The following is a 52,489-nucleotide window of genomic DNA, read 5'->3' on the forward strand; positions in this document are numbered from 1 at the left end:
AACCCGGCTGACGACGCGCCAGCACCGCCTGTAGATTCTCCAGATTTTTCAGCCCGGAAACCGGCTCAATATTGCAGTGGCTGCGGGCAATCGAGGTACCTTTTGATTGCAGCAGGTCGATAAGCTTTTCCGCACGCTCTTGCGTATACGGCTGCAGTTCAGGCAGCAGCTTTTGTTCCAGGCGAATCATATCCTGAATAGTGGTGCCCGCCGGGCGGTTGAGTGAGCGCCACGGACCGCCATAAAAGGTTTTATCCAGATGGATGTGCATGTCGCGCATGGCGGGCAGCATCAGCTTTCCGCCTGCATCGTAGTGCGGCAACGTGACATCCGGATGCTGCTTATTCTCACGCAGCGCAACAATTTTCCCGTCCTGAATCTCTACGGTTTGCAGTGCGGTACGGGTATGCACCACCACGGCGTTTTCGTAATCAAATCCCGCTTCCAGCAGGACGTTATCCAGGTAGTAGTGTTTATCGTTAATCGTCATCGTGTTCTTCGCGCAACGGGTTGTCCCGACAGGATCCGCAGCATACGCGACCGGAGCGACCGCGCCAAATAGCGCGGCAGCGGTGACCATTTTTCCGCTCTGGCTTAAAAACTCACGGCGGCTGTTACTTTCCTTCATTCGCATCTCCTTTCAGGAATGGACAATATGGGTGCCTGTTTCACCGCGCAGCGCGGCGGGCAGGCATTCCGGCGTGGTGATGATCACCCGTTTGCCGCCACGGGCGAGAAACGTCAGGCTGGCAACGATTTTGGGTAACATACTGCCCGGCGGGAAATGCCCTTCCTGCATGTAGCGGGTCATTGTTGCAATATCCACGGTGTCCAGCGCCTGCTGCTCAGGCTTGCCAAAATGAATACACACTTTCTCAACGCCGGTGGTGATCACCAGCACGTCGGCGCGGATCTCCTGCGCCAGCAGCGCGGTGGAGAGATCTTTATCAATCACCGCATCTACGCTCTGGTAATCCCCCTGATCGCTACGTACCACCGGGATCCCACCGCCGCCCGCGCCAATCACCACAAAGCCTTGCTGGGTCAGTGCTTTAATCGCCTCGGCTTCGACGATGCGCTTCGGCTCCGGCGAAGCGACGACCCGACGGTAGCCGCGCCCGGAATCCTCAACAAAGCGCCAGCCCGGATTGGCCAGCTGTAGCGCATCACGCTGAGCGTCGCTAAAGAACGCGCCGATCGGTTTGGTGGGGTTGGCAAATCCCGGATCGTTTTTGTCGACCTCCACCTGCGTGACCACGGTGACCGCTTTCTGTTCGCCACGCCGCGCCAGACGGTTATTCAGCGCCTGTTGGATCAGATAACCAATGCCACCCTGGGTATCGGCGACGCAGTTTGCCAGCGGCGTCAGCGGTAAGCCTTCACGCTCGTGGGCAATCTCTGCGCGCCGCAGATCGAGTCCCACCTGCGGCCCGTTGCCGTGCGTCAGCACAATGTTGTAGTCCGATGCCAACATCTCCAGCACCGTATCGGCAACGGCTTTTACGGCTTCAGCCTGGTGCTCAATCGACTGGCTGGCGTTATCTTTGATAATGCTGTTGCCGCCAATGGCAACGACCACAAGTTCTTTCATAGCGTCATCTTCCACAGCAAAGCGATTCAGGAGGTTTTGGTCGGTTGCTGCTCAAGGGCAGTCACCGCTTCACGGCTGTCGAGCACATGCTTTATCACGAACATCCCGCCCATCATCAGGTAGGCCATGACAAACATCAGCGAACTGCCTTCAGCAAACCCAACGGCCGGGGAGTGGATCACGCCAAACAGCGACAGCAGCGCCCCACCGGCGGCGGCAATCGCCCCACGTAATGGTTTGTTGATAATGGCGAAGATGGCGATACAACCCCACAGCATACTGGCCAGCGGCGCGCCGCTACCGAGGTGCACCAACCCGTCGTAGTACACGCCTTTACTGTGCAGCAGGTCGGTTCCGAGTTTAGCCGCTGACGTTCCCGCCGCCCCCATCACGCTGTTCACGATGGTTAACGCCCAGTTGGCAATCCACGGGAACAGACAGATGAAGATGACGGGCACCTCAACTTTGGGCGTTTCTCGCACCACCTGGTTAGCGGTTACCACGCCGATAAACACCAGTATCGGCACGATCGCGGTCATCGGAATAATGGCGAGCATAAACGCGCCCAGACCAAACAGCGGCACCAGAAACATGGTGATCCCCGACGCGAGGGTATAGCCGATACTGGCCCCCATCGCTTTCCAGCCCGCGTGTCCGACATACACGGTAACCGGGAACGGATTACCCAACATGCAGCCCAGCATTGATGCAAAGCCGTTCGCCATCATGACTTTACGGGTGTTGTACTCATCGCCTGCGGCGTGCGCACTTTCAATGTTCTCAAGGTCAAAAATGTAGTTCGCCAGTCCCAGAGGAACCGCAGAAGCCAGATACGGCAGTGCGTGCGGCAAGCCTTGCAGGAAGCTGTCGACGTGAATTTCCGGCGGATTGAAGCCAAAGGAAGACATCGACGCTTTGATCGCTTCCGGGCTTTGCAGGCCGGAGATCCACGCCAATGCCGTACCGGCGATCAGCAGCAGCAGGCCGGTAGGGATACGGGCAAAAATCGGCTTCTTACCGAACCAGTTAATGAAGATCAGCAGCAGCACGATGAACGATACGGTTGGCGCTTCAAACGCCTGCAGCATCGGGTTCATCGCCAGCAGCAGCAGACCCAGGCCGGATAAACAAGAGAGCAGCACCGTGCGTGGGATCATCTTGCGGATGGTCTCACCAAGGAACGAGCCACCAACCAGGATCAACGCTTCGACAAAACACCACACCAGCGCGATTTGGATAGCAAAGTTGGCATCTTTGGTTTGCTGATACACCGGCATCAGCACCAGGAAGGTGACGGTGAAAATTGACGGGGCGCTCGGCCCGGAAGGCAGCGCCGTCACATCTTTACGTCCGGTCTGTTTTGCCATCTGCAGGCCAAACCAGGCGTAGCAGACGCTGGCCACCAGCACCGCCAGACCAAAGGCAGGCGCAATACGGCCGTAGACAATTTCGGTAGGGATCCCGACGACAAAGATGAGCAACCCCATCATTGTCAGCAGGTTAGTCAGGTTGTTGGTCATCAGCCCAAAGTAAGCCGCCCAGTCACCCCGTTTCCATTCTAGTTTTGTGCTGTTCATGGAATATCCTTTACAGGTTAAGCATCGTTTGCGATCGCGGGGATCGCCCAGCCCTGCAGGTAAGCAACGTTATTCGCTTCGCGACCAGGGGCTAACGGCATTAGCCCCTGGTTATGGTTATTGGCAGTAGCGATCGCGCCAGCTGAGAATTGCCTTTTCAAAGCAGGCAAACGGCGGATGGACAATTCCCGCACCGATCATGCCGATCCCCGCATCTTTGTGGGCAATCGCGGTGTTGATCACCGGCAGAATGCCGGTGCTGCCAACGCGCGTAATGTCGATAGCGGTAGGTACGCCCATAAAACCGAGCAGCGGAATAGTGACGTTCGGGTTTTCGCCAAGGGTGATTTCACGCATCTGGCGAGAGAAGTCGACCGCTTCCTCAACTGTACCGCCGACCAGCGCCACGATGGCCGGCGCCGTCGCCATGGCAAAACCGCCAATGCCGTAGGTTTCGGTAATCGCACTGTCGCCGATATCACGCCCGGAATCTTCCGGCTTATAGCCCGCAAACATCGGGCCAATCACCTGCTGCGCCGGGCCGGTAAACCACTGGCCTGGTAACCCACTGACGCGCAGACCAAACTCAACGCCGTTGCGCGCCATCGTCGTCACCACGGTGCTGTATTCAATACCGTGCGCAGCATCCATCGCGGCTTTGCACATCGCCATCCACGTCGGTCCGGAGAAATAGTCGCTGCTAAGGACAAACTCAAAGACCTCGCGCTGCTGCGCCACCGGATAGCCGGTCTGGATAATCCATGGGGTCAGCGCCTGAATCAGCAGCGCCGTCCCGGCATTATTGCGGTTGTGGCATTCATCGCCCATATGCAGCGCCTGCGCCAGCATCAGGCGCAGATCAATTTCCCCCGCCAACTTCATGGCGTCGCGCAGCATCGGTCCCAGCACGTCGCGCATCCAGTTCAGGCGATCGATAACGCTCTGATCGTTCGCCCCCATACGCAGGATCTTCGCCATTTGCTCGCTCATATTGGTATATGCGCGGTTGCCGTAGGTTTTGTTTTCCACAATGTGCATGAACATTGAGGCCGACGTGACGCCCGCCATCGAACCGACGCAGTCGTGCTCGTGGCACGGCGAGAAGATGATTTCACCGGAGGCGGCAAGCTCGGCGGCGGCATCGAGGTCTTTCGCCAGTCCTTCAAACACCAGCGCCCCGGTCACGGCCCCTTTCATAGCGCCGCACATGTTTTGCCAACGGGTCGGCGGCCCAGCGTGCAGGATGGTGTTGCGGGTCATGCCCGGTACCACGTTGATGGCCTGATCAAAACCAATCAGCACCGGGTGCGACTGGATAATACGTTCCAGCGCCTGCTGGTTTGCGGCAGCAATTTTGTCTGCCAGCGGCGAATCGGCAATCTCGTCCAGCGCGGCAACCACCTGCATATTGCCCTGGCCCGGCGGCGTCCAGTCGAGCTGGGTCACCGGTACATTTTGCTTTTTCAGGTCATCACTGAACATCGCGATGCCGACGTTAATCACGTTCAGCGGCTGGGTAAACAGCGTCTGGCTCATCAGGCTTCCTCCCCTTTACAGATAAATTCACGCGCCAGCAATCCGGTGTTGGTGCTGCTGCTCGCCCAGATAACCCCGGCATCGGTCAGCATCTGGCACTGTTTTTCCAGTGATGGCGTATCCTGGTCGGTTCCCAGTACATAACCGAGGATCTCCAGAGGACGTCCGTCTGCGGCAGCGATCGCTTTCGCCTCAGCGATCGCCTCGATCATCACGCCCACCGGATCTTCATGCGATCCAAAACCGAGGACGAAATCCATCACGATCACGCCGACTTCAGGATCCCGCGCTTCCTGCAACAAACGGCTGATGCGGTTGGTCGGGTCGATCATCGGGTGCGGCTTGCCGTTGGTGAAGTCGTCATCACCAAAATCGAGGAAGGTATGCGCCACGCTGCGGTTAATATCCGGCAGGCGGAACGCCGGGTCCGGGTGAATGTTGCTGTACACCTCGGCATGTTTTTCCATCGCGGCAAACATCGCCTCATCGCACAGCGTGCCGCCACAGAACAGCCCACGGATATATTTTTGCTGCGGTGTCAGACGGGCGCGCACTTCTTCAATCAGCGGCCAGTTGAGCGGATGCAGATCCAGGCTCTCTTTTTTCACGCCGCTGAGCAGGACCGCGCGCAGCGCCGCATCTTTGGTGCCTCGGGCAAACTGCAATCCGTCTTCATCCGCCAGCGCGGCGTCACGTCCGAGGAAGCACACCACCACCGGTTTGTGACAAGTGCGCGCGCGATCCAGCACTTTTCGGGCCACCGCAGGCGCAGGCGGTTTGGAGATCAGCGCAATAATCTCGGTTTGCGGATCGGCCTCCAGCATGGCAATCGCGTCGAGCATCATCAGGCCGCCAATCTTTTCGCTCAGGTCACGTCCACCGGTGCCAATCAGCTGGGAAATACCGCCGCCAAATTCATGAATACGTACGCTGAGTTCCTGGCTACCGGTGCCGGATGCGCCGACAATGCCGATATTGCCGCGACGCACTGCGTTACCAAAACACAGCGCCGCACCGTTAATAATGGCGGTTCCGCAGTCCGGCCCCATCATCAACAGCCCTTTTTCGTGCGCCAGCTGTTTCAGCGCCAGCTCATCGTCGAGGGACACGTTGTCAGAGAACAACATCACGTTGAGGTTATTTTGCAGCGCCTGACGCGCTTCACGGGCCGCGAACAGGCCGTTGACCGAAATCACCGCCAGGTTGCTGTCGGGAACGTGCTTCTTCGCACTGGCAAGCGTGGCATAGCGTGCTTCGTGCTGGCCGCCCTGCTCCTTGTGCGTGAACAGCTCATCGATAGCCACCAGCGTTTGCGCGTTCGCCGCCTCGCTCGCACCCTTGATGACAATCATCAGATCGCCACTCTTCGCCTCTTCCAGTTCAGGCGTCAGCAGGCCGAGATTCTTCAGCACGCCTTTGTTCATTTCCGTTGCCATCGCCACAAACGCCTGCTCCACGCCATCGAGCTTGTTAGCGCGCGTTGAGATAGACATCAGTGACACAGAATCAAAATACGTGTTCTTTTTAACAACTATCCTGATCGACATAATTCCCTCCGGACCGATGGCTCAGGGTGCAGGCGTCCGCCATGCCATACAGCATGTCGCAGCCAGAACTTGAGCCGATATTTTTAATGTCAGTAATAAATGGCGTAGCAACGTGGTGTTGCCGCGTAATAATATGGGTTACCAGTCGTGCAACGCTTTCCCGATAACGCTGATGAAAAGCCTCTTCCAGCGTTATTTTACTGAGCAGCGTCGTGTTATTTCCGGCAATCCGTAATGCTGCTAAAAAATCGTGCTGATGTTTTTTTAACGGATGACCGTTAATAAATAAAACCGTACTCAGTCCAACTAAATAATCATCGGATGATGGCGTTAAGCCAATTCCCAGACCGATTAACTGGCCAACTGCGAAAGAAATATTTTCGCCATTATTCAGGGCGGCGATTAATGCCCGGCGGCGGTTCTGTAATTCACGGGCGATTTCCTGATAAAACGGGTTATCGCCCTGGTACAAAAATAATGTGTCGCGGTGATTCAGCTGTTGGCGGATAACCTCTGCCCAGCAACGCCAGGAAATTGCTGCGAAGCGGTCTGCATCTGGCGACCAACTCGGCATTTGCCAGGTCTGGCACCCGGAGGTTGCTATCCATTTATCCGTGCCAACGGCTATCCCCGTCTCGGTAAAACTCACCGGCTCGCCGGGATGAAACAGATCTTCACAATGCGTCAGCGCCAGCCGACAACTGTTAGGCGCGTTATCGCCGCTCTCGCTCAGTAAGGTGAACAATCGCTGCAGCTCGGGTATGAACAGGTTTACCGCGCGGGAAAAAACCTGTTCTACACGCCCCGTTCCCCGAAATTCAAGAAACGCGCCGTCGGCGGTTAGCGCCGTTACGCATCGCCGTGATGGCGTGGCGATAGTGGCGCTCCTCGGTCAAGCTCCGGCGGCAATCAGCAGCTCGGCAATTTGGTGATACCCTTTCTCCCGCGCCAGTTCCAGCGGGGTTTTGCCGTACTTGTCCGTCATGTGCGGATTCGCACCATTGTCGAGCAGCAGCTTGACGATTTCCTGCTGCTTTGCGCCGCCGTCGTTGAGTACGATGGCTTCCAGCAGCGGCGTCCAGCCGACAAAGTTGGTGTGGTTAACGTTGATGTCGGTACGCAGCAGCAGTTCACGCACGATCTCCACGTGGCCTTTTTCGCTGGCAGGCGTAATGCCAACGCCGCCAAAACGGCTGAGAACATTGAGATCAGGGTTAGCCGGTAACACCAAACGCAGCAGCGTTAAATCATTGGTCAGGCAGCTAATCAGGAAGGGATTAAAACAGGTTTGATCTTGTTTATTAATATCGGCGCCGGCCTCAATCAATAAAGACACGCAGTCATAATGTTTATTCAGGCTGGCAATAATGATGGCGGTACGCCCCTGGCGATTGGTCGCATTAATATCCACATTTTTTGCCAGACAGGATGTTAATCCCTGCGCATTGCCCTGCTCTGCCGCCAGCAGAAATTCAGTAATAAGTTCTTTCTCTGACATAATCCTTCTCCTGCAGTTTTTAAGGCTTTTTAAAATTCCGATAACCTGAGAATAGCAACAGAGAGATGGGAATAACATCCGCTTAAATTTCATTCATCGTTAGCGAGTCGATTATTGAATAGTATTTAATAATGAGAGCAAAAACGTGCTGTAGTGCAATCTTTCTCTTATGACCGCTGCTCTTTTAGACATTATTCAGTCATCCGGGAAATAAAGCGGGATGCTGCACGGATAGCGGCCTGCAACTAAAAGACAGAAGTGTGATTGCCTTCAAATCAAATGTGAACCTAGTGTTAAATTCTGTTCAAAACTGGTTGCTCTGCATAAGGATTACAAATACATTCAACAATCATCGTATGGCAGGGGGTAGACGAGCCCGAAGGGAGAGAGGATGAATTCAATTTTTACCGAGGAGAACCTGCTGGCGTTCACCATGGCTGCGCGCTACAGCAGTTTTAGCAAGGCCGCCGAAGAGCTGGGTTTAACCACCTCCGCCATCAGCTACACCATCAAGCGAATGGAAACGGGGCTCGACGTGGTGCTGTTTACCCGCAATACCCGCAGCATTGAGCTAACCGAGTCCGGGCGTTATTTCTTCCGCAAGGCGACCGACCTGCTAAACGACTTCCACGCCATCAAGCGCAGTATTGATACCATCGCTCAGGGTATTGAGGCGCGGGTGCGCATCTGCATTAACCAGTTGCTCTACACCCCGCAGCATACCGCGCGGCTGTTGCAGGCCCTCAAAAAGCAGTTTCCAACCTGCCAGATAACCGTGACCACCGAAGTGTATAACGGCGTCTGGGATTCCATAATTAATAACCAGGCCAACATCGCCATTGGCGCGCCGGACACATTACTGGACGGCGGCGGAATTGATTACACCGAGATAGGGGCGATCCGTTGGTCGTTTGCCATTGCCCCGGATCACCCGCTGGCGTTTATGCCTGAACCTATTTCAGAAAGTCAGCTACGGTTGTACCCAAACATCATGGTCGAAGACACCGCGCATACCATTAACAAGAAGGTCGGCTGGCTGCTGCACGGGCAGGAGTCCATTCTGGTCCCCGATTTTAATACCAAATGTCAGTGCCAGATCCTCGGCGAAGGTATTGGCTTTTTGCCGGACTACATGGTGCGTGAGGCAATGGAGAAGTCGCTGCTGGTGACGCGTCAGATCCATAACCCGCGTCAGGATTCACGTATGCTGCTGGCAACCCAGCACTCGGCAACCGGCCGGGTCACTCAGTGGATTAAAAAGGAGTTTGGCCCACACGGGGTTCTGACGGGGATTTATCAGGATCTGCTGCATCGGGAATGAGATGCCGGATGACGGCGGCGCCGATCCGGCCTACAACTGCGCATATCAGGCGCGGATATCGTCATACTCGCGGGTTTTATCAAACTCATGTTTGGCAAATGGACACAGTGGAATAACCTTGCGGTTTTCGGCGCGCATTTTCTCCACCACCTTTGCCACCAGCAGTTTACCCACGCCCTGACCTTTCAGACTCGGGTCGACATCAGTATGTTCAATAATGCTCAGATGCTCGCCAGTCGGCACAAAGACGATTTCAGCGACCTGGTTGCCCTGCGCATCATTCACATAAAATTTGTTATGGCCTGCAAGAATTTCCATGGTTCCCTCACTTATTTCTGACGGTATTTCAGCGCACCGCTTGGGCAGGTATCGATAACCCTGATAACCGTGGCAACATCAACTTCATCAGGAATAATCCACGGTTTACGCTTGAGGTTGAACAGCTTCGCGCTGCCGCGCACACAGTTCCCCGAGTGCTGGCACATTGTCGTATTGAAATAGACGTCGATCTTCTCACCGGTATAGGCCCGGTAGCCTGCATCCAGTAGTTCCTTATCCATGACATTGCCTCAGTTATTTTTATTGTACCGAGTCTAATCATAGTCCGATGCAGGGTTGAAGGATGTAACAGGCGGCACAAATTGTCTCATGCCGCCTGAGGGTCATTATTTTGCGTCTTCAGACTCGAGCGTTCTTTCCGGCAGCATCGTCAGCATGGCCGGCGTGGGCGGCGGCAACCGGTTATCGGCAATGTGCTTGTCCACATCGACGTGACTGATTTCACCATTCTCATGGTGATGCACCGTCAGCACCCTGGCTTTGTTGAGCTCTGTTACCAGTTCCGGGGTAATACGCATGCTTTCTGCCAGCTCATGATGTTCAAGCCCAGGTCTGCGGTTGCGTCGTTCCACCCGAAAACGGTACTGGTTGTACTTCGCCCAGCCAATCAGCACCAGTCCGTTGATTAAGGCGACCAGCATGTAAAAAGTCACCGTATCCAGGGTGGTGAAAAACGGCCGCACGCCCATATACGGTGAGTGCGCCAGCGCGGTAATCAGCCCTTTATAAATCAGGTACAGAAACCCAACCCAGGCAATCAGCGTCAACAGCACGTCAATTATGCGTGGCAGGAGACGCCGCTCGGTAAAGATCAGTGGCTGGTTCATGGTTCGATCCTCCCTATTCCACGGTCAGGGCTCACCCAGCGCGCGCGCCCGCGTTTGCGTTTGAGCATCACTTTGGGGAACGCCACCAGCGTGGTAAACAGGCTCAGCATCCAGTACACCACCGGGAACCAGATAATCCAGAACAACGAGGCGCCAATGCCTTTTTCATAGCGTCGTTCGATCATCAGGCTCACGGCAAACTGCAGTAAACAGACCACGCCGAGGATGAGTCCGGTAAAGGCTGGCGGGAACAGATGCTGCACATATAACGAGTCAGGCATCGGCATGATCAGCCCTAACACGAACAGCAGGATGCTGACCGCATAGGCAAACGACCAGGCGGTCGAAAAACAGAACTCGAGGAACAGCGGCCACATGCGGCGGAATTCCCACGACCACAGGCGGCGCATGTTAACAATAAACACCTCAGCCCCACCCTGCGCCCAGCGCAGACGCTGTTTCCACAACCCTTTTAAGGTTTCAGGCATCAGGATCCAGCACAGCGCCCGCGGTTCAAAGAATACCGACCAGTGGCGCAACTGCAGCTTCCAACTGATGTCGATATCTTCGGTGATCATGTCGGGACTCCAGTATCCCACCTCAGCCAGCGCACGACGGCGAAACGCCGCAATCACGCCGGAGACGGTAAAGATCTGCCCATAGACTCGCTGGGTACGCTTGATAAGACCAATGATTGACGAAAACTCGCCGACCTGCACGCGGCCGATCAACGTGGAACGGGTACGGATACGCGGGTTCCCGGTTACCGCCCCCACACGCGGGAACTGGATCAGCGGGGCCACAATATAGGCCACCGCATCGCGATCCAGTAGCGCATCACCGTCGATGCACACCAGATAATCGCTACGCGCAGCGGCTGCACCGGTCTTGAGCGCCAGCGCTTTGCCCTGGTTCTCAGCTAAATGAATCACCCGCAGGCTGGGGTACTCAATTGCCAACTGTTCCAGCACGTCGTGCGTGTCGTCCGTTGAACCGTCGTTAATGGCAATAACTTCAATGTTCTTATAGCGCTGCGCCAGCGCGGCACCGATAGTTTCGCGGGCGTTGATCCCCTCGTTGTAGCAAGGGATCAAAATCGAAACCAGCGGATTCCCCTCCAGCGTCGGTGGCGGTGTATCGTCTCCCCATTTCCAGTGGCGCTCACGGTAAAACCAGAAGTACACCCCACCGCTTATCCACAAAGCAGACATGAACAAGGGCCAGAAGAAGACAAAGTTCAGCATCACTTCACCCGTAAAGATGACAGCCACGCCAAACGGCAGGCTGAACATCAGGCAAAGTATCAGGAAAGCAATAATGCGATCGGTCATTTTTGCGGGTACCAATATGATGAGAACGTCGAGCGAATCTCTGACATCTCGGGTTTGTCGCTGATGAAATCATCCGGATAATAACCGTAGTTACCTGCACCGCTTAATTTAAGCTGGCGCATCCATTCGGCTATCTGTTTACCACTGATTTCGGCCTGTTCGCCGGATTTACGCCAGTCGCGTGCCTGCAGCTCAAACACGGTCTTATCCAGCGCGCCTGGGGTCTGCGCAACGGCATTCACCAATCTGTCGAGCCAGGCATTGGCATCATTGGCTGGAATATTCTCCATTAATGGCATCGCCATCGGTGCAGTCCAGTCATAGGTATTGAGGAAGTCATTCAGGTTTTGTGCAAACCAGGCTTCACTTTCTGGCTCCAGTACCGGCATGGCGTAAATATTGCGCGCCGTTTGTACCTGCGGGCCACGAATATTACGCACCGAACGTGTCAGTTGCTGGGTAAAGTCGATCAGCATCTTACTTTTCAGGCGAGTCCAGCGCTCAAACGCCTGCGGATCGTTACGGATTTTCTCAATGCTGTCCGGAAGGCCCGCAGCGCGGTAGGCGGCTAACGCATCCGGCGAGGCATCTTCGAAGTCCGTCAGGAATGCATCATCATGGAACAATATGCCTTTGAAGCTGGCGTGCTTCGCCAGGTCTTCATAGATCTCGGTAATGCGCTGACGCGCTTCGCTACTCCAGGGAGACAGACGCACATACTGTTCGTGGTTAATCGCACTGCGTCCGGTTTTCGGATCCCATGCGGTGACACGCGGAATAGACGCATCGAGATCGAACGCCAGCACTGGCATCCAGGCATAAACCGTCACGCCAGCACGCGTTTGTAATTGCCAGGAGATGTAGTTAAAGAGATCGGCACGCATCGGCAGCCAACGGTTAGGGAAATAGAGTTCGCGAATATTCCCGTCGCCTTTGGGGTCGGCATACGCCTGCAGGAAGACATGTGAAATGCGCATGTCGTAAACACGCTGGATCAGCTTATCGATGTTTCTCTTCTGCTGGGCAGGATCCTTGTCATACACGTAATCCAGATCGACATGCATCACGCGCATGGTCTGCGGTTCACGTACCTGAGCGACCTGACTGGCAAAACGCTTAAGAGAAGGGTTATCTGAGATCAGTACACGCGGAATATCATCAAGGAACGCCGCATTCGCCAACCCTTCGTTGAGCGTAAACGCCATTTTATAGCCGTGCTCTTTGGCCAAATTCAACGTCGTACCGTTAGCAGCACCGTACGGCCACACCCACGCGCGAGGCGATTTCCCGGTTACAGACTTAATTTTGTTGGTGATCAACGAGATATCAGTATTAATGCGGCGAGTGTACTGCTCATCCGTTTCATACGTACCGGTTTTCTTGTCATACAGACGGTTCGCCACCGCCGGTTCTTTACTGCCCTGCGGGTTCGCCTCTGCGCCGAAATGTGAGTTCCAGGTATGCGCCCCGACTTCCACCAGCGGCGATTTGCCCATTTCCTCAACCATTTTCCAGGTAGCGAACTTGTCTCGGGCCGTCATCAGGCCACCAAAATCCACTTTTTTGTTGGCAGGGGCATCCACCCAGCTTCCCACCGGCGCCCATAGCGCAGGCCAGTTGTAGGCTTTTAGCAGCGGCCAGACGCGGGTATAAAAGCTGCTATAGCCGTCATCAAAGGTAAGTAAGACGGCTTTTTCAGGCAGCACGATTTTTCCGTCATGGGCATCGAGAATTTGCTGCACGCTGATCGGGTTATAGCCGTTGTCACGCAACCAGCCGATCTGATCGCTCAGCGCACTGGTACGTACAGAAAGATAGCGTTGATCCGCTGCGCCATCCTCAACATCGTGATAACCCAACACCAGGAAACTATTTTTTGGCCACGGATGGTCCGCCGTCAGCTCGGTTCTCTCTCCTGGAGGAACATAGCGAGGCGTCGTATTGTGCGCGCTACTACACGCGGTGATCATCAACCAGCCAGCGATGAGTGCGCCAAGCCACAGGCATCTTTTCAGCATGTTCTATCCTTAAAACCTAACATTCAAATCGAAAGCGAGGGAGATATTCCGCTCACGTTTACCGTCGTAGGGGCGTTTATCCCACATCAGCATCACCCCGCCATCCACGACGTTATTCCATTTAAGCCGCTGTCCGTAACCTAACTGAACTATCGCACCGCCATCTTCGCCTTGCTGCCAGTAGTTACCCACACCGCCCACGCCTTGCTGGGTCCAGACCGTGTCATAGTGTCGGTAAAGGACCTGCTCCGCGCTCAAGCCGGGTACCACAGAGAAATCGCTTTTGGGGTTGTAATACGGCACATTTTCTTTGGTGTTGGTACTGCCACCGATACCCGGCGTGAAGTCCAGCGTAAAGCGCGGCGTCGTCCACAGGCGCTCTTTTCCACTCAGCCCGTACTCAATGCGATCGTTACCATCCGAGAAATGTGATGCGGCAAACGACAACTGATACTCTCGTCGTTCGTTTTGATACCAGCGGACAAACACATCTCCACCGTTGGCGTACACGCCGCTACGCAATGCGCGTAGGGGCGTATTACGCGAAAGACGCTCCGCCGAACCGCCGACGCGCCAGTTATCGTTGAAATCATGCCAGCCAGAAAGACGGCCACCTATTTTCTGACCATCGCCATAATTACGACCTGAAACTTCCATTTCAGCCCAGTAGTCACGGGAGGTCCATTCCGCACCGGCCGCCAGATCGCGGCTAATGCCCTTACCTTCTTCAAATTCACCAGTAGCGAAGTTGAATCCAGTAAACAGTCGCCAGTTATCATTGATCGGTGGGCTGTAAATGGCGGTATTGATATTGAAGTCATTCTTACCGCTGACCGGGCTATCAGAGGAGATCCCCTGCGTGCCGCTGATCCGCAGTTCAGACATTTTATGCACATCGCGAATGCGCGCGAGACGCAGCGTTGCCTCATCATCCGGGCTACGAGCGATGACATCATCAGTCAGTTCATCGGCCTGCTTCCATTCCTGGAGATCCAGCGCCACATAAGCCTGCTGACGCTCCAGTTCCAGGTTGCTTGGCTCGATCACTTCCGCAAGCTTCAGTTCTTTTTCGGCGGCATGCGGCAAACCGCGGGCTTCGAGTACGGAAGAATAGAGGATACGTAGCCCCTGGTTACCCGAGCCAGTACGCGCCAGATGTTCCGTCAGCTTTTCGGCTTCGGGCAGCTCATTAGCGGCAATGTGATATTGCGCGAGTAGCGTCTGGCCAAGCAGCCAGTTATCGTTAGGCTGCGGCGTAGGCGAACCATAGATCCGTCGCAGGTACGGGCTGTCTTTGATTAACGCATCGACCTGTTTTTTGGCATCAACAAAGTTTTCATTATCGATATGCGCGTAGAACAGATCCTGTTGATCTTCAGGGCTAAGCGGCGTAACGGGTATCGGCCCGTTCGGATAGTAGATGCTCATCAGCATCGCTTCGGTTTTTTCCGGCTGACGTTCACTTAACCACGCGGAAGCCACCCAACGTTTTGCATAGTTGGGGACTTCGCCTTCGGCTGACAGTGATTCGTATTCGGTAATAACGTCAGCGGTACGCTTGCGGACCAGCAAGGCCCCCATACGGTCTATTCTCGCCCGACGCACATCGCCCTGGGCTGCGGGATCATCTTTCCAGGCAGCAAGCAGTTGGTCATAGCGGGCAAGGGCTTTGTCCGCCACGATAAAACGTTCTTCTTCATTGCGCGCGGTCGTATACGAAGAGCGCACCTTTTCGGCCGCGGCATCAAGCGCAAGGCGACGCTTCACGGGATCGGATGTGGGAACCTCTTCCGCCAGTCCCAACGCAGGTTCGGCTATGCGGTTGGCTGCCAGCGCGGACAACAGCGTTGATTTTGCATTTTTGTTACCCGGATCAACGTCAACCGCCTGACTGGCGACAAGCAATGCATCCCAGTTTTTATTCTGCGAATGGTACACGTAGGCAAGCAGGGCATCGGAATCGGCTCCCGGATGCGCTCGCGCCCATTTATTCGCCTCGGTCAGGGCTTGTTGATTGTAACGGGCATCTGCCAGCGTCATTATCCAGCCGGTACGAACATCCGCGTTATCAGGCTCTTCCTGCAACACGCTTTCCCAGATAGCTAAGGAATCATTCCAGCTTTTCTGATTGCGATACGCACGCGCAGCGGCAACTTTACCGCGCGCAGGCACATCCATCTTCCCACGATACTGCTGCCAGATAGCAATTGTTGTTTTGTCGTTGTTATCAACCCAACTGGAGACTTGCAGCCAGTCGGCAACCTGATTGGGCGTGAGCGCACTTTTCTTTCCCTGATCTTCAAGGTAGCGCAATAGTGGCGCGCTATTACCCCCTCGCGCTTCAATAATCAACGCATCATAATCTGATACTGCCGCAGAGATTTGTAGGGGGAAAAGAACGCTGGCCGTAAATAAACAACTTACAGACTTAAAGCGTGTAATGAATTTGGCATGTCGACGCATACTGAACATATCTTCCCTTATATCTTACACCAGAGTAAAAATAAGCGTTATCAATAGGTTATCGTCACTCCCTGACGGTTGCCGACCATGTAAAGAAACAGTGCCGCTTATTTAGCAATGTGGTTGTAACCCATTTAATTCTTTCGTCTTATTGACGACCAGCACCTCATCCACTAGTACAAGGAGGAGATCAAAAACTCATGAATTTTAACACTACGCGAACACGGTTGCTACGCGATAGGAAAACTCTTAAGCAAAAAAAGTATTTTAGACCATGTTCTCCTAATACTCCTGGGATTGAACACTGCGTTTCGGTTAATTTTGGCGGCAAAACCATGCCATTGCGGATAATATTTCAAAAAAATATAAGAACGTTACGTAACTGTTTGCCTGTTAACTAACTTGGGTGGTAGACAGAGAGATCTCTGAGATGTCTCTACCGGTCAGCATGCACATCCTACGAATGCGCCGACGTCGGTCAGGTCAACGTGGCGTATTATGAATGACGGTAGAATACGAACAGGCAGATTAATTTCCTGATAATTTTTATTTTCAGTATACGCTCATGGTTAAAATACAGACACCAATATTAAACTCACCACTATAAAAAGAAAAGTATTTTTACAGCACCCGTTATTTAAACGTTCTACATCATAGCCACTCCGGCTCTGCATAATGTAAAAATATCCAGTTAACTGCGCGATGAACAGGTCTTGAATTTTCCCACTAAATACATATATTACGCATCCCGTTCAGTACATGGAATAACCTTTAATTTTTTTAATTGATATTGGAGTTACGAATGTCAAATAAGAAAATTTCGCGGAACAATGGGGCAACAGGCTCCGTTAATAAGGTTGTCGCATGGTCAACAATCGCTTTACAGGCTCTGTATCCAGCCCTTCTCAGCTTCACGCCGACCATCAGCCATGCTTCAGCCGTTAAGGCATCGCAGGCCGCAGCTGAGCAGCAAGAACTGCGCGGCCTGTCTTCCCTCGCCGCACAGGCTGGCAGAAGCATTGAAAACGGCCATGCGGGAAGTTTTGCTGCCAATACCGTCTCGGCACAGGCAACGAAGGAGGTGGTAGAATGGCTGCAGCAATACGGTAATGCGCGTATTCAACTCAACGTCGATGACGCATTCTCGTTGAAAGATTCTGCGTTCGATTTCCTTTATCCGTGGGTTGATACAAAGCAGCATGTTTTATTTAGCCAGACATCGCTTCACCGTACCGATGACAGAACCCAAACCAATATCGGCATGGGTTATCGCTACTTCACGCCGGATAATTCAATGCTGGGCGCGAACTTATTTTATGACTACGATTTAAGTCGGCATCACGCACGTATGGGTGCAGGCGTTGAGTACTGGCGAGATTATTTACATGCAGGCGCGAATGCTTATTTAAGATTGTCAAAATGGAAGGATTCCCACGATCTGGGCGATTATCAGGAACGTCCGGCTGATGGCTGGGATATCTATACCAAAGGTTGGTTGCCGTCATATCCGCAACTGGGTGCATCGCTTAAATATGAAAAGTATTACGGCAAGAATGTCGGCCTCTTTGGCAGCGATCATCTGCAGGAAAATCCATACGCCTTTACGGGCGGGATCAGCTACACGCCGGTTCCGCTGGTTACGCTTTCTGCTGAACACAAGCAGGGGCAGAGTAATACTCATGATTCACGCTTCGGCATTGAAATTAACTATCGCCCCGGCATCCCGCTGGCGAAGCAACTGGACGGCGATAACGTTGCGGTGATGCGCGAAGTTCAGCACGGGCGCTACGATTTTGTCGAACGTAATAACAACATTGTTCTGGAATACCGCAAAAAATCGGTTCTGAAGATCCGCCTGCCTGAAAGCGTGCAGGGGGAAGGTGGCTCCGTTATTCCGGTGACTATTTCGCTGGATAAATCCCAATGGGGCATTCAGTCGGTAGAGTGGAACGATAGCGCATTTACCGCCGCTGGCGGGCGTATTTCCGGTAGCGGCACGTCATGGCAACTGACGTTGCCAGCGTATACACCAGGCGGTACCAATCACTGGCAGATCGGCGCAACGGCGCGAGATGTTAAAGGAAACGTCTCTAACTATGCGGTGATGAACGTGACAGTGACGGGGAGTTCAGCCTCAATCGGCACAATGGATTTTACATTAAACGGCGAGCATCAACCGATCATCGCGGCTGATGGGCAGTCGCAGCATCCGGTTACGTTGGTGCTAAAAGATGCCAATGGTAAACCGTTAACAGGGCTTGCCCATGACATTGAGTTGTCATTGGCATTTACGCCTGACGCACAGCAAAACCGTGAGCGTTCGGCACAGGCACCCAAGCTCGGTGAAGTACAGGAAACCCGTTCCGGGGTGTATACCGCGACGCTGACGCCGGGTTTAACGGCGGGTACGGCACGCATCACCGCTAAAGTCCTGGGTAAAACAGAAACTCTGACGGTAAAACTAAAAGCGGTTTCCGCCGAGGCGGCAAAATCGACGTTGACGGTAATGCCCATGGAACAGATCGTTGGGCACCCGATTAGCCTGACGTTAGAGGCAAAAGATAAAGACGGGAATGCCATTACCGGCGACGACAGCTTACGTTTTTATGCTGTTTCAGCCAGCGGCGAGGTTCGTTTTACTGCCGTAGAAGAGAAAGACGGCGTGTACCGCGCTAAGGCAACATCTGAACTGGCTCAGGCGACACGCATTGGTGTGGCATCACAAAAACATGATTTCTCCGGGCTGGAAAAACAAGCCACCTGGATTGCCGACAAAACGCAGCCGGTGGTTCAGGCTTTTAACCTGACCAGGGACAATGCGCTGGCGGATGGCAAACAGAGTAATGTCGCAGTCGTTACCCTGACCGACCGTTATGGCAACGCGCTGTCCGGATACACGGTTACCCTGGCGTTACCGCCACAGGTCAAGATCGCGAATGGGGAGAACGTTGTGAAGACCAATGCCAAAGGTGAAGCAACATTCTCACTGATCAGTTCAACGCCGGGAACATATGAGATTACGCTAAGCGCGGGGAACATCAGCTCATCACTGCGCGTAACATTTGCCTCTTCAATGACGGGCGCAACATTGTCTCTGGCAGCCAAAGACAATGGCGCAATCACCAATATTGCTGCAAACGGTCGCGATGGCGCCACGCTTGAGGTAAGGCTCAACAATACCGCCGCGTCGGTTGAAGGACAGAAAGTGGAGCTTATCGTAACGCCGCAAGGGCTCGTATACCCGGACAAAATCACCACCAATAAAGACGGCTACGCAACGGTGACGTTAACCACGGTTAAGGCGGGTAATTACACCGTGAAAGCCATGGCTACAGACGGGCAACAGAGTATTGAGTCCTCGAGCGTTGAACTGGGCTTTGTACCTGATATTAACAGCGCGGTGCTGAGTTTGACCGCACCAGCAGAGAGCATCGCGGCGAACGCATCAGCTAAGCACGAAATTCAGGTACAGGTTGTCGACGGTGAAAACAACCCATTTAGCGGTGACGTGAACCTGACCAGCGAACCCGCCGGTGGATTAAAACTTGACCAGTCCGAACTGACATTGGATGAGAAAGGAATGGCATCAACAACCTTTGTTGCCGCAGAGGCCGGGCGCTATCAATTGCAGGCAACCTTCATCAAAGAGGGTAAACGCGTTACGGCGAGTAAGGTAGTGGAGGTGGTATCGGATCTGCAAAATGCAGTCTTGACGATCGAACCGTCAACCACCTCAGCCATAGTGAGTGATGTGGATAACGTGGCGTTTACCCTGCATCTGAGCGATACATCGGGTAACAGCGTCAGCAACCGTAAGCTGAAAATTACGGCCACAGGCCCATCGTCACGCGATCCTCTGCAGATTGATAATACGCTTGTCACCACCAATGACTCCGGTACTGCGACCGTGAATGTCCACGGCCATAAGGCGGGTCGTTACACGCTGACCGCCACATTGGCTGAACACGGTAGCAACGTCTCGGCAAATGCTTCGCTGACGCTGAATGCTGATGCCCAGAATCCGGTACTCACTCTGGAGCAGGATCCTGGCTATGCCGTTGCCAACCTTGAACCGGTAGGCTTTATGGCCCGATTGCAGGATAAGTTCGGTAACCCGTTAAACGGCAGTGTCGAATTTAGCGCGGGCAGCAAAGCCCAACCCAGCAGCGGAACCTTTACGATGACGCCGGATAAAACCAACTTTACGTTAGGAAATGCCTACTCACAGCTGAGAACGGATACCGCTGGTGAAAGTTGGGTGAGGGTGAAGGCAACGACGGGAGATAAAACGCTGGAAAAAGAACTCACCGTCTGGGTAGTTGAAAACCATAAACCGAATTCCTGATTCGGGATATACACCGGAGATAGCCGCGGCTCAGCGGCTATCTCCCTTATCTATTTATTCAGCCCTCTGAGGCTCTGGACTGTAATAGGTTTAACACGCTCAAATCCCTCCTCGACGCCCCCCTTCCCCTGTTGATCTGAAAACGCCCATCAATATAATAAGTGGGGCTGGAAATAGCGACAAACCCTCAGGTAATATATTTACAGACTGAAGACCACGCTGTCATAATTAATTTATCACGTAACAAACTATGCAGGGAGACTTAAATCTACTATCCGGCACGGCCGTTTGCATAACATGAATAACACATAGCATATATCATCAATTCGGAGTCTTACATTTTCACTCTCAAAAATGTAACCCGATAAATATTTTACCCCAAAAATGTTAAATTTTTATTATGATTATTTTGCGGAGAGCTTATGAACAAAATATATCAGATAAAATGGAGTAAAGTCCGTAATTGCTGGTGTGTGTGCTCAGAGCTTGGAAGGAAGAATACGAAAAAAAAGTCCAGGGCGTTATTAGCTGGTGCCGTAGCGTTATGCTCATCGATGGCCCTGGCTAATGATATTGATGTAAGCACAGATAACACCGTTGATTTTGGCACAGGCAACCAGTCCATTAATTACCATATCAATGTAAAAGACAATGCCAACCTGGTGATCAATGCACCGGACTCGCGTCCCCGCCTGACCTTCACATCAGGAGGCGGGCTGGATATTACCCAGGGAACAGTGCGTATCAACGGCGAACTGAACATTCTGCTGAAAGGCACCGGTTACCTTAACGTCTCTAATGCAGGCAGTGAACTCTACGCTGACGACTTATATGACAGCGCGTCAGATAACTGGCGAACGGGCGGTTATTTTAACGTGTCTGATGGCGGTAAGATTCATGTTAAAGGGACCACCCGCCTGACCTATGAAAGGGGAAACGTTAGCGGTGAGGGTAGCCAGGTCAATACACAAACATTCTTTATGGGTGTATTCAAAAGCTACGGTGGCGATCAATTCCTGTCAGTTAATAATAAGGGGGAAGTTAACGCCAGTGATAAATTAAGTCTCGGGTATTACAATCAAGATTCCAATACCACATTGGTCGTATCCGACATGGGGAAGATCTCTGCCCCTGAAGTTAGCCTAAGTACAAACTCAGAATTAGCATTAGGCGCTCAGGAAGGTGAGAAAGCGAAAGCTGCCGGGATTATTGACGCCAAGAAAATAGAGTTTGTTTGGGCGGGTACGGACAATAAAAAAATCACCCTGAACCACACCAGCGATAACGCCAATATATCAGCGGATATATCAAGTGGCAGCGAGGGGCTGGGTTATATTAATGCACTTAACGGCACAACGTTTCTGTCTGGGGATAACTCAAAATTTAGCGGTAAAGTAAAAATTGCCAAGAATGCCACACTTGGGGTTACGCAGAACCTGGGAACCGCGGATATCAGCAATAGCGGTAAACTCTTGCTGAATGCCCAGGACAACATGGCGTTTACCAATAAGGTTTCGGGGAATGGCATTATCTCCGTCGGCACCGGAAATGTGGCGCTATTGGGTGATAACACCGCCTTTAAAGGAAAGATCAATGTTGAATCGGGCGCCGTTGCGAGCGTTTCTGATCAGAAAAATCTCGGTTCTGCCGGGTTATCCGTTGCCGGGACGCTGCAGCTCAATAGTACAAGCGACTGGTTGTTTAACCACCAGATTGCTGGCTCTGGCATCCTGGAGGTCGATACGGGAAACCACGCTTTCTCTTTTAAAAACAGCGCGGTGACATCCGGATTTACGGGTGCTCTGGCGTTACAGAATACGACATTCAACCTGCAGGGAACCAACGCCGATGCTCTTGCAAAAGCAGGGCTAATTGCAGGAAAAGGGAGTGAAATTTCACTGGGAACGGGCACACAGTCCATTGGAAGCCTGGCCTTTTCTGGCGGAACCATTGCGTTTGGTAACATTACCCCCGGCATACACCACACCGATAAAATGGTGAATGTCAAAGAGGAGTTAGACCTGACGGGATCTGGTGCTGTGCAGGTGAATCCTGTGGGCGTAGTAGACGCTATAGCGCAAGATATTGATACCGGTCTCTCTTTAATGGAGCAGGAAGACGCCAATGCGGAAATTAAACTGGTGTCCACCCAGTCAGGAACCGGTGTAACAGGTGACGCCGGAAACCTGCAACTGCAGGATCTAAACGGTAACGCGATAACAGATGCTGTTCAGCATGACATTAGCCAGAACGGACAGGTGGTAGCCAAAGGAACTTACGACTATCGCCTGACCAGCGGGAAAAACCATGATGGTCTTTATGTAGGCTACGGTCTGACGCAGATTGAACTACAAGGACAGGGGCAGAATGCACTACTGCTGGACGCCAACGGAAAAACCGGGGCGGCTGCGGAATTAAGCTCTCGCCTGAGCGGCTCCGGGGATCTGGCGCTTGACAGCCAGAAAGGCCAGACAGTTTCACTTTCTGGTCTGAATAATGATTACACCGGCCTAACCGATTTGCGCAGCGGTAATCTGCTGATGCTCAATGATAATGTACTGGGCCATACGTCAGGTCTTCAGATGGCAGAAGAGACCGTTCTGGATATGAATGGGCATAGCCAGACGATTGGGCAGCTAACCGGCGCCGTAGGATCGGTTCTGAATATTAATGGCGGTAGCCTGACGATTTCTAACGGCGGAACGTCATCAGGGACATTGGCCGGCAGCGGTAATCTCAACATAGATAACGGCGTCTTTAATGTGAATGGCAGTAATGCGTCCTTAAGCGCAACAACGACCATCGCGTCCGGCGCAGAGGTCAAACTAGATAACGTTCAGGGATTGGGGGCCGGGAATATTATTGCCGATGGTCATCTCAACCTGAATACCGTTGAGGGGAAATTGTCCAACAACCTGAGCGGCAAGGGTGAAGTTTCATTCAGCGAATCTAACGTCGCTCTCGAGGGGGATAACCGCGGGTTTAGCGGTCACGTTAAACTGGATAAAAACACACAATTAGTTGCGTCAGCCGCCGGCCATCTCGGGGGAGCAACCATTCACAATCAGGGTGACTTGATCCTTAACAGCATGGATGACTGGACCCTGCAAAACCAAGTCGATGGCAGCGGTAATGTCATCAAGCAGGGCCAGGGTACTATCACGCTGACCGCGAATTCCGCCTATACCGGCACTACGGATATTCAACAAGGGGGGCTGATACTGGGTCAGGAGGATGCGCCGGTTACGCTGGCGAGCCAGCAGGTCAATATTTCTTCTGCCGGTATGCTCTCAGGCGCGGGAACAGTGTCAGGCAGTATCCATAATGCCGGATTGTTCGTTGCCGGAAATGGCACATCAGGTCGCTTTACTGTTGGCGGGAATCTCTCTAACCAGGGTGCGATATCTTTGGGGAATAGTGGGCAGTCCGCCGGCAACCAGCTGATTGTTGAGGGGAATTACCACGGCAATAATGGCCTGATTAATTTTGATACTGTTCTGGGGGACGACCGTTCGGCCACCGATAAGCTTATTGTAAAAGGTGACACCACTGGCAGTACTCAAGTAAGTATCACCAATGCAGGGGGCCAAGGTTCACAAACTCTGGAGGGGATTGAGCTTATTCATGTAGATGGCCGTTCTGAAGGTGATTTTTCTCAGAGCGGGCGTATCACTGCGGGCGCTTATGATTATTCATTGGTTCGGGGCCAGGGGGCTAACAATAGCCACTGGTTTCTGACCAGCCAGTTGATTAAACCTGAAAATCCCGAACAACCGGTTTCGCCCACAGAGCATACGCTTCGCCCGGAAGGGGGAACCTATACCGCGAACCATGCGGCAGTAAATACCCTGTTCAACATGAGGCTACACGATCGCGCGGGAGAAACGCAGTACACAGACATGTTAACCGGAGAGACAAAAAACACCGCTATGTGGATGCGTCAGACAGGGGGCCATCATAGTTGGTATGACGGTAGCAGCCAGCTGCGTACTCAAAGCAATCGCTATGTGATGCAGCTCGGCAGCGATATCGTGCAGGGCTCAACTAACGGGCGTGATAGCTGGCGTCTCGGGATCATGGCCGGGTATGGCCATGATAATAATCAGACCCGCTCATCAGCCACGGGTTATACCTCGCGAGGTAGCGTCAATGGCTATAGCACGGGTCTTTACGCCACATGGTATGCCGATAACGTCGATCATAACGGTCTGTACCTCGACGGCTGGGCGCAATATGGATGGTTTGATAACTATGTAAAAGGTGAAGGACTGGCTTCTGAAGCCTATAAATCCAAAGGTCTGACGGCATCTGTTGAAACAGGGTATACCTTTAACGTTGGCGAATTCTCCGGTAGCCAGGGAACCGTTAATGAGTGGTATATTCAGCCGCAGGCGCAGGTTACCTGGATGGGGGTCAAATCTGATGACCATCGAGAGGCTAACAGAACGCGTATCGAGATGAACGGCAACGGTAATGTTCAAACCCGTCTTGGAGCCAGAGCCTACCTGAAAAGCGTTAATAAAATGGATGAGGGCAAAGGCCGTGAATTCCAGCCATTTATTGAGGCTAACTGGATTCATAATACGCGCAGTTTTAGCACGAAAATGGATGACGTTAGCGTCAGCCAGGAAGGTGCGCGTAATCTGGGAGAAATTAAACTGGGTGTTGAAGGCCAGATTACACCAGATTTAAATCTGTGGGGTAATGTGGGCGTCCAGATGGGAGACAACGGTTACAACAACAGCGCGGCAACGTTAGGGCTGAAATATCATTTCTAATCGGCCCGCAACAAGAGATAGCCGGGGTGTTTTTGTAAGCACCCTGGCTACTGCTGCTTGCAAGCCTATTATCTGATTCATTCATAATCATTTCTACGTTAGCCAATACCATGCAAAGGATTGATGAATATCACTCATAGTCTCTATCCCCCTGCTGGTGATTATCAGCAAGCCTAAACTCGTTAACATATCCAATCCAATTAATGACAGCAGCCATCTTGATAAGATATTTATTGTTGATGGTTACGACATCCAGACAATCAGTAGCAGTCTTAGACTCTCGGTCCAGTAGGTCAGACAGCGGCATATCCTTAAAGCGTTGCTTGCGGTTCTTAGGCAACTGACTGTTGGAGGACGTCTCGGACCCTGAGCATATGTGAACGGGTCGCCTTACCCACATCCTGAATTGTCAGATAGTCGAATGTCTCGATTAACGTAGAGTGTGACGCTCGGTTCTCGCTTGGGGTCGCTGGCTTCCAGTTCTGGGCGTTCTCCTGCTCATACTGCTCAATGAGAGACGCCAGGTCAGAGCCTTATGTTCAGGGACTTCAGGTTCAGCCAATACAGTAGCGGTGCCTCTGTCTTTGATTCGTAGTGATACTGACGCTAGTTTATAACGGTTGTGGGAAGGAAGCGAAGCGGTCAGGCGACCAGTGGTCTTCATCCTAAGACGGATGTAAAAGACACCATTACGCTGATAAAGGTAGGTTCTTAAGTTGAGCATGTACTGAGACCTTAGGTCTGCTCACTACTTCAACAAAGTTAGTCACAGTGTTGGTTACAGTGAGTAAAACTATCGGAAGGCGTTAAGCCGTATCCCTTAGGATTCAGTAACTTATTGGACTTTAAGAAGTGCGATGGAGCGGGCGAAGGGATTAGAACAAGCTGTTCAATAAATTGAAAAATATTAAGTTTTCAAGTTATAACTTTACTTATACCCCCAAAGATACCCCCAAAGCACAGAGGCTTTGAATTCAAGCAATTACCTTTGTCGATAAATCAGCAGGAAGCGGGATGATAGCAAATGGCAGGCATACTCGAAAGCAGCGACACCATTAGCATCAGACTATTTACGATTTAATAAACCCAGATCGCGGCGGGCTCTCATAATATCAATAATCGTGAGATATGGCGTTTGTTCTTGCCAGCTAAACCCTCTGCGATCGATACGAACCAGTTCGTACTTTTCCACTAGAAAGTTAATGGCATTAGCGAGAGTGATACCGGCATCGATATGTTCCTTTATAACGGTTTCATCACTGAACGGCGTATCGTTCAGGGTCAGACCATAGTGTTTTTCCAGTAGCCGTGTAAGTAGCATTTGCCAGACTGCAACGGGCAGCAGGCAGGGCTTCGCCGACCGCGAAATTGTAGCAGGTAGAATTTTCATATTTGCTCTCGTGAAATTTGTTAGCGCTGAGTGGAATAAACAGCGACGTATACATAGCCGCAACTGCCAAGGGTGTCGGCTTCGCAGGTAAAACCGTTGTGATACAGGGTGACGCAGTGGGCGTGGCGAGGATTCATTTCACCCGTGGTCAGCATGGATTCCATCCGGCTGATAAAATGCGGAAATGCCACATCCAGCTTAAGACATTCGGCATTACTGAACTTACCTGTGATACTGGCCCGGTCAGCCAGATAATGCAGCCGGTTACCCTCCTGCACCAGGCGAGCTCCCAGGCGCGGCATGATATCCCGCTGCAGGCCCCATGTGATGTAACTCATTGATAACCTCCTTTATTGTCAGTTCAGGGTAATACTCATCAGGCAGGCATAAGGCCCGTTGCGGTCCTGGCGGCGTTCGGCGTACACAGCCAGGACTCCTGTGATATCCGGAACATCCCTGCCGGTGTAATGACAGACGCTACCGTGCCACTGGTATTTGCCAGTGCAGTAGCGAAAGATTCGGGACTCAGGATGCTGGCGGTATATCGTCATTGCCCTGCGTTTACTGATAATTTTCATGTAATACCTCACAGCAGACCGTGTTCTGCGAACGAATAGATTTGCCTGCCACCAACAATCAGATGGTCAGGGACACGGATATCCACCAGTTGAAGTACCTGAACCAGTCGCTGCGTGAGGGCTTTATCAGCCTGGCTGGGCGTTGTCTCGCCGGAAGGATGGTTATGCGCCAGTATCACCGCCGCCGCATTGAAATACAGAGCACGTTTGACTACTTCCCGGGGATGGACCTCGGTGCGGTTAATCGTGCCGCTAAAGAGCGTCTCATGGGCAATAAGCTGATTCTGGTTGTCCAGATACAACACCCGGAACTCTTCCCGCTCAAGTGCGGCCATATGCAGTCGTAACCATTCCCGAACGGCATGAGTGGAGGTGAAGGCTACCCCGGGCTCATGCAGATGCCGGTCCAGAATCCTGAGGGCACGCTGGATGAGACGCCGGTCCTGTGGCGTTATCTCGCCGGGCAAAAAGGAAAGCTGTTTCATTCGTTGTACCTCCGGTCAGTCGATGATGCGCAGAATGGCGTGAGCTTCAGGATGCTGCAGGGCATAGTCCCGCAGGCGATAATAGTGTGCGGTCATAGCGTCACATTCTGTACGACAGGCGTGATGGCTGTATTCAATAAGGCAGACAGCGATACCTGCAGCTTTTGCGCTCATTTCCGCACCATTGCCGTTCATGCCGTTGAGCAGATGCCATTTATCGTCACCGTCTGCATCAGGGGCCATAAACGCGCCGCCATTGCTGAGCGTGTAAAAGGACCAGATACCACCGCTGTACTCATCACAGAAGCGGTCCATCCAGGCGAAAATACGGGGTTCCAGCGATATCCACTGCTGGATAGCGCCAAAGTACAGCGGCCAGAAATCGAGACGCTGTTCGTCAGGTACGGGTGTTGCAGTAAGGTCAAATTGAGGTTCATTAGCGGACATCAATTCGCATTGTGTTTGTGTCGTCATGGATATTCTCCGTCAATAAAAAACGCCAGCGACGATGGCTGGCGTATGGGGGATATGCAGGAATGATGAATGGATGTGGTCAGGAGGAGGATGCTCTGAGGATGCCATACTGCCGGAGATAACGGTTAAGCCCTTCACCAGCGTCAGGTTCAAAGCTCCACGCCCGCCAGACCATTCGGCCTTCAAGGTCGCGAACCACTAGGCGGAAGTGGCTGCACTGGTCATCTTCAATGCTGATGTTGTGATACCGGCGGGTAACCGCTTCAGCCTGCTGTCGGGTGAAAGGTCCCGGTGGCAAAATTTGAGATTCAGACATTCGGTGTACCTTAAAAACAAAAGCCCCTGGCGCAGAAGCGTCAGGGGCTGTGGGAGTTTGCATGTGTGGGGTGATTATCAGTAACCGGTTTGTACCTTATACAGCCGCAGGGTTTTGCTGCCCCGTACAATTTTCACATACAGGGCATTATCTTTCGTGTCTTGCACAAAACCGGCCTGCACATCGCCCTTACAGTCACCACCGTCGTAAGGAATGTTGACGCCAGTCTGGAGCACCAGGTCGATAACGCCGAAGCTTAAGTCCTCACAGGCCGGACCCGGCAGGTCCTGAATCAGGGCAAATTTATGGTCGCCGCTGACACCGGTCAGTGAGCACATGGACGTATTGATATCGTTTCCCTGGCACCAGTACTCCTGGCCGGGATTGTCTTTATCCATCAGACTTGCCGGAAGCTGAGCGGCACCAGCACTGAAGGCGGCAAGTGACAGAATGAGGGCAGGTACAGCAGAGGTCATTATTTTCAGCATGGTCTTCTTCCTGAATTAATCCAGCCCGCTGTCGGGCAAAATGAGAGATGTTGATATCGGGTGTTATCAGAAGCGCCGGTAGCGAAACAGCTCTTTGCCCTGGTAAAGAGCCACCAGGTCGTCATATTCCGGCTTCTTCTGGTTGGGTTTAAAGGTCACTACCGTGCCCGGACGGCACAGGTCTTTTACAGTGAGACCGAATTTCTTGTCTGGAGTAATGGTGAATCCCTTCGATACATCGTTGTGCATGATAGTTATCCAGCCCCATATGCTAAATATTATAAGAATAATAGTTTAACTTAGCATAGAACACTACGCCCCACCCTTTATTATTAATAATTCACTGTCAGCAGGTAAAAATGGCAAATACACAGCATAAATTAGATAAGGCGCGCCCACCTAGGGTACAAATCACATATGACGTGGAAATTGGTGATGCAACTAGTGCAAAAGAATTGCCGCTAGTTGTAGGTGTAATGGGTGATTTTACTCACTCAACAGATAATTTACGGGAACGTAAGTTTATCAATATTGACAAAGACAATTTCAGTGACGTCATGACATCAATGAGACCACAAGCTGAGTTTATGGTGGATAGTACCTTACCTGAACATACTGGAAAACTGGCTGTTTCTCTAACATTCAATACTATTGATGATTTCTCGCCCGATAATCTCATTAATCAAATTGAACCAATGCGTAAACTCATGGAACTCCGTGAACAATTGTGTGATTTACGTAACCGAGCCGCCAGTAACGAGCGACTTAAAGAAAAATTAGCAGAGCTGGCTGAGCAACAGAATACGCGCATGGGTAAAACGGATGGTCATGGAGAAGATGAAGAATGAACCATGAGATTGCACAGGAAAACATGAGCGACGCTACACTCAGCGACGATTTTCTGAATCAGGTCATCGATAATACCCAGGCGATTCGTCGTGAATCAGATCGCGAACGTATGAAGTTACAATTGAATAACTTTTTAGCTGAAGTGCTTTCCGGTTCTGTAATCATTTCGAGTGATCTAGTTGGCAGCATTGAACAGCGCATAACTGCCATTGATGAATTATTGTCTGCACAGATGAGTTTAATTATTCATTCACCTGAATTTCAAAAGAAAGAATCTTCATGGAGAGGATTGCATAAACTGGTGCAGTCGAGTGTAACTGAGAACACACAAGTCAGGTTATTGCAATGCACAAAACAAGATCTTATTAAAGACTTTAAATCCGCCAGCGATTTCGATCAGTCCACATTATTTAAGTGTGTATATGAAAGCGAGTACGGCACATTCGGTGGCACACCTTTTTCTGCTTTTGTTGGGGATTTCCAGTTTGATAATACCCCGCAGGATATCAACCTGCTGGAACAAATCTCCCATGTTGCAGCTGCTGCTCATGCCCCCTTCCTGAGTGCAATCGCTCCAGGAATGCTTTCTATGAACGAGTTCTCTGAACTGCCTCGTCCCCGCGATCTTGCAAAAATGTTCGAAACCACAGATTATGCGCGTTGGCGCTCTTTCCGCCAGAACGATGATAGCCGTTATATTGGACTAACCCTGCCTAATGTACTTGCTCGTATTCCTTACGGCGCTAAGACGATTCCCGCCGAAACATTTAATTTTGAAGAGCGAATCCAAGAAGATGGAGGAAGTCGTGATTATTTATGGATGAACGCTGCTTGGGAACTTGCTGGCCGTATTGTTGAATCATTTGAAGAGTTTGGTTGGTGTGCCTCTATCCGTGGTGTAGAAGGTGGTGGGCTGGTTAAATCGCTTCCGTCATATACCTATGTTTCTGATAGTGGTGAACGGATCATGCAATGCCCAACACAGATCGCTATTTCCGACAGGCGCGAAAAAGAGCTTTCAGAGTTAGGATTTATTCCATTAGTACATTGCAAAGGTACCGATTATGCTGCTTTTTTTGCGGTTCAATCAATTAATAAACCTCGCTTATATAATTCTGATGAGGCAAATGCAAATGCTCGCCTGTCAAGCCAACTACCCTATCTTCTTGCTACTTCTCGTTTTGCACATTATCTCAAGTCTATTGTCCGTGACAAAGTTGGTTGCTTCATGTCACGAGCTGAGTGTGAGATATATCTGCAAAAATGGATTATGCAATATGTAGTTGCATCCGATAATGCAGGTCCAGAAACCAAAGCCCGGTACCCTCTTCGTGAAGCCAAGATTGAAGTTGTAGAAGTGCCTGGTTTCCCGGGTACGTATCGTGCAATTGCCTGGCTGAAACCTCATTTTCAGTTGGAAGGTTTAAGTATGTCTCTGCGACTGGTCGCAGATTTACCATCCGCAACTGGTGCGTAATCTTAAGTTAATAAAGGAATAAGAATGGCTAAGTTAAAAGATTGTCAGTTTATTGAAATTAAAATTGATGGAAATACCGTGGCAGGTTCCTCTGAAGAGGAGACCTATAAAAATTGGTTAGAAGGTTATGCTCCATCAGCGCTGGCGACAGTATCTGGTCCGGATAGTGTTCTTTTTGAACCAATGAACATTTCTATCCTAATGTCAAAAGAATCTAATAAACTTTATGAAAAATATCTAAATCGCGGATATAAAGATGTTGTCATTACAATAGTACATCGAGCTTCTGATAAATTAAATCAAGGCTATGAAGCGCAGCGTACCGTTTATGACAATTGTAGATTCCACTCTCTGCGTTTTGAAAAAAGAGAACAAATGTTTATGGACGTTTTATTCACCTTTGAAGAATCGGTTGAGGTTACATTTAACGTACCTAACACTAAAGACGATGGCTTGGATAAGGTTGGTCCAATCAAGTACAACATTCCGGCGAAAAAAATCGTCTGATGTAATATCCCGATCACCCAAGGTGGTCGGGATTCAGGACTGTTCTTATGACTTCTTCATTATTATCAAAACTCAGAGATGACCACCCTTTACATGCAGAGGATGATTTTCTCTGGGAAAAGCTTTCCCATGCAGACTTTCTTAGCGAATTGAAAATGCTGCTAACGTCCCGAATTCGTCAACCGGAAATTGAAAGCATTCCGCAGATAAACTCATCCATTTTAAATTATGGCATAGACGAATCCTTCAGTAAAATTAATGAAGTTGATTCTCGTTTACCCACAATGGAAATTAGGTTGAGCATGGCTATAGCCCGCTTCGAACCACGACTGACTCACCTGACATTGCAAAGCTTTACAGACGACTTACAGGCAATGACTTTTATTATAAACGCGAATTATATGCACAAAAGAATTACTCTAGAGTTACGCTGGGACGATTGCACTGGAAGGTTTTATTTTAATGAATAAACTACTAGCCTATTATCAGAAAGAGCTTAATTTCCTCAAACAGCATGGGAAAATATTTGCCAGCCGTTTTCCTAAAATCGCACGTCGTTTAGGGATTTTGGCTTAAAACCTGAACACTTTCGACAGCTACTCGCGCAAGAATTAAAATATGACGTCGGCTTTGTAGAAATACATGCAGAAAATTACCTTGTGGCAGGCGGGCCAATGCATTCTGCACTACATGCTATAAGGGAACGATATCCACTCTCAATCCATGGTGTAGGGATGTCCATCGGTGGTGAACAAACGCTGAATCAACATCATCTCAAAATGGTTGCCGATTTGGTTAAACGTTATCAGCCGCATGCTTTCTCTGAGCATCTCGCTTGGTCAACACATGAGGGATATTTTCTTAACGATCTGCTTCCACTGCCATACAACATGACAACGTTGTCGCGGGTTTGTGAACATATAGATCAAGTACAGGATGTTTTGTGTCGGCCTTTACTTCTTGAAAATCCTGCAACTTATCTTGAATTTAATACTTCAACGTTGAGTGAAACCTCATTTATCACTGAAGTAATTCATAGAACGGGTTGTGGTTTATTGCTTGATGTAAACAATCTCTATATTAGTGCAGTGAATCACAACCGCTGCCCGAGACGCATGCTACGTGAATTACCATTAAACAGTGTCGGTGAAATTCATCTTGCAGGGTACGCCGAAAATATTGATGCTGCAGGTGATCGACTATTAATTGACTCGCACGATACAGAAGTGAGCGCTCCAGTATGGTCGTTATATGAAGAAGCACTGGTCCATACAGGTGCCGTCGCCACATTGATCGAATGGGACAGCAATATTCCTCCACTGGAGAGACTGCTTATGGAAGCTGATCGTGCTGAGCAAAAAATGTTGATGGGAGGTAACCGTGCTTCAATCCTTTTATGATGCGCTAATTAACCCCAGGATGTCATGCCCCGTTGGAATAATGGTCTGGAACGGAAGCGATCCATTGGCACGTTTCGCAGTATATCGTAATAATGTCATGGCCTCGTTGATTGATGCGCTTGTGGATAATTATCCAATATTACAGGCTCAGGTTGGAAAGGACTTTTTTCGCGCAATGGCGGCAGAATTTATTCGCCAGTCCCCCCCCTCATCACCAATTTTGGCATATTACGGGGGTAATCTTTCGTCCTGGATTGCGACTTTCCCTCCTCTGGCTGAATGGCCCTGGTTGGCTGATTTGGCCACGCTTGAATTCGCGTTCATTAGCTCATTACATGCAGTTGATTTACAGGCTAACAAAGAAATAAATAGTGACGCATTTGATCCACAAACCACAGGTTTGATACTGAACACGTCACTGAATATCGTCCGTTCGTCTTATGCTGTTTATAAAATTTGGATTGCACATAAAAAGAATATCTCCCTGACTGACATTGACCCCTGCCAAGCGGAAAGCGTAATGCTCTTTCGTCATGATAACGATGTAGTAGTCATTCCGATCAGTAGCGGGCAGGCACAATTTGTTAATGCCCTGCTTTCTGGAGCAACACTTATGGCTTCAGTTAAAGCTGGCCAACAATACGAAACTGAATTTGATCCAGAAAAAGCCCTGACCGAGCTTCACCGGTTTGGACTGATAGTCAACTTACGCGAGAACATACTTTGAAAATTATTATCAATAAAATGAATTATGTACAGACCTTAGTGAAAAGTACCGTAATAGGATTGCTGGCACGTGCAGGGCTAGCAGCCACATTCTTCCTCTCTGGTCAGAGTAAGGTGGAAGGGCTTCAAATTGATATCCTTGGTGGCTCACATATTGAGCTGGGTTTTCCGCATGTCACAACAAATGCTATCGATCTTTTTCGGGATGAATATCGCCTTCCATTATTGTCCCCAGAACTAGCCGCAACTCTATCAGCATCAGCTGAACACCTTTTCCCTATACTACTGATTTTAGGACTGGCTACTCGTTTCTCAGCTCTGGCATTAATGATAATGACGCTTGTTATTCAGCTTTTGGTTTATCCTGATGCGTGGCCTGTTCATGCGATCTGGTTAGCAGCACAATTGCATTTAATGAGTTATGGGGCAGGCCAGTTGTCATTGGATCACTTAATTTTCCGCCGTCGCTGATTCTTATAATTCGGCTTCCTCAGCATTTATGTTGGCAAAAAGGTGGGAAAGCCGAAGCAGATCATGAAGTTGATGCTGAAAGTTCCGGCAACCATGGCAGAAAAGGAGATGTAAATTCAGAATACAAGCTGTTTTACTAAGAGCCTACCTTCTTGTTGCTGTGATAATAAACATGTCGCATGATAACAATTAAGCATGCTCCCCTCTGGTATTAAACCATCGCTGGGCAAGACATTCTCTCAGCCTCATTCTTGCCCGCCATAACATGACATTGAGATTATTTACCGTCACCGCCATCATCGAACAGATTTCATGAGTTTCAAGACCGATGAATTCACGCATTATAAATGCCCGAGCATGATGTTCTGGTATTTGTGTTAAACATATTTCAAATATCAACCAGAATTGCTCCTGTTCCATTGCTCGATCAGGTCTTGGCCAACAAGTAGGATAATCATCTGCTGGCCAGTGCCCCTTACTATTGAAAAGCGATTCGAAGTCCTCTTCCTCAGTCGGACTGACAAAAATATTCTGGCTGCTATAACGTTGTCGTAGCGTATCAGCGATTTTATGACGTAGGATAGCGAAGACCCAGCTTTTCCATGCTGCTTTTCCGTTAAAAGTAGCATCATTTTTCATTGCACCTTCCAGAGCCTCCTGAACGGCATCTTCCGCCTGATGATGATCATCTAACTGCGACCGAGCGAATTGTAACATCTGTGCGTGCAATTCCATAAAAAAGTGTGGATCTTCTAGGGAGATCGTAAAGTCTGTCATTACAGGATATTCCATATAAACCATGTGATAAGTAATCAAGTGTAAAATTTAAAATATATGAAGCAAACCGAATAAAACTTAACTTATAATAATTAATTAAAGGTTATTTGCAGCAGCCCCACTCAAGAATTAGAAACCAGAAACATATCTTTATATGATTAGAAATAAATTCATCGTAAATACTTGCCACCCCAGGTATTTGAAGGTTCAAATGTTTCTAATGAGTTCTTTAATTATGGAGAAATACTACGACAATAAAATGTTTGCGCATGATCGCCGCCGCCTTCAGCCCCTTGAACTGAAATTATCGAAGAAATTACATTCATTTCTCCGACTGCGAAATACAATCCAGCCATGCCAGAAGAATTAATTTTTACCATGAAACATCTTTTCAACGCATAAACCCCCTTATGGCTGATTGAAAGAAGTTTCCCTATTTTACTTACACTAAACCCCTGAGATGCATAGTTTATAAGCTGAATCTCTCTTGGAGTTATCCTTGTTTTGTTTGGCGAAGTGATCCCCTTCATCAAACACTGACCTTTAACTATGGACAACAGAGTTGTTATAATAATGCGATAAATATTATCATGGGTATCGTTTCTGGAGACAACAGAATAATCAAAGGTTAGGTTACGTAAATTCGGCACCATTTCAAGAATATTTTTATTTTTTAAAATAAAAATAAAATGACAAAACTTTTTCTTTTTTAGAGTGTTAAAATTATCAATACATGATACATCCACAATGCAAATTTCACCTTTACAAGGCATACGCTTTAACAACGCTGAAGGTATTTTCTTTATCAAATGGCTAATGCCATTAATGAAATAAAAATCTTTTGAAAGTATAGAAATCATAATCCACCAAATATTAATGGTTGTTTTAAAATTATCTTACTAATCGGAATTTATTTTTTTGTCGTCCATTCTATAAATCGTAGTGCGTAACAGTCGCAACTATTATTCACTACAAAATAGCAAGCATTGACGAAAAAAAGTTAAACTATATTTTCTCTCAACGTTCCGTGAGAGCTTCTTTGAATGTCTTGGTAACGGGTTTTGTTAGGTAAGTTAAAACCGTGCGTTTTCCCGTGCGGATATCAATTTGCCCCGTCATTCCTGGCTGTAATACCATATTCCTAACATGCGTTTCATTTGACGCGACCTTGACTCGCACCCGATAAAAAACCTCTTCACCACGCACGTTTTTTTCTGTTAAAGCATCAGGGCTGACAAAGTCGACTTCACCTTGTAACATGCCGTAAATACTATAATCATAAGCATCAAGCTTGATTGTAGCCGGTGCTCCTACATGAACAAACGCAACATCAGCCGATCGTAGCTTCGCTTCAAAACTTAGTACGCCATCATTAGGAACCAATTCCATGATGACATCACCTCGGTTTACATTTGCACCAGACGTAAGAATATTAATATTTCTTACAACACCGTTAACCGGAGCCAGGATTTCAGTGTTACGCATTACTTCAGTGCGGTCAGCCAGATCTTGTTCTCTTGAGGATAATTCTTCTTCCGTCTTTGTCATTTCTGCCTGGGCATCCTGGAAGTATTTATTTCGTAAATTAACGATTTGCCCCCTCAATTCAACAGTATGCGCTTCCAAACGTAACACTTCCCCTCTACCAATGTCACCGCTGGAAAGTAACGGTCTCACCACAGCCAACTCTTGCTGGGCAATACGTAAACTAGCCTCAAGCGCCGCTATCCCTTCATGGAGAGTTCGCTGACGAACCAAAAAAAGTTGCTTTTGGTTAAGAATAAATTCTGGATAGGCATCGAATATTTGCGAAAACACCAGGGGTTCATCAAACATCTCTGCATGCAAACGAATGATTGCAACCTTCAATGCAGCAACTTTAGATTTAGCTTCTTCTAAGCCCGCATTTGCACGCGCATTTTGCATACTGACGAGTAATTGACCTTTAGATACCGTTTGTCCTTCATGCACATGGACTTTATCAATTTGGCCAGGATCAGCTGCCTGTATTGTCTGAAGGCCATCAGCAGCTATTAACCTGCCGCTTGCTCTAACAATTTCATCAATTTTTGTCAAGTGTGCCCAATAAAATAAGGCTATAAGCAAAAGTGTGGACAAAAGAATAAAACTTTTTGCACTCCAAAAAAATGTTTCTTTCATCAGTTTAATCAAACCTTATATAACAATTAAGAAATATAACAACATTACCTATCGTGGCTGAATAGATAATACAAGAGAAGTTATTAACCAAAAAAACACTGCTCAATCCAAATAATTAACATCGCTAAAAACTTTTTCAGAAATACGAACGGAATCTGTTCTCTCATAATGAGATGCGGATCTTTTTATTCTGCATGATTAGCACGAAACCATAGAATAATCATTGAGTGTATGCGTATGTTCTATTTGATAGATTTTCTCTTTAAGCATATTTTTGATATCGTAATTGATTGTATACATATTTCATTCGTTTCTTAAATTCTGCGCTGACTTCCGTTTTGAGCGGATAGTGAGGCTTCCGTGGTTTCTGTTTTGACCGTCGTTAACTGACGAGTATTACCCTTAAGATGATTCAGCACTAAATCCCGTGGGCCATCAAGTGATATACCATCCGGCGTCATGACGATAATTCTGTTCACCAGACCTAATAAAGCTGGTTTATGTGTAACGATAACAACAGTATGCTTATCCTGCATCGCAGAGCCTAATGCAGTAAGACAACGCTCTTCTGTAGCAGCATCCATGGATGCAGTAGGTTCATCAAGTAACCATAGTGCTGGTTCTGCCAGTAGCAACCGTGTCAGTGAGACAAGTTGGCGCTGCCCCCCGGATAGACCCGCGCCACCTTCAGCAATGGGTAAGTCAAACCCTTTAGGGTGACGTCCTATCAAGTCAAGCAAACCCGTTTCTCTGGAGACCTGTAGTAATTTTTCGTCACTACAACCAGGTGTCCCCAGGAGCAAATTGTCACGCAATGTGCCCGAGAATAAAGAAATCTGCTGTGGTAAATAACCCAAGTCATCACATAATCTTTGCCGACTGATCTGTTGCAGTTCTAAACCATCCAGCAAGACCTGTCCTTCCTGGGGCTTATAGAGCCCAGAAAGAACCCTCAAAAGGGTACTCTTTCCTGCGCCTACTGTACCCAAAATTGCTATTTTTTCTCCCGCTGCTATATCAAGATTGGGAATAGTCAACGATTTTATTTCGGGGGTGTAACCAAAAGATACATTTCTCAGGTTATAACGGCCACTTATTGAATCAGGTATCATGGGCGACAAAACATCATGATTATCGCTATGCAAGCCAAATACGGCGTTGAGATTCTTAAGTGCAGCCTTAGAATGTCCACTCTGGACGAGTAATCCTGGTAACATTCCAATAGGTGCAAGCACACGTCCAGATAAAATAGAGCAAGCAACTAATGCACCAGTGGTGAGATTCGCCTCACCTGCAACGTATGCACCACAAGCAATCAATCCGATGTACGAAGCTTGCTGAATTGCCCCTCCCAAATATGAAGCCATTTCACTCAGTTTTCGGACTTTACCATCATGTTCGATTGCATTCTGTGAGACAGCATTCCACCGGGCTTGGAACTGCCAGCTCGCACTGTTCGCCTTAATGAGTTCGGCCCCTTCAACAGCCTCGATTAACATACCGTGTTTACGGTTGCCCAATCCAATGCCAGAATGAGCGGCCGTTTCAATTCGTCGACGGAAAAGCAGCCCACTAACAAGGGATAACAGAAGAAATATGACAACCACACCAGCCAGCTGAGCGCCACCGATAAAAAAAATGCCGACTAAAAAAAGCAACGCAAAGGGTGCATCTGCAATCAAATAGAGCGTCAATGTAGACACAAAACCACGTATGGTTTCATAGCCCCGCAACTGGCTCGCTAAAGAGCCCACATTTGGTGGGAATTGATCCATGCGAATACGAAGCAGTCGGGCAAAAAGTCCATGGGAAAGTTTTTCATCGATTCCATTCAGGGATGCATTTACGATCGTGGACCGAGCAAGTTTCAGTAATAAATCGAGACAAATGGCAAATGCCGCTGCCGTGGTCAGTACAATCAGTGTAGAAACACCATTCGTTGGTATGACACGGTCGTAGACCTGCATAGAATAAAGAGATACAGCTAAAGCTAATAAATTTCCAAGAATAGTTGCAAGGGTTGCAAAAGCCAGCCAGTGTTTTTTTTCAAAAAAAACAGCGCGAAGAAGTGACCCTGCGGTGCGGTCCTGTTTTGATAATACATGGGCTCGTACCGGAATGAAAATGGCTCCTTCAACAAAACGTTTTACCGTTTGACGACCTTCCACACTATCAACCAACCAGCCATCTTCCTTAGTACCACCATAGACTAAACAGGCCCCCTTACCTGGTATCAAAGCAAGCATGGGTAATACTTCTTCCCTCGGCTGCTCACACCATGGTTGCATTTGTAATCCATACTCAGTAAACACAAAATTTATCCAAGCCTGACACTCAGGCATACTTGCATCTTCTTGCAAACGTTTTGCGAAGGTAAGCGCATTTGCACGAGATAACGATTTTGCGCCTTTGATACGTGATAACTGCTCCAGTAACCACAAAGAATGTGATGAGGAATTATTAGTCATTGGTGCTTCCTAAAAATTTGATTTCTTTTGCATCTTCCGTGCCCTTGTTACCTCGGGCCAAAAGAAGTAGCTGGTATCCAGAAATTAGAAGTGAGGCGCGCATATCTGCTATCGTGTATCGTGCTTCACTTACATCTTGTGCGGCATTCATCACTTCTTGCCACTGACGACGGCCAGCATTGAACTGGCGTAAATAGGAATCCCTAATGGATATCAATGTCTGAAGACTATCTAACTGAAGCGACAAACGCTGGCGGGTACCCTCGTACTGAGCATAAGTGCTGCCTAACTGCTCTTTAACCTGCCTCGCTGCATTTTCCTCAGACTCTCTAGCCGCCAAAGCCCGACTGGAAGCTGCATTAGTAGCAGAAAGAGAAGATAGACCAGCTCCTGGCGACCATCTAACCCCAAGACCGATACTATGGTCATTTTCTGAGCCATGCCTCCAGCTTTCTTGCATCTGCACGTAAATCTGAGGTTTCAATGCTTCATGACTCGCTGACACTTCAGATTTAAGCGCTTTTGTTTCAGCTCTTAGTCGTTTTAGGGTGGGATTACGGGCTAATGCTTCTTCCAGGAGCTGTTCTTGTCCTGGCAAAACAGGCGCAAGTGTTTTATCGTCGTAAAGACCTTGCTCCTGTAATGTTTCGCCCGTCATTTGCATAAGCTGTTCAAGTGCGGCCTGCGCTGCAGAATGGCTCGCTGCTTCAATTCCCTGTGAAGAAAGACGTCGAGAAACAACTAATGCGCGCTCAACCGGAGCGGAAGCACCTGAACTTACTCGCCGGTCAATTTGATTAAGTAATGTACCTAAATAGACTAAATCACTTCTTGCAACCCCTTCTCTATCTGCAGCATTTAACCATGCACCATAAGCATTCAGCACGTTAAGTGCCACGCCATCCTGCGCTTCATATACTGCAAATTTGGCTCCACGGGCACGTGACTCAGCGGCTTGATAAAGGGGTTTCTGTGTACCAGAAATAAACCATAGCGGTTGCTGTAAAGTAGCAACACCACCTCTCGAACTGCCTGAGTCGGTCGAATCTAAACTTATAGATGGTGTTGGCAAAAAATTTTGCCAGGCCGCATCTTCTTCAGAATGCGCAGCACCATATAGATTCTCACTAGATTTAACAGAAGGATGCGTTTCAACAGAAATAGCAATAAGTTGTTGTAGTGTTAATGCATGTACACTAAAAACCGGGAATACACTTATACCGATCACCATTAAAAAAACCAAATAAGCCCTTAGATTCGCTCTAAAGGTAAATAATTCAGGATTACACAACACGTTCTCACTCCTAGCAATACATATAACATGACATAGCGGACATTCTAAACTAACGCAGATAATTAATGCGTGAAGATATTATTTAGAAATACAGATTGCAAGGATGATAGCCGACAGTAACTTATGCGTATACAGGACCAGTCCCATAATAGATCTCTTATCTCAATGTAATCTGTTTAAAGAGTATGCAATAGTAATAATTTGTTATGGGTTTTATGAGGAACAACATAGCGAAAAGACGTGAGTATATGTAGTTCAGCTCGTTATAATGCACTTTACAAGCGCACCCGAACAGAGCTTTTCTCTATAGAGTAACGTTTTAAATGGCGAATTCCATCGTATTAATAATCCCTTTGGTTTATTTTAGCATTGACATCTTGTTAGCATGTTTATGCTAATTACGCTGATGATAAAATCCCGGTGACATGGGTGGTGATGATGTTATCTGGTGGGCTTTCTACAAAATTTAGCTTAACAGCTCCCAGAAGATATTTCGCTTTGCAGGCATCTTTTTAGGAGTTTTACAATATCATCAGACATTAAGTTTTTATCCACAGTGATTTAACCGCTTAATGATATTTTATATATGCATCTAACTGGTGCACTGTAATCCTTCTATCATTTTCCACTTTGAGCTCTGTGTTTTCCTCAAAATAATGCTAAATCAAACATAAATTCATATGGATATATATTTGTAAAAGTATGCATCGTACTATGATAGTATATCCTGTTTCGATATAGTATTTTTATCCGTAAAAATAAATTAACGCTTTCAGGCTTGCAAATAATGCATACTTCATAAATATACATGTGCATAATAATATAATAATAGTGTATAAAATCTAGAGTTATAATGCGCGCAAAATCAAATCGAGAACAACCGCGTTGGAACGTGAAAACATCTGTGATCTGAGCTGGAGCTCGATAACCTTAGTGGATCTTATGTACAAGAACATAACCATGTCTGAACCCAAGATAAAGATATCATCCAATATTTCAGCCTAGCACCGTAATTTTCTTGTAACCAAACCCGCACAGGTCTGAAGTAACTTTACAAAAATTATTGTAAAATACTTATTTCAGTCTAAAGCACCACAATTCAGAGTCGCTCGTGTCTTTAACTCATCTTGTTTTTCAAGAATAAACGACCGCATTTTTGATTGGAATCGATACTTTATACCAAATGATACAATTATAATAAAATATAAATCTATTTATTTTTCAGGACTGGGATTTGAAGACCTCAGAGAAGGCTGACATGAGAACGTTAACTTCAGCCTTTTAAGACTAATCTTGTCAAACATAGGGAAAATCATCCATAATAGTTCAGAGAAAGAACAGTTCAGAAGTTGAGACAATCATGTATAGCGGACACCACGGAATTAATGTTGCCATTGCAGACGATCACCCGGCGCTGCTAATTGGGATCAAACATGAGCTTGCTGCAAATCGCATGCTGAATATCATTGGTGCTGCATCAGATTCAACACAATTGATCTCGATTCTTGATGAACATGAATGTGATGTAATTGTAACGGATTATGCTATGCCGGGAGGTAAATATGGTGATGGCACTTCCCTCCTGACTTTTATTAAACGGCGCTATCCCAATATAAAGATCGTTGTTTTTACAATGCTAGATAATCCGGCAATTATCAGTGATTTACTCCGAAACGATATTAATTGTATTTTAAGCAAATCAGATCCGGTGCAACACATAGCCTATGCTATTCGTGCTGCATATTCCGAAAAAAAATATTTTTCCCCTGCAACTGATGAAATTGTAAAACGTTTAAATGTTAATCCGGATAAAATAGACTACTTGTATGGCCTGTCAAAACGTGAAATCGAAGTGATTAGAATGTATGTAGCGGGGTATACTATTAATCAAATTGCAGAAAAATTAAGCAGAAGCAAACAAACTATTAGCGCACAAAAACAAAATGCAATGAAGAAACTGGGTGCGATAAACGAACCTGATTTGATTAAAGTTGCAATTGAAATTGGTTTGCTATGAACCTATCCTCTTTATATCCCGAAAAAATTAACCGTCTAGAAAATAACTTCGTACCGGATAATAAAAAGGTCAACAAATGAACAGAATCAAAATAGGAATAAAGTTATTTATATTGACGACCTTTTTATCTTCCGTAACAATGATTCTGGGTCTACAGGGTCTCAATGGCATGGCCAATACGAAGGACAGGCTCAAGACTGTTTATGATAATCGAACTGTTGCTTTGATACAACTTAGTGGAGTCGTGAATGATACAATGTATTTGTTACGACTTATTGACAAATTAAAAGATGAGCAGTCACCAGAAGAGATAACACGAATCATTAAAAACTCTTATAAGATTGCTTCTGAACGTGAAAAAAAATGGAAAGCATATCGTAATACCTTTCTGACTAATAAAGAAACAATTTTGGCAAGGCAGGCTGAAGCCCACATTAATGATTTGGCATTAGCGCGTAATACTGTTATAGCCGCCTATCGAGATCAGGGCCATGAAGCAGGAAGAGCTGCCGCCAGCCGAACTAATTTAGATAGGAAATTTAATACATTTCATTATGATCTAAGTCAACTGATTAAACTACAAGTTGAAGTGACAAATAATAATTATGAAGAAGCGCTGAAAGAATATACACATATACACTCTATAACTCTTTACAGTATGCTCATCGCTATCATACTTGGAGCACTATTCTCTTTCTTGCTTGCTCGTTCAATCACCCGTCCAATCCATAATGCAGTTGATATAGCTAACAGTATTGCTGATAATTTGCCTGATAGCGACTCATCGAAAAAATTTGCTGATGATGAAGTCAGCCAATTACTTCATGCACTGGCACGATTAAAATCAAATATTGCCATGATGTCACAAAAAATTAAGAGTCAATTAATACAACTTAAGGCCATGACAAACTCACTGCCGCTGGTAGTATTTCAGATGTCTTTAAACAGAAAAAAGACATTATCATATAATTTTATCAGCGAGCAAGCTTCTATAGTACTTGGTGTAGCCTCCGAAGAATTACTTGAAAATGCAAATGCGTTGATGCGAAACTTGCACCCGGAAGATATCTTAAGCGTGAAAATTGCTTCCATTAAATTTGCAAAAAAAGTTTTCACTGAAGGAGGTCATTTATCTGTCCATATGATTTTCAGAATGATTATTGATACCCACACACGCTGGATATTAGCTACGGTTATCACTGATTCAAATGTATCTAATGATTCTGTTATTTTAAATGGATTTTATCAGGATATTACTGAGCAATATAATTCAAAAAAATTATTGCAGGACGTCATCGATGAAAACCCTGCTATCGTTATTATAAAAGATTTGCAAGGGAAATACGTCCTTAATAATCGTTCCTTTGAACAGTTATTTAATTTTGCTGAAGGCTCTGTTATTGGTAAAACTGATTATGAAATCTTTGATTGCACTCTGGCTTCACAATTAAGATCAGTTGACCTGGATGTTCTTTCAAAGGTATCTACAAGGCAATTTGAAGAAGAAATTCCCACACCGGATGGTGTTCATAGTTTTTTAACAAATAAATTCCCGCTACTTGATGACAATGGAAATCCTTACGCAATATGTATTATTGCAAGTGATATTACGCAGCGTCGTACCATAGAAAAGTTACTTAAGGAAAGTGAAGCGTATAATAAAGTTCTCTTTCAGGAGTCCCATACCCCCATAGTAGTAATTACACCAGAAACGGGTCAGATAGTTGATTGTAATCCTGCAGCTGTAAACATATACGGTTATACTCTTAGAGATGAGCTGCTTGGTAAAACAACCTTAGATGTTTCAGCTCCCTTTCAGTATGCCGAAGTTGATACCTGGACAGCCGCAATGAACGAACAGGCTATTGCGCTGAAAAAAGGTAATAATATTTTCGAATGGCAGCTCAGGCGTCCAAATGGAGAATTCTGGGATGCATCTGTTCACCTGACCACCATCATTCATAACGGAGAGCCATTACTTCTCGGCACGGTAACGGACATTACCATACGAAAGCAAGCTGAACTGGCGATCCTGCAAGCAAAAGCAGCGGCTGAAAATGCGACAAAGTTAAAATCGAACTTTCTCGCAACTATGAGCCATGAAATTCGCACACCATTGAACGCAATTCTTGGCAACCTCGAGTTGCTGGAATACTCCTCTCTTACGCTGTTACAGCGTGACAGATTACATACTGTTACGACATCTTCACGCTCACTATTAAATATTATTAACGATATTCTGGATCTGTCAAAAGTTGAATCCGATCAGTTAATACTGGAAAATACAGCGTTTGATATCATTCATATGTTTGAAGAAATTGCTCAAATGTTCGTTCCACTTGCCAGTAAAAAAGAAATAACACTCAACCTAATCATCTCTGCAGAGATTGAGCAATATTACTGTGGTGACCCCACACGCATCCGACAAATAGTTAACAATCTTGTCAGTAATGCAATCAAATTCACAGAATCCGGCACTGTCTCACTGTCCCTTGAGCTAGAAAATGACGCTTTATCTGGGTCCATGATCTTCATTCGTATATGTGACACAGGTATTGGTATTCATGAATCTATCCAACAGGATCTTTTCCAGGCGTTTATGCAGGCTGACTCTTCAATTACACGGCGCTTCGGTGGCTCCGGCCTTGGTCTGACATTATGTAAACGGCTCACAGAGCTAATGCAGGGCGAGATAACATTAGAAAGTAAACCCGGTGTTGGAAGTATTTTTTCAGTAAAACTACCTGTGCAGCCAGTCACCTCTCCTCGTCTGGTACCACTATTTTCTCCTGAAATGAATATTACAATCATCAGTAAGCACTCCGACTGGCCCAGGGCCGTTACCCCTCACCTTGTCAAATGGGGGTTGCAAGTCAACATAAAAGAGTCTACGGAAGAAGTAACATACTCACAGTCACAAATACTGATTATTAACGAACTTTCTCATGAGGAATTACTTGTATATGAGCGCGCAGCGCTAAATTCACGGATTATTAACGTCAGCATACATGGTCCGTCTATGCCCATTATGGATGAGCAGCTGATCTCTGTATCCTGCTTTTCACTAGCTGGTTTGCGGTCAGCTATTATGCTTGCTATGGGTTTGGAAAGCGCAGAAACTTCCGTTCCTCCAGTTGCCTATGAGCGACTTGACTCTGTTAAAAGAGCACATATATTAGTGGCAGAAGATCATGAAGCGAATCGTATACTAATCCGTGAACAGCTTAAGCTCCTCGGCCACGACGCAGATTTTGCAGAAAATGGTCTGATCGCGCTTACGATGTTTAAAAACAAACGTTACGATATCATCCTGACTGATTTATCAATGCCGCTTCTCGATGGTTATGGTTTATCAGAACAGCTTCGTAACCAACAGGAATGGATACCTATCATTGCAATTACTGCCAGTACTACAAAAGATGACCTCCAGCGATGTTTAGCTGCTGGATTTGATGACATTATTCTCAAACCGATTTCGCTTTCTGAACTGGATTTAGCACTACGTAAACATCTCAGGCATAACCTAAGCTCGGGCAGTGAGAAGTCTGTCACGGTAGTTACTTCCCAGGGTCAATGCCTTTCTCATGAATTATATGAGGCGATGAAAACGGCCACGACTCTCTCCCTCTCTGCGATTGAACATGCCCTGGTACGTGGTGATATGGATGAAGTGGCCGCACAGCTACATTCAATGAGGGGAGCGTTTATGATGATTCAGGAACCGATTGTTGCAGCGAAATGTATCGATCTCAATAGCATGACAAAAGCTAACAAACCTGTTGAATTACAGCAGGCTTTCAACGATTTCAAATTTTTTGTAAACGATGTATTACACCGATTAACACCGGGCAATTAAAAATGTTCCTTGGCAATGGCCCTGCGACTCTTTTACCGGACGTGTAGCAATTCAGCTAGCAAGACTTCCGTTAAGAAACAGACAGTTAATCTTATATGTAGGAATTATTATGAATTTATTACATCTTTAATTGCAATTATTACCCTTAATAATATTTCTTTCATTTTCTAAAGTCTTTTACCCGGTTTGCTTACCAAGCCTTGCGCCGTCGCTCATCTTCAATTGCATTTTTACATTGACCTGCCCCCAGGATTAGATACAACGTTCTCTTCGTAATGTCAGATCCTTCACTATCAGAATTACCCTTTCTCCAGGCCGCCGAAAATTCAGACCGCGTCTGATAATTCAGCGCGGAGTGCGGGCGGCACTCATTATAATACTGACGTCATTAACTGATGGTTTTTCTTGTATGACTGACATCACTGAACCAGTGTTCATTCAGGCATTCATCGCGAAAACCTTCGTTAAAACTCTCAATAAATCCGTTCTGTGTCAGCTTGCAGGGCTTGAAAAGTCGCAGTTCAACGCCATGCTCAAAGGCCCATTGATCAAGGGCGCGGCAGGTATATTCCGGGCACTGATCAGTTCTTATCGTCGCCGGATAGCCGCGAAACAGCGCAGTGCTGTCCAGAATACGCGTGACCTGCACGCCTAAATCCCAAAGGCAACAGTGTCCGACAGGCATTCCTTCGTGAAGTCGTCCACGCAGCTAAGGCATTTGATCCTGCGACCGGTGTCCAATGCGTCCATGACGATATCCATCGACTAGGTCAGATTGGACGCCGCCGGACGGAGCTGCGCCAGACGTTCTGTTGCCAGCCCTTTACGACGTCTTCTGCGTTTTACGCCCAGGCGACTGAAGTGATAAAGCCGGTACACGCTCAAGGCGAAGCAACTGCCAGATGCTACGGTAGCTAAAACGCATGGCGCTAAGTGACGCGCTCTGATAAATGCGCATCTGCAGACGGACGCTGAGCCTCATAGCGGCAGAGTCTGCAGGCTCAACGTTGCGACAGACCGGTCTCATCATACATCAACACCACGGCTTACCGCTTCTGATCTGTCGTCAGTACTTTCGCCCAAGCGCCACTTATAGCGCCTTCTTATCCAGCATGGCTCCCGCAAGCAGCTTCCTGAGTCTGGCGTTCTCTTCCTCAAGCGACTTCAGGCGCTTAACCTCAGGCACCTCCATACCGCCATACCTCTTACGTCAGGTGTAAAACGTGGCGTCGGAAATGGCATGCTTGCAGCAGAGTTCACTGGCAGAAACCCCGGCTTCAGCCTCGCGGAGAATACTGATGATCTGTTGGTCGGAAAAAGCTTCTTCATGGGGATATCCTCATATGGCTTATGAAGACATTACTAACATCGGGGTGTACTCATCAACGGGGAGCAGGTTAAGAGTAATTTAGTTGAAATTAAAAAATCCGGAAATGAAATTCATTTCCGGATTCTTAATAATTGCTTATGCAGATTGCAGTATGGTGTCACTCCATTAATCACACAAGGAGTGACTATGTGTTTTTATATTCTATTTAGACAATTGCTCCTCCCGCCGCACGCTGGATTTGCAAATCAATCAGCACCTGCGCCTGCCCATCAGTACTGTTATAGACAGCGTAAACATGGTTATCATGAGTAATAGAAACTGCGCTACGACTCCAGTCACTTGCATCGCTAGAGACACCAAGCGTAACGGAATCGGATTTATCACCATCAATTAAAATCTGGTGACGTCCCCCGCTAGTCAGACCTGACCAGCCTTTCGCATCATTGAAGAGATCGGTTCCAGCTTTCAAAACATCGTTCAGTCCAAGTTTAAGAGAACTATTATTCCATGATGTTAAGCTACTTTTTCCTGAACTATCAGTAGTATAGATGTTCTGACTTAAATCAATATGATCAATTTGACCATGTGAAGGAGCCTGAGTTAAGTCAATTGTACGCATATTGCTGGGACCATGCTTCCAGCTATCAACAGCCAGAGTATGCAAACCATTAACGGCATGAGTATAAGCAGAAAGCTCTCCATTGGTTGTCCCCAAAACAGTAAAGTGTACAGTATCCTGAACATTGGATATTTCATTATTGTAGAATGACGACCCCCGTATCGTTAATACATGTTCACCAACTGACAGATTAGTTAAATTCACAGTCCAGACACCGTAGTGATCGGTATTACTAGTTGCTGCATAAGTTCCATCAATGAATGCAACCATAGTTACATCCGACTCTAAGTTCCACTTACCCCTCACCATAAAACTGGTACTGTCCGTATATCCGCCATCTTCAATGGTACCCGACCAGGCGCCGCTGTCTGTACCGAATGTACCTATGGTATCTATATGTATTGAGCTTTCAGTATCATTAAATAAGTTTACAACCTTGTTGAATCCCGATTGAGCCCCTTCCGCTCCGGTTACAGTATCTACGACCTTCACGGTGATTAAATGAGTACCATACTTACTGAGATCCACATTACAGGTCCAGCGCAGATTCTGATCAACGTTACCATAACCTACAAGCCTACCTGAGTCGTAAACTGCCAACCGTTCATTCCCTCCTAACTTATCTGACATCGTGCCATAGTAGGTCTGAATTCCTGCACTACATACAAAATATTTAGCGTAACTGCCGTCATATATGTTGTGAACTTGAACCTGTGGCCCATCAATCGTAGCCGTTTGGGTCGGTGCTGAACCGATAATCTGAACATCCCACTCTGATGATACTAATCCCCCTGTGCCTGCAATAGTTTCGATACGTGCACTTAGTGCATGCGAACCCAGGCCAAGATTCTGCGATTGAAATACCCAGTGAGTTAGATCGCTTAGTGAGGCTATCCCCAGACGCGATGAACCGTCATAAACAACGACCTGCTCGCCTGACAGAAGAGTATGACTCAGCGTGCCATTTACCAGTACCGACGTGCCGGAGGCTGTTGCACCGCTAACTAGATTACTTCCCGTTGACGAATCAACAAGCTCATTGATTGTTGTAGTGGTCGTAGGAGTAATGTCAATAACCTCATGGACAACGAAACTCCCAAGACGCAGGTGCTGTATATGTGTTTTACTGTCCTCCACAACCGCGACGAGCTGATGAACGCCAACACCCAGCGTGGGACTAAACTGCCAGGCGGCATCGGTTATATCAGCCACTCCCAGTCGAACATTACCATCGTAAATAGCCACAACTTCACCGGCCACCAGTGCTCCGGATAACGTTCCACCCAGTACAAGAGTATCATCATCTGTAAACACATCTTTCAATGGCTTTTGTATAAACCCGTTATCCGCTATAGCGCCTGCAATATTCCCCTGTATAAGTCCGGTATCATCCTGGATCGCATTAAAATTACCGTTAATTATATTAACTACCGTATCAGTGCTTACCCCCCTGGCTCCAGATAAAACATTTTCTACAACTACACTCAGGTTATGTACCCCATTTGTCCACGGTAGTGGTCGTGCTCGATCCCCGTCATTCGGCTTGCCGCCCATGAGTACGAATGTCCACGAAGTACCGGATACAACAGCACTGCCCATATAGGTGCTGCCGTCATAAATCGAGACACGTTCACCTTCAGTTAACACTTTGTTAAGCGTACCGCTTAGTTGTGGAATACCATCCATGCTGAATGGCGTCGTACCATCAGAAACAAAGCCGTCTGAACCCAGTACAGCGATCGTTGTCGTGGCAGAGGGGACGCCCACTACTGCGGTGAAATCCTGTCGAGAAACAGGGATATGATGAAGAGAATCCTCGATCTGGACATGCAGATTATGAGCTCCGTGCGCGAGCCCTGTCGTCACCTTAAAGGACCAGGTTAAATCAGCATTCAGAGTAGCCTGCCCGATACGGTTACTTCCATCATAAATCCCTAACACTTGCGAACCATTGACACTGGCTAACAGACTACCTGTGATGGTTGGTGTAGCTGACACATCGGTAACTCTGTCTACACTCACTCTGTTTTCATATACAACAAAGTCAGGTGTCACAGGTCCTGTGCCGGCTCCCTCCACGATAGCGTGGAATGTGTGGGTGCCCCCGGTCAGTTCAGGCGCTTTGAAGCTCCAGTTACCCCCCTCAACAGTAGCAAAGCCCAGCAAAACAGTCCCGTCGTATACGGCTACTTTCTGACCTGCTTTTAATACTGCATCAAGCGTTCCCAGAATCACCGGTTGAAGTACATCATTCCCCTCGCCACTGAGTGTGGCATTGCCCACTGAATTTATCACAGCGTGCTGCGTGGGGATCACGGTATCGATGTTCAGCACCAACTCAGTCTGTGTCGATCTATTACCGGTATCGGTATTCTCAATCACCACAGATAATGCATAGCTGCCATCTGTAAGCGTAGGCATCGTAAAGGACCAAATGTCGCCGACGTCAAGCGTTGCCGTACCTACATACAGCCCTTTATTATATACAGCAATGCGCTCCCCAGCAGCCAGTTCACCGGACAAATGACCAACCAGTTTCGGTGAAGTATCGCCTGTTGTCATCGTACTGCCTGTTAACACATTCCCCGTTAGTCCCGTATCTGAGATAACCTGAAGCAACTGGAGAGAACTGATATTCACGTCGTAAATCGAACTTGTCAGCCCGTTATCTCCATTACTGATACTTTCCACACGCGCAGTCAAACCATGCCTGCCATATGACATAATATCTGTAGTATAGGACCAACTAGTGCCCACCGTTACTGCTTGCCCCAGACGATTAACGCCATCGTAGATTGCCACGACCTGCCCTACCGTCAAGGACGTCGAGACAGTGCCTGTTAACGTCAGGATTTGGTCATCGGTCGACTGACTTTTGACAAGTTCCCCGGTCTGGTTACCCTCATTATCACTGATGGAAACAATGGTTGTCGTTTGGGTTGGAGCACCTAACGTACTGTCAACGTTTAGCGCAAAATTATTGGAGACCACGCGAACGGAACCCATCGAATCTTCAATTTTTGAGGTAAAGATATGCTTGCCGTCTGAAAGTGGCATAACAGGCGTGAAGGACCAACTGCTGCCTGTGACAACCGCCTCGCCCAATTTAACGCTTCCCTCATAGATACCGATTTTCTCTCCAGCGCCAAGCAGACCGGCGGCAATAGTACCACTCAGAGTAGGTGTAGCATCATCGGTAAAGCCGTTGTTGGCCACTGGCGCGCCCATATTATCGAGATGATGCCCCCCCGAAGCGATACTCAGAACGTTTTCAATAACGGTGAAAGCATGACTTAGCAATCCGACATCATTTGTCGCGACATTTTCAACACGGGCGCTAAGACGGTTCTCTGCCCACGGTACCAACGAACTGGCAAACGTCCAGACTGTACCCGTAACCGTGGCTGTACCCAGACGGGTAGTCCCGTTGTAAATCGCCACTACCTGGCTTGTCGTTAACGTTTCTGACACCGTGCCTGTCAGCGCCAGAGTCGTGTCGTCAGTTGACTGACCATCTACAAGCTGCCCCTGCTGACCACCGGCATTGTCGATAACGGAAACAATGGTTGTTGTCGGCATCACTGCAATATTATCCATCACGGTGAACGCAAAATCACCCGAAGCAATCTGCGCGGT

37 protein-coding genes and 5 pseudogenes (1 of these 42 running past the window's edge) are annotated in these 52,489 nt (G+C 48.1%); 13 read left to right on the plus strand and 29 right to left on the minus strand.

Annotated features, from left to right (window positions below; all coding sequences use genetic code 11):
- The 7 genes from FCH32_RS21560 to FCH32_RS21590 form a co-directional block, all read right to left on the minus strand.
- Positions 1-628, minus strand: the beginning of a protein-coding gene (locus tag FCH32_RS21560; protein ID WP_174361496.1) for an amidohydrolase family protein. It extends 755 nt beyond the left edge of the window; the window shows 628 of its 1,383 coding nt (coding positions 1-628); its start codon is at positions 626-628; its stop codon lies off the left edge, out of view.
- 12 nt (positions 629-640) lie between these two features.
- The gene (locus FCH32_RS21565) at positions 641-1,591 is read right to left on the minus strand and encodes a carbamate kinase family protein (RefSeq protein ID WP_115257552.1); all 951 of its coding nucleotides are present in this window, start codon (positions 1,589-1,591) and stop codon (positions 641-643) included.
- A gap of 26 nt (positions 1,592-1,617) precedes the next feature.
- Positions 1,618-3,168, minus strand: a complete 1,551-nt coding sequence (locus tag FCH32_RS21570; RefSeq protein WP_096755820.1) for a xanthine permease — start codon at positions 3,166-3,168, stop codon at positions 1,618-1,620.
- A 117-nt stretch (positions 3,169-3,285) separates the two neighbouring features.
- Complete coding sequence (locus FCH32_RS21575; RefSeq protein ID WP_096755819.1) at positions 3,286-4,704, minus strand: YlbE family protein; 1,419 nt, start codon at positions 4,702-4,704, stop codon at positions 3,286-3,288.
- A complete protein-coding gene (gene fdrA, locus FCH32_RS21580; RefSeq protein ID WP_174361497.1) occupies positions 4,704-6,251 on the minus strand; it encodes an acyl-CoA synthetase FdrA in 1,548 nt (515 codons plus the stop codon). Before fdrA ends, FCH32_RS21575 begins: the two co-directional genes overlap by 1 nt.
- Positions 6,229-7,128, minus strand: coding sequence for an oxamate carbamoyltransferase subunit AllH family protein (locus FCH32_RS21585; protein WP_174361522.1), 900 nt, complete (start codon positions 7,126-7,128; stop codon positions 6,229-6,231). The genes fdrA and FCH32_RS21585 overlap by 23 nt, the downstream gene beginning before the upstream one ends.
- 15 nt (positions 7,129-7,143) lie before the next feature.
- Positions 7,144-7,842, minus strand: a complete 699-nt coding sequence (locus tag FCH32_RS21590) for an ankyrin repeat domain-containing protein (RefSeq protein WP_338075331.1) — start codon at positions 7,840-7,842, stop codon at positions 7,144-7,146.
- 298 nt (positions 7,843-8,140) lie between these two features.
- Between FCH32_RS21590 and FCH32_RS21595 the strand changes: the two genes are divergently transcribed.
- Positions 8,141-9,070, plus strand: coding sequence for a LysR substrate-binding domain-containing protein (locus FCH32_RS21595; RefSeq protein WP_096755815.1), 930 nt, complete (start codon positions 8,141-8,143; stop codon positions 9,068-9,070).
- A gap of 45 nt (positions 9,071-9,115) precedes the next feature.
- Here FCH32_RS21595 and FCH32_RS21600 read toward each other — a convergent pair whose 3' ends face one another.
- The 6 genes from FCH32_RS21600 to pgaA all read right to left on the minus strand — a co-directional run bounded on the left by FCH32_RS21600 (position 9,116) and on the right by pgaA (position 16,057).
- The gene (locus tag FCH32_RS21600) at positions 9,116-9,388 is read right to left on the minus strand and encodes a GNAT family N-acetyltransferase (protein ID WP_096755814.1); all 273 of its coding nucleotides are present in this window, start codon (positions 9,386-9,388) and stop codon (positions 9,116-9,118) included.
- An 11-nt stretch (positions 9,389-9,399) separates the two neighbouring features.
- Positions 9,400-9,630 (minus strand): 4Fe-4S mono-cluster protein YjdI, encoded by a 231-nt coding sequence (gene yjdI, locus FCH32_RS21605; protein WP_115257549.1) that lies wholly within the window; start codon positions 9,628-9,630, stop codon positions 9,400-9,402.
- A gap of 105 nt (positions 9,631-9,735) precedes the next feature.
- Positions 9,736-10,236, minus strand: coding sequence for a poly-beta-1,6-N-acetyl-D-glucosamine biosynthesis protein PgaD (pgaD, locus tag FCH32_RS21610; RefSeq protein ID WP_115257548.1), 501 nt, complete (start codon positions 10,234-10,236; stop codon positions 9,736-9,738).
- Complete coding sequence (pgaC, locus tag FCH32_RS21615; RefSeq protein WP_174361498.1) at positions 10,233-11,567, minus strand: poly-beta-1,6-N-acetyl-D-glucosamine synthase; 1,335 nt, start codon at positions 11,565-11,567, stop codon at positions 10,233-10,235. The genes pgaD and pgaC overlap by 4 nt, the downstream gene beginning before the upstream one ends.
- Entirely contained in the window at positions 11,564-13,585 is a 2,022-nt protein-coding gene (gene pgaB / locus FCH32_RS21620; RefSeq protein WP_117343807.1) for a poly-beta-1,6-N-acetyl-D-glucosamine N-deacetylase PgaB, read from the minus strand. Before pgaB ends, pgaC begins: the two co-directional genes overlap by 4 nt.
- Positions 13,586-13,594: 9 nt before the next feature.
- Complete coding sequence (gene pgaA, locus FCH32_RS21625) at positions 13,595-16,057, minus strand: poly-beta-1,6 N-acetyl-D-glucosamine export porin PgaA (RefSeq protein WP_174361499.1); 2,463 nt, start codon at positions 16,055-16,057, stop codon at positions 13,595-13,597.
- 793 nt (positions 16,058-16,850) lie between these two features.
- Between pgaA and FCH32_RS21630 the strand changes: the two genes are divergently transcribed.
- Together FCH32_RS21630 and FCH32_RS21635 are read left to right on the plus strand one after the other, a co-directional pair.
- Entirely contained in the window at positions 16,851-20,393 is a 3,543-nt protein-coding gene (locus tag FCH32_RS21630) for an inverse autotransporter beta domain-containing protein (protein ID WP_174361500.1), read from the plus strand.
- 422 nt (positions 20,394-20,815) lie between these two features.
- On the plus strand, positions 20,816-25,171 hold the full coding sequence (locus FCH32_RS21635) for an autotransporter outer membrane beta-barrel domain-containing protein (RefSeq protein WP_174361501.1): 4,356 nt from the start codon (positions 20,816-20,818) through the stop codon (positions 25,169-25,171).
- Between the two features lie 196 nt (positions 25,172-25,367).
- Here FCH32_RS21635 and FCH32_RS21640 read toward each other — a convergent pair.
- The 9 genes and pseudogenes from FCH32_RS21640 to FCH32_RS21680 all read right to left on the minus strand — a co-directional run.
- Positions 25,368-25,895, minus strand: a pseudogene (locus FCH32_RS21640) (hypothetical protein); the annotation flags it as partial.
- Between the two features lie 342 nt (positions 25,896-26,237).
- Complete coding sequence (locus FCH32_RS21645) at positions 26,238-26,561, minus strand: TA system toxin CbtA family protein (RefSeq protein WP_174361502.1); 324 nt, start codon at positions 26,559-26,561, stop codon at positions 26,238-26,240.
- A gap of 20 nt (positions 26,562-26,581) precedes the next feature.
- Positions 26,582-26,899: a type IV toxin-antitoxin system YeeU family antitoxin gene (locus tag FCH32_RS21650; protein WP_174361503.1), complete on the minus strand. Its 318-nt coding sequence runs from the start codon at positions 26,897-26,899 to the stop codon at positions 26,582-26,584.
- A gap of 18 nt (positions 26,900-26,917) precedes the next feature.
- The gene (locus FCH32_RS21655; RefSeq protein ID WP_000691995.1) at positions 26,918-27,139 is read right to left on the minus strand and encodes a DUF987 domain-containing protein; all 222 of its coding nucleotides are present in this window, start codon (positions 27,137-27,139) and stop codon (positions 26,918-26,920) included.
- 8 nt (positions 27,140-27,147) lie between these two features.
- Positions 27,148-27,624: a JAB domain-containing protein gene (locus FCH32_RS21660; protein WP_108168486.1), complete on the minus strand. Its 477-nt coding sequence runs from the start codon at positions 27,622-27,624 to the stop codon at positions 27,148-27,150.
- 15 nt (positions 27,625-27,639) lie between these two features.
- Positions 27,640-28,098, minus strand: a complete 459-nt coding sequence (locus tag FCH32_RS21665; protein WP_174361504.1) for an antirestriction protein — start codon at positions 28,096-28,098, stop codon at positions 27,640-27,642.
- A gap of 79 nt (positions 28,099-28,177) precedes the next feature.
- A complete protein-coding gene (locus tag FCH32_RS21670) occupies positions 28,178-28,414 on the minus strand; it encodes a DUF905 domain-containing protein (protein ID WP_174361505.1) in 237 nt (78 codons plus the stop codon).
- 77 nt (positions 28,415-28,491) lie between these two features.
- Positions 28,492-28,902, minus strand: coding sequence for a hypothetical protein (locus FCH32_RS21675; protein WP_174361506.1), 411 nt, complete (start codon positions 28,900-28,902; stop codon positions 28,492-28,494).
- A gap of 66 nt (positions 28,903-28,968) precedes the next feature.
- Positions 28,969-29,172 (minus strand): annotated as a pseudogene (locus tag FCH32_RS21680) (hypothetical protein); the annotation flags it as partial.
- An 89-nt stretch (positions 29,173-29,261) separates the two neighbouring features.
- Between FCH32_RS21680 and tssB the strand changes: the two are divergent.
- From tssB to FCH32_RS21715, 8 genes and pseudogenes are all read left to right on the plus strand, one after another.
- Entirely contained in the window at positions 29,262-29,750 is a 489-nt protein-coding gene (gene tssB, locus FCH32_RS21685) for a type VI secretion system contractile sheath small subunit (RefSeq protein ID WP_174361507.1), read from the plus strand.
- 23 nt (positions 29,751-29,773) lie between these two features.
- On the plus strand, positions 29,774-31,228 hold the full coding sequence (tssC, locus tag FCH32_RS21690; protein ID WP_420838406.1) for a type VI secretion system contractile sheath large subunit: 1,455 nt from the start codon (positions 29,774-29,776) through the stop codon (positions 31,226-31,228).
- Between the two features lie 24 nt (positions 31,229-31,252).
- Positions 31,253-31,735 (plus strand): hypothetical protein, encoded by a 483-nt coding sequence (locus tag FCH32_RS21695; protein ID WP_174361509.1) that lies wholly within the window; start codon positions 31,253-31,255, stop codon positions 31,733-31,735.
- A 47-nt stretch (positions 31,736-31,782) separates the two neighbouring features.
- Positions 31,783-32,205 carry a hypothetical protein gene (locus FCH32_RS21700; RefSeq protein ID WP_174361510.1) on the plus strand — a complete coding sequence of 141 codons (423 nt, stop codon included), beginning with the start codon at positions 31,783-31,785 and terminating at the stop codon, positions 32,203-32,205.
- Positions 32,198-32,299 (plus strand): annotated as a pseudogene (locus tag FCH32_RS23145) (type VI secretion system baseplate subunit TssF); the annotation flags it as partial. The gene FCH32_RS21700 and the pseudogene FCH32_RS23145, both read left to right, overlap by 8 nt.
- 65 nt (positions 32,300-32,364) lie before the next feature.
- Positions 32,365-33,135 (plus strand): annotated as a pseudogene (gene bufB / locus FCH32_RS21705) (MNIO family bufferin maturase); the annotation flags it as partial.
- Between the two features lie 40 nt (positions 33,136-33,175).
- Entirely contained in the window at positions 33,176-33,862 is a 687-nt protein-coding gene (locus tag FCH32_RS21710) for an HvfC/BufC N-terminal domain-containing protein (RefSeq protein WP_244958441.1), read from the plus strand.
- A complete protein-coding gene (locus FCH32_RS21715; RefSeq protein WP_244958442.1) occupies positions 33,859-34,332 on the plus strand; it encodes a DoxX family protein in 474 nt (157 codons plus the stop codon). The genes FCH32_RS21710 and FCH32_RS21715 overlap by 4 nt, the downstream gene beginning before the upstream one ends.
- 189 nt (positions 34,333-34,521) lie before the next feature.
- On the opposite strand, the gene FCH32_RS21720 is transcribed toward FCH32_RS21715, so the two are convergent.
- From FCH32_RS21720 to FCH32_RS21740, 5 genes are all read right to left on the minus strand, one after another.
- Positions 34,522-35,109 (minus strand): sigma-70 family RNA polymerase sigma factor, encoded by a 588-nt coding sequence (locus tag FCH32_RS21720; RefSeq protein WP_174361512.1) that lies wholly within the window; start codon positions 35,107-35,109, stop codon positions 34,522-34,524.
- A 233-nt stretch (positions 35,110-35,342) separates the two neighbouring features.
- A complete protein-coding gene (locus tag FCH32_RS21725) occupies positions 35,343-35,969 on the minus strand; it encodes a helix-turn-helix transcriptional regulator (protein ID WP_174361513.1) in 627 nt (208 codons plus the stop codon).
- Between the two features lie 157 nt (positions 35,970-36,126).
- A complete protein-coding gene (locus FCH32_RS21730; protein ID WP_174361514.1) occupies positions 36,127-37,269 on the minus strand; it encodes a beta-barrel domain-containing protein in 1,143 nt (380 codons plus the stop codon).
- 314 nt (positions 37,270-37,583) lie between these two features.
- Positions 37,584-39,737, minus strand: coding sequence for an ATP-binding cassette domain-containing protein (locus tag FCH32_RS21735; RefSeq protein ID WP_174361515.1), 2,154 nt, complete (start codon positions 39,735-39,737; stop codon positions 37,584-37,586).
- Entirely contained in the window at positions 39,730-41,031 is a 1,302-nt protein-coding gene (locus FCH32_RS21740) for a TolC family protein (RefSeq protein WP_174361516.1), read from the minus strand. Before FCH32_RS21740 ends, FCH32_RS21735 begins: the two co-directional genes overlap by 8 nt.
- Positions 41,032-42,391: 1,360 nt before the next feature.
- Here FCH32_RS21740 and FCH32_RS21745 point away from each other — a divergent pair.
- Positions 42,392-43,048, plus strand: a complete 657-nt coding sequence (locus tag FCH32_RS21745) for a response regulator (RefSeq protein WP_174361517.1) — start codon at positions 42,392-42,394, stop codon at positions 43,046-43,048.
- 76 nt (positions 43,049-43,124) lie between these two features.
- Entirely contained in the window at positions 43,125-46,904 is a 3,780-nt protein-coding gene (locus FCH32_RS21750) for an ATP-binding protein (RefSeq protein WP_174361518.1), read from the plus strand.
- A gap of 190 nt (positions 46,905-47,094) precedes the next feature.
- On the opposite strand, the pseudogene FCH32_RS21755 reads toward FCH32_RS21750, so the two are convergent.
- Positions 47,095-48,231: pseudogene (locus FCH32_RS21755) on the minus strand (IS3 family transposase); the annotation flags it as partial.
- Positions 48,232-48,439: 208 nt separating this feature from the next.
- A complete protein-coding gene (locus FCH32_RS21760; RefSeq protein ID WP_217439105.1) occupies positions 48,440-52,432 on the minus strand; it encodes an Ig-like domain-containing protein in 3,993 nt (1,330 codons plus the stop codon).
- Between the last annotated feature and the right edge of the window lie 57 nt (positions 52,433-52,489).

The sequence above is a fragment of the Citrobacter gillenii genome, assembly GCF_013337685.1.
GTDB classification, from domain to species: Bacteria; Pseudomonadota; Gammaproteobacteria; order Enterobacterales; family Enterobacteriaceae; genus Citrobacter; species Citrobacter gillenii.

Coding starts and splice junctions, on each gene's coding strand:
- tssB (WP_174361507.1), top strand. CDS start 29,262: ATGGCAAATACACAGCATAAATTAGATAAGGCGCGCCCACCTAGGGTA.
- pgaB (WP_117343807.1), bottom strand. CDS start 13,585: ATGCTGAAAAGATGCCTGTGGCTTGGCGCACTCATCGCTGGCTGGTTG.
- pgaC (WP_174361498.1), bottom strand. CDS start 11,567: ATGACCGATCGCATTATTGCTTTCCTGATACTTTGCCTGATGTTCAGC.
- FCH32_RS21750 (WP_174361518.1), top strand. CDS start 43,125: ATGAACAGAATCAAAATAGGAATAAAGTTATTTATATTGACGACCTTT.
- FCH32_RS21590 (WP_338075331.1), bottom strand. CDS start 7,842: ATGAAATTTAAGCGGATGTTATTCCCATCTCTCTGTTGCTATTCTCAG.
- FCH32_RS21660 (WP_108168486.1), bottom strand. CDS start 27,624: ATGAAACAGCTTTCCTTTTTGCCCGGCGAGATAACGCCACAGGACCGG.
- FCH32_RS21565 (WP_115257552.1), bottom strand. CDS start 1,591: ATGAAAGAACTTGTGGTCGTTGCCATTGGCGGCAACAGCATTATCAAA.
- FCH32_RS21710 (WP_244958441.1), top strand. CDS start 33,176: ATGGTCTGGAACGGAAGCGATCCATTGGCACGTTTCGCAGTATATCGT.
- FCH32_RS21600 (WP_096755814.1), bottom strand. CDS start 9,388: ATGGAAATTCTTGCAGGCCATAACAAATTTTATGTGAATGATGCGCAG.
- FCH32_RS21645 (WP_174361502.1), bottom strand. CDS start 26,561: ATGAAAATTCTACCTGCTACAATTTCGCGGTCGGCGAAGCCCTGCCTG.
- FCH32_RS21655 (WP_000691995.1), bottom strand. CDS start 27,139: ATGAAAATTATCAGTAAACGCAGGGCAATGACGATATACCGCCAGCAT.
- FCH32_RS21635 (WP_174361501.1), top strand. CDS start 20,816: ATGAACAAAATATATCAGATAAAATGGAGTAAAGTCCGTAATTGCTGG.
- FCH32_RS21720 (WP_174361512.1), bottom strand. CDS start 35,109: ATGACAGACTTTACGATCTCCCTAGAAGATCCACACTTTTTTATGGAA.
- fdrA (WP_174361497.1), bottom strand. CDS start 6,251: ATGTCGATCAGGATAGTTGTTAAAAAGAACACGTATTTTGATTCTGTG.
- FCH32_RS21650 (WP_174361503.1), bottom strand. CDS start 26,899: ATGAGTTACATCACATGGGGCCTGCAGCGGGATATCATGCCGCGCCTG.
- FCH32_RS21760 (WP_217439105.1), bottom strand. CDS start 52,432: ATGCCGACAACAACCATTGTTTCCGTTATCGACAATGCCGGTGGTCAG.
- yjdI (WP_115257549.1), bottom strand. CDS start 9,630: ATGGATAAGGAACTACTGGATGCAGGCTACCGGGCCTATACCGGTGAG.
- FCH32_RS21670 (WP_174361505.1), bottom strand. CDS start 28,414: ATGTCTGAATCTCAAATTTTGCCACCGGGACCTTTCACCCGACAGCAG.
- FCH32_RS21695 (WP_174361509.1), top strand. CDS start 31,253: ATGGCTAAGTTAAAAGATTGTCAGTTTATTGAAATTAAAATTGATGGA.
- FCH32_RS21735 (WP_174361515.1), bottom strand. CDS start 39,737: ATGACTAATAATTCCTCATCACATTCTTTGTGGTTACTGGAGCAGTTA.
- FCH32_RS21725 (WP_174361513.1), bottom strand. CDS start 35,969: ATGATTTCTATACTTTCAAAAGATTTTTATTTCATTAATGGCATTAGC.
- FCH32_RS21730 (WP_174361514.1), bottom strand. CDS start 37,269: ATGAAAGAAACATTTTTTTGGAGTGCAAAAAGTTTTATTCTTTTGTCC.
- FCH32_RS21665 (WP_174361504.1), bottom strand. CDS start 28,098: ATGACGACACAAACACAATGCGAATTGATGTCCGCTAATGAACCTCAA.
- FCH32_RS21745 (WP_174361517.1), top strand. CDS start 42,392: ATGTATAGCGGACACCACGGAATTAATGTTGCCATTGCAGACGATCAC.
- FCH32_RS21675 (WP_174361506.1), bottom strand. CDS start 28,902: ATGCTGAAAATAATGACCTCTGCTGTACCTGCCCTCATTCTGTCACTT.
- pgaD (WP_115257548.1), bottom strand. CDS start 10,236: ATGAACCAGCCACTGATCTTTACCGAGCGGCGTCTCCTGCCACGCATA.
- FCH32_RS21595 (WP_096755815.1), top strand. CDS start 8,141: ATGAATTCAATTTTTACCGAGGAGAACCTGCTGGCGTTCACCATGGCT.
- tssC (WP_420838406.1), top strand. CDS start 29,774: ATGAGCGACGCTACACTCAGCGACGATTTTCTGAATCAGGTCATCGAT.
- FCH32_RS21630 (WP_174361500.1), top strand. CDS start 16,851: ATGTCAAATAAGAAAATTTCGCGGAACAATGGGGCAACAGGCTCCGTT.
- FCH32_RS21575 (WP_096755819.1), bottom strand. CDS start 4,704: ATGAGCCAGACGCTGTTTACCCAGCCGCTGAACGTGATTAACGTCGGC.
- FCH32_RS21700 (WP_174361510.1), top strand. CDS start 31,783: ATGACTTCTTCATTATTATCAAAACTCAGAGATGACCACCCTTTACAT.
- FCH32_RS21570 (WP_096755820.1), bottom strand. CDS start 3,168: ATGAACAGCACAAAACTAGAATGGAAACGGGGTGACTGGGCGGCTTAC.
- pgaA (WP_174361499.1), bottom strand. CDS start 16,057: ATGTTCAGTATGCGTCGACATGCCAAATTCATTACACGCTTTAAGTCT.